Origin of the sequence: Mesorhizobium sp. M1334, assembly GCF_040317995.1 — a bacterium.
Lineage (GTDB): Bacteria > Pseudomonadota > Alphaproteobacteria > Rhizobiales > Rhizobiaceae > Mesorhizobium.
This window is the reverse complement of sequence record NZ_JAMYLM010000019.1, coordinates 1-56,206: the sequence shown is the minus strand read 5'-3', so window position 1 is coordinate 56,206 and position 56,206 is coordinate 1. Positions and strand designations below refer to the sequence as shown.

Annotated in this window: 55 protein-coding genes, 1 tRNA gene, 1 pseudogene and 1 riboswitch (1 of these 58 cut by a window edge); of the genes and pseudogenes, 31 read left to right on the top strand and 26 right to left on the bottom strand. The window is 61.3% G+C overall.

Annotated elements, in window-relative coordinates:
- Both radC and map read right to left on the bottom strand, forming a co-directional pair.
- Positions 1–309 carry the start of a RadC family protein gene (gene radC / locus NKH17_RS25400; protein ID WP_023720155.1) on the bottom strand. The gene continues 438 nt to the left of window position 1, outside the view, so only the first 309 of its 747 coding nucleotides appear in the window; the start codon lies at positions 307–309; its stop codon lies off the left edge, out of view.
- Between the two features lie 51 nt (positions 310–360).
- Complete coding sequence (gene map, locus NKH17_RS25395; RefSeq protein WP_254818354.1) at positions 361–1,188, bottom strand: type I methionyl aminopeptidase; 828 nt, start codon at positions 1,186–1,188, stop codon at positions 361–363.
- 301 nt (positions 1,189–1,489) lie between these two features.
- Between map and NKH17_RS25390 the strand changes: the two genes are divergently transcribed.
- The 7 genes from NKH17_RS25390 (at position 1,490) to NKH17_RS25360 (ending at position 5,077) form a co-directional block, all read left to right on the top strand.
- The gene (locus NKH17_RS25390; RefSeq protein ID WP_352899235.1) at positions 1,490–1,789 is read left to right on the top strand and encodes a DUF982 domain-containing protein; all 300 of its coding nucleotides are present in this window, start codon (positions 1,490–1,492) and stop codon (positions 1,787–1,789) included.
- A 307-nt stretch (positions 1,790–2,096) separates the two neighbouring features.
- On the top strand, positions 2,097–3,356 hold the full coding sequence (locus NKH17_RS25385) for a tyrosine-type recombinase/integrase (RefSeq protein ID WP_352899233.1): 1,260 nt from the start codon (positions 2,097–2,099) through the stop codon (positions 3,354–3,356).
- Positions 3,357–3,515: 159 nt separating this feature from the next.
- A complete protein-coding gene (locus NKH17_RS25380) occupies positions 3,516–3,716 on the top strand; it encodes a DNA-binding protein (RefSeq protein WP_352899231.1) in 201 nt (66 codons plus the stop codon).
- Entirely contained in the window at positions 3,713–3,919 is a 207-nt protein-coding gene (locus NKH17_RS25375; RefSeq protein WP_352899228.1) for a hypothetical protein, read from the top strand. Before NKH17_RS25380 ends, NKH17_RS25375 begins: the two co-directional genes overlap by 4 nt.
- A complete protein-coding gene (locus NKH17_RS25370; RefSeq protein ID WP_352899227.1) occupies positions 3,916–4,143 on the top strand; it encodes a hypothetical protein in 228 nt (75 codons plus the stop codon). The genes NKH17_RS25375 and NKH17_RS25370 overlap by 4 nt, the downstream gene beginning before the upstream one ends.
- Positions 4,140–4,760, top strand: a complete 621-nt coding sequence (locus NKH17_RS25365; RefSeq protein WP_352899225.1) for a hypothetical protein — start codon at positions 4,140–4,142, stop codon at positions 4,758–4,760. The genes NKH17_RS25370 and NKH17_RS25365 overlap by 4 nt, the downstream gene beginning before the upstream one ends.
- Positions 4,757–5,077, top strand: coding sequence for a DUF6074 family protein (locus NKH17_RS25360; RefSeq protein WP_352899223.1), 321 nt, complete (start codon positions 4,757–4,759; stop codon positions 5,075–5,077). Before NKH17_RS25365 ends, NKH17_RS25360 begins: the two co-directional genes overlap by 4 nt.
- Positions 5,078–5,747: 670 nt before the next feature.
- Here NKH17_RS25360 and NKH17_RS25355 read toward each other — a convergent pair.
- Entirely contained in the window at positions 5,748–6,560 is an 813-nt protein-coding gene (locus tag NKH17_RS25355; RefSeq protein WP_352899221.1) for a hypothetical protein, read from the bottom strand.
- A 138-nt stretch (positions 6,561–6,698) separates the two neighbouring features.
- Positions 6,699–7,169: a hypothetical protein gene (locus NKH17_RS25350; protein WP_352899219.1), complete on the bottom strand. Its 471-nt coding sequence runs from the start codon at positions 7,167–7,169 to the stop codon at positions 6,699–6,701.
- A gap of 506 nt (positions 7,170–7,675) precedes the next feature.
- Between NKH17_RS25350 and NKH17_RS25345 the strand changes: the two genes are divergently transcribed.
- From NKH17_RS25345 to NKH17_RS25305, 9 genes and pseudogenes are all read left to right on the top strand, one after another.
- Entirely contained in the window at positions 7,676–9,223 is a 1,548-nt protein-coding gene (locus NKH17_RS25345) for a terminase large subunit (RefSeq protein ID WP_352899218.1), read from the top strand.
- Positions 9,223–10,476, top strand: a complete 1,254-nt coding sequence (locus NKH17_RS25340) for a phage portal protein (protein ID WP_352899216.1) — start codon at positions 9,223–9,225, stop codon at positions 10,474–10,476. Before NKH17_RS25345 ends, NKH17_RS25340 begins: the two co-directional genes overlap by 1 nt.
- Positions 10,466–11,101: an HK97 family phage prohead protease gene (locus NKH17_RS25335; protein ID WP_352899214.1), complete on the top strand. Its 636-nt coding sequence runs from the start codon at positions 10,466–10,468 to the stop codon at positions 11,099–11,101. The genes NKH17_RS25340 and NKH17_RS25335 overlap by 11 nt, the downstream gene beginning before the upstream one ends.
- A 45-nt stretch (positions 11,102–11,146) precedes the next feature.
- Complete coding sequence (locus tag NKH17_RS25330) at positions 11,147–12,406, top strand: phage major capsid protein (protein ID WP_352899212.1); 1,260 nt, start codon at positions 11,147–11,149, stop codon at positions 12,404–12,406.
- A gap of 67 nt (positions 12,407–12,473) precedes the next feature.
- On the top strand, positions 12,474–13,067 hold the full coding sequence (locus NKH17_RS25325) for a head-tail connector protein (RefSeq protein ID WP_352899210.1): 594 nt from the start codon (positions 12,474–12,476) through the stop codon (positions 13,065–13,067).
- Between the two features lie 5 nt (positions 13,068–13,072).
- Complete coding sequence (locus NKH17_RS25320) at positions 13,073–13,396, top strand: phage head closure protein (RefSeq protein ID WP_352899208.1); 324 nt, start codon at positions 13,073–13,075, stop codon at positions 13,394–13,396.
- 1,095 nt (positions 13,397–14,491) lie between these two features.
- Positions 14,492–15,865, top strand: coding sequence for a hypothetical protein (locus NKH17_RS25315; protein WP_352899206.1), 1,374 nt, complete (start codon positions 14,492–14,494; stop codon positions 15,863–15,865).
- Positions 15,866–16,506: 641 nt separating this feature from the next.
- Complete coding sequence (locus NKH17_RS25310) at positions 16,507–16,890, top strand: hypothetical protein (protein ID WP_352899203.1); 384 nt, start codon at positions 16,507–16,509, stop codon at positions 16,888–16,890.
- 88 nt (positions 16,891–16,978) lie between these two features.
- Positions 16,979–17,835 (top strand): annotated as a pseudogene (locus NKH17_RS25305) (ATP-dependent DNA ligase).
- A gap of 15 nt (positions 17,836–17,850) precedes the next feature.
- Here the strand turns inward: NKH17_RS25305 and NKH17_RS25300 are convergent.
- On the bottom strand, positions 17,851–18,756 hold the full coding sequence (locus tag NKH17_RS25300) for an AbiTii domain-containing protein (RefSeq protein ID WP_352899201.1): 906 nt from the start codon (positions 18,754–18,756) through the stop codon (positions 17,851–17,853).
- A 122-nt stretch (positions 18,757–18,878) separates the two neighbouring features.
- Here NKH17_RS25300 and NKH17_RS25295 point away from each other — a divergent pair, with 122 nt between their 5' ends.
- Positions 18,879–19,175: a hypothetical protein gene (locus NKH17_RS25295; RefSeq protein ID WP_352972604.1), complete on the top strand. Its 297-nt coding sequence runs from the start codon at positions 18,879–18,881 to the stop codon at positions 19,173–19,175.
- 97 nt (positions 19,176–19,272) lie between these two features.
- On the top strand, positions 19,273–19,902 hold the full coding sequence (locus NKH17_RS25290; RefSeq protein WP_352899197.1) for a hypothetical protein: 630 nt from the start codon (positions 19,273–19,275) through the stop codon (positions 19,900–19,902).
- 109 nt (positions 19,903–20,011) lie between these two features.
- Here NKH17_RS25290 and NKH17_RS25285 read toward each other — a convergent pair whose 3' ends face one another.
- The 4 genes from NKH17_RS25285 to phaC form a co-directional block, all read right to left on the bottom strand.
- Entirely contained in the window at positions 20,012–20,524 is a 513-nt protein-coding gene (locus NKH17_RS25285; RefSeq protein WP_352899195.1) for a hypothetical protein, read from the bottom strand.
- Positions 20,525–20,685: 161 nt separating this feature from the next.
- Positions 20,686–20,760: transfer RNA gene (locus NKH17_RS25280), tRNA-Glu, on the bottom strand.
- Positions 20,761–20,933: 173 nt separating this feature from the next.
- Positions 20,934–22,046 (bottom strand): YcbK family protein, encoded by a 1,113-nt coding sequence (locus NKH17_RS25275; protein ID WP_352899286.1) that lies wholly within the window; start codon positions 22,044–22,046, stop codon positions 20,934–20,936.
- A 327-nt stretch (positions 22,047–22,373) separates the two neighbouring features.
- Entirely contained in the window at positions 22,374–24,209 is a 1,836-nt protein-coding gene (gene phaC, locus NKH17_RS25270; RefSeq protein WP_352897905.1) for a class I poly(R)-hydroxyalkanoic acid synthase, read from the bottom strand.
- Between the two features lie 97 nt (positions 24,210–24,306).
- Here phaC and NKH17_RS25265 point away from each other — a divergent pair, with 97 nt between their 5' ends.
- The 5 genes from NKH17_RS25265 (at position 24,307) to recJ (ending at position 30,336) form a co-directional block, all read left to right on the top strand.
- Positions 24,307–24,693, top strand: a complete 387-nt coding sequence (locus NKH17_RS25265; protein ID WP_352899193.1) for a hypothetical protein — start codon at positions 24,307–24,309, stop codon at positions 24,691–24,693.
- A 40-nt stretch (positions 24,694–24,733) separates the two neighbouring features.
- Positions 24,734–25,951, top strand: coding sequence for an LL-diaminopimelate aminotransferase (locus NKH17_RS25260; RefSeq protein WP_254818358.1), 1,218 nt, complete (start codon positions 24,734–24,736; stop codon positions 25,949–25,951).
- A 42-nt stretch (positions 25,952–25,993) separates the two neighbouring features.
- Complete coding sequence (locus NKH17_RS25255) at positions 25,994–27,307, top strand: homoserine dehydrogenase (RefSeq protein WP_352804829.1); 1,314 nt, start codon at positions 25,994–25,996, stop codon at positions 27,305–27,307.
- A gap of 200 nt (positions 27,308–27,507) precedes the next feature.
- A complete protein-coding gene (glpX, locus tag NKH17_RS25250) occupies positions 27,508–28,491 on the top strand; it encodes a class II fructose-bisphosphatase (RefSeq protein WP_352899190.1) in 984 nt (327 codons plus the stop codon).
- Between the two features lie 60 nt (positions 28,492–28,551).
- On the top strand, positions 28,552–30,336 hold the full coding sequence (gene recJ / locus NKH17_RS25245) for a single-stranded-DNA-specific exonuclease RecJ (RefSeq protein ID WP_352899188.1): 1,785 nt from the start codon (positions 28,552–28,554) through the stop codon (positions 30,334–30,336).
- A 21-nt stretch (positions 30,337–30,357) separates the two neighbouring features.
- Here recJ and NKH17_RS25240 read toward each other — a convergent pair whose 3' ends face one another.
- The 3 genes from NKH17_RS25240 to folE all read right to left on the bottom strand — a co-directional run bounded on the left by NKH17_RS25240 (position 30,358) and on the right by folE (position 32,557).
- Entirely contained in the window at positions 30,358–31,329 is a 972-nt protein-coding gene (locus NKH17_RS25240; protein WP_352876457.1) for a patatin family protein, read from the bottom strand.
- A gap of 84 nt (positions 31,330–31,413) precedes the next feature.
- On the bottom strand, positions 31,414–31,884 hold the full coding sequence (gene hisI / locus NKH17_RS25235) for a phosphoribosyl-AMP cyclohydrolase (protein ID WP_352899186.1): 471 nt from the start codon (positions 31,882–31,884) through the stop codon (positions 31,414–31,416).
- 10 nt (positions 31,885–31,894) lie between these two features.
- Positions 31,895–32,557: a GTP cyclohydrolase I FolE gene (folE, locus tag NKH17_RS25230; RefSeq protein ID WP_254818364.1), complete on the bottom strand. Its 663-nt coding sequence runs from the start codon at positions 32,555–32,557 to the stop codon at positions 31,895–31,897.
- Between the two features lie 240 nt (positions 32,558–32,797).
- On the opposite strand from folE, the gene NKH17_RS25225 reads away from it, so the two are divergent.
- On the top strand, positions 32,798–33,244 hold the full coding sequence (locus tag NKH17_RS25225) for an iron-sulfur cluster assembly scaffold protein (protein WP_352899184.1): 447 nt from the start codon (positions 32,798–32,800) through the stop codon (positions 33,242–33,244).
- Here NKH17_RS25225 and NKH17_RS25220 read toward each other — a convergent pair.
- Positions 33,241–34,155 carry a LysR substrate-binding domain-containing protein gene (locus NKH17_RS25220; RefSeq protein ID WP_352806706.1) on the bottom strand — a complete coding sequence of 305 codons (915 nt, stop codon included), beginning with the start codon at positions 34,153–34,155 and terminating at the stop codon, positions 33,241–33,243. The two genes, NKH17_RS25225 and NKH17_RS25220, sit on opposite strands and share 4 nt — an antisense overlap.
- Before the next feature lie 336 nt (positions 34,156–34,491).
- Between NKH17_RS25220 and yidD the strand changes: the two genes are divergently transcribed.
- The 3 genes from yidD (at position 34,492) to thrS (ending at position 37,969) form a co-directional block, all read left to right on the top strand.
- Entirely contained in the window at positions 34,492–34,866 is a 375-nt protein-coding gene (yidD, locus tag NKH17_RS25215; protein WP_352806737.1) for a membrane protein insertion efficiency factor YidD, read from the top strand.
- A gap of 145 nt (positions 34,867–35,011) precedes the next feature.
- Positions 35,012–35,827 (top strand): class D beta-lactamase, encoded by an 816-nt coding sequence (gene blaOXA / locus NKH17_RS25210; RefSeq protein ID WP_352899182.1) that lies wholly within the window; start codon positions 35,012–35,014, stop codon positions 35,825–35,827.
- A 168-nt stretch (positions 35,828–35,995) separates the two neighbouring features.
- On the top strand, positions 35,996–37,969 hold the full coding sequence (gene thrS / locus NKH17_RS25205) for a threonine--tRNA ligase (RefSeq protein ID WP_352806712.1): 1,974 nt from the start codon (positions 35,996–35,998) through the stop codon (positions 37,967–37,969).
- Positions 37,970–38,200: 231 nt separating this feature from the next.
- Here thrS and NKH17_RS25200 read toward each other — a convergent pair whose 3' ends face one another.
- Positions 38,201–39,166, bottom strand: a complete 966-nt coding sequence (locus NKH17_RS25200) for an RgsD C-terminal domain-containing protein (protein WP_352466968.1) — start codon at positions 39,164–39,166, stop codon at positions 38,201–38,203.
- Between the two features lie 156 nt (positions 39,167–39,322).
- Between NKH17_RS25200 and NKH17_RS25195 the strand changes: the two genes are divergently transcribed.
- Complete coding sequence (locus NKH17_RS25195) at positions 39,323–39,907, top strand: nitroreductase family protein (RefSeq protein WP_352479752.1); 585 nt, start codon at positions 39,323–39,325, stop codon at positions 39,905–39,907.
- Between the two features lie 18 nt (positions 39,908–39,925).
- On the opposite strand, the gene NKH17_RS25190 is transcribed toward NKH17_RS25195, so the two are convergent.
- Both NKH17_RS25190 and NKH17_RS25185 read right to left on the bottom strand, forming a co-directional pair.
- On the bottom strand, positions 39,926–40,807 hold the full coding sequence (locus NKH17_RS25190; RefSeq protein ID WP_352899180.1) for an HpcH/HpaI aldolase/citrate lyase family protein: 882 nt from the start codon (positions 40,805–40,807) through the stop codon (positions 39,926–39,928).
- A 3-nt stretch (positions 40,808–40,810) separates the two neighbouring features.
- Positions 40,811–41,260, bottom strand: coding sequence for a MaoC family dehydratase (locus tag NKH17_RS25185; protein WP_352479750.1), 450 nt, complete (start codon positions 41,258–41,260; stop codon positions 40,811–40,813).
- A 152-nt stretch (positions 41,261–41,412) separates the two neighbouring features.
- On the opposite strand from NKH17_RS25185, the gene NKH17_RS25180 reads away from it, so the two are divergent.
- Positions 41,413–42,534, top strand: coding sequence for a DUF2336 domain-containing protein (locus tag NKH17_RS25180; RefSeq protein WP_352479749.1), 1,122 nt, complete (start codon positions 41,413–41,415; stop codon positions 42,532–42,534).
- A 168-nt stretch (positions 42,535–42,702) separates the two neighbouring features.
- On the opposite strand, the gene parE is transcribed toward NKH17_RS25180, so the two are convergent.
- Entirely contained in the window at positions 42,703–44,754 is a 2,052-nt protein-coding gene (gene parE / locus NKH17_RS25175; protein ID WP_352479748.1) for a DNA topoisomerase IV subunit B, read from the bottom strand.
- A 273-nt stretch (positions 44,755–45,027) separates the two neighbouring features.
- Between parE and NKH17_RS25170 the strand changes: the two genes are divergently transcribed.
- On the top strand, positions 45,028–46,197 hold the full coding sequence (locus NKH17_RS25170) for a GGDEF domain-containing protein (RefSeq protein WP_352804808.1): 1,170 nt from the start codon (positions 45,028–45,030) through the stop codon (positions 46,195–46,197).
- Positions 46,198–46,268: 71 nt separating this feature from the next.
- Here NKH17_RS25170 and gcvP read toward each other — a convergent pair whose 3' ends face one another.
- The 4 genes from gcvP to NKH17_RS25150 all read right to left on the bottom strand — a co-directional run bounded on the left by gcvP (position 46,269) and on the right by NKH17_RS25150 (position 51,755).
- Entirely contained in the window at positions 46,269–49,079 is a 2,811-nt protein-coding gene (gene gcvP, locus NKH17_RS25165; RefSeq protein ID WP_352899176.1) for an aminomethyl-transferring glycine dehydrogenase, read from the bottom strand.
- A 16-nt stretch (positions 49,080–49,095) separates the two neighbouring features.
- Positions 49,096–49,464, bottom strand: a complete 369-nt coding sequence (gcvH, locus tag NKH17_RS25160; protein WP_352650881.1) for a glycine cleavage system protein GcvH — start codon at positions 49,462–49,464, stop codon at positions 49,096–49,098.
- Between the two features lie 5 nt (positions 49,465–49,469).
- Complete coding sequence (gene gcvT / locus NKH17_RS25155; RefSeq protein ID WP_352899174.1) at positions 49,470–50,588, bottom strand: glycine cleavage system aminomethyltransferase GcvT; 1,119 nt, start codon at positions 50,586–50,588, stop codon at positions 49,470–49,472.
- Positions 50,589–50,736: 148 nt separating this feature from the next.
- Positions 50,737–50,823: riboswitch (glycine riboswitch) on the bottom strand.
- A 116-nt stretch (positions 50,824–50,939) separates the two neighbouring features.
- Complete coding sequence (locus tag NKH17_RS25150) at positions 50,940–51,755, bottom strand: transporter substrate-binding domain-containing protein (protein WP_352899172.1); 816 nt, start codon at positions 51,753–51,755, stop codon at positions 50,940–50,942.
- Positions 51,756–51,865: 110 nt separating this feature from the next.
- On the opposite strand from NKH17_RS25150, the gene NKH17_RS25145 reads away from it, so the two are divergent.
- Entirely contained in the window at positions 51,866–52,456 is a 591-nt protein-coding gene (locus tag NKH17_RS25145) for a DUF3011 domain-containing protein (RefSeq protein ID WP_352972594.1), read from the top strand.
- A gap of 28 nt (positions 52,457–52,484) precedes the next feature.
- Here NKH17_RS25145 and NKH17_RS25140 read toward each other — a convergent pair whose 3' ends face one another.
- The 5 genes from NKH17_RS25140 to gfa form a co-directional block, all read right to left on the bottom strand.
- Positions 52,485–53,294 (bottom strand): molybdopterin-binding protein, encoded by an 810-nt coding sequence (locus NKH17_RS25140; protein ID WP_352899169.1) that lies wholly within the window; start codon positions 53,292–53,294, stop codon positions 52,485–52,487.
- Between the two features lies 1 nt (position 53,295).
- Complete coding sequence (locus NKH17_RS25135; protein WP_352899167.1) at positions 53,296–54,174, bottom strand: cytochrome b/b6 domain-containing protein; 879 nt, start codon at positions 54,172–54,174, stop codon at positions 53,296–53,298.
- A gap of 100 nt (positions 54,175–54,274) precedes the next feature.
- Entirely contained in the window at positions 54,275–54,952 is a 678-nt protein-coding gene (locus NKH17_RS25130) for a DUF1345 domain-containing protein (RefSeq protein WP_352899165.1), read from the bottom strand.
- A 5-nt stretch (positions 54,953–54,957) separates the two neighbouring features.
- A complete protein-coding gene (locus NKH17_RS25125) occupies positions 54,958–55,425 on the bottom strand; it encodes a YaiI/YqxD family protein (protein ID WP_352479738.1) in 468 nt (155 codons plus the stop codon).
- Between the two features lie 66 nt (positions 55,426–55,491).
- Entirely contained in the window at positions 55,492–56,061 is a 570-nt protein-coding gene (gene gfa / locus NKH17_RS25120) for an S-(hydroxymethyl)glutathione synthase (protein ID WP_352508734.1), read from the bottom strand.
- Positions 56,062–56,206: the final 145 nt, after the last annotated feature.

Genomic DNA, 56,206 nt, shown 5'->3' with positions numbered 1-56,206 from the left:
CGCCACCGCCGGGCCGATGCCCTTCACCTCCTGCAGGCGCTCGACGGGCGCGCCGAGGACCTCGGCCAATGTACCGAAGCGTGCCAGCAAGGCCTTGGCGACCGGCTTGGTGTCGGCGCGCGGGATCAGCCGAAACAATAGAAGCTCGAGCAGTTCGTAGTCGGGGAGGGTGTTGGGACCGGCGGCGAAGCGCTCGCGCAAGCGATCGCGATGGCCGAGATAATGCGGCTTGTCGGCGGCCACCGCCTTCGCGGGCGATCGCACCGGCCTTTCGGGAAAGAAGGCCCGCTCGTCGTCGTCACCGTTCATGGCTGCCCACCCAGCATTTGCCGGGCGAGGTAACGCCCGATCTGCCAGACACTAGGCCCGCAGGCCGGGGCGGTCGAGGTTTTTTGGCGACAGCGTGAAGATCTCGCAGCCGGTTTCGGTGACGCCGATCGTGTGCTCGTACTGCGCCGACAGCGAACGGTCGCGCGTCACCGCGGTCCAGCCGTCCGACAGCACTTTCACATGCGGCCGGCCGAGATTGATCATTGGCTCGACGGTGAAGATCATGCCCGGCCGCATCTCGACGCCTTCGCTGGCGCTGCCGTAATGCAGGATGTTCGGCGCGTCGTGAAACAGCCGGCCGACGCCGTGGCCGCAGAAATCGCGCACCACCGAGCAACGCTCGGCTTCGGCATAGGTCTGGATGGCGGCGCCGATGGCGCCGGTGCGGGCGCCCGGCTTGATTGCCGCGATGCCGCGCATCAGGCACTCATACGTGACTTCGAGCAGCCGCTCCGCGGCACGCTTGATCGTGCCCACCGGATACATGCGCGAGGAGTCGCCATGCCAGCCGTCGAGTATATAGGTGACGTCGATATTGACGATATCGCCATCCTTCAACGGCTTGCTGTCGGGTATGCCGTGACAGACGACGTGGTTGATCGAGGTGCAGGATGATTTCGTGTAGCCGCGGTAGTTGAGTGTCGCCGGAAGCGCGCCATGGTCCATGCCGAACTCGAAGACGAAGCGATCGATCGCTTCGGTGGTGACGCCGGGCGCCACCATCGATACCAGTTCGTCGAGGCAGCGCGCGGTGAGATCGCAAGCCTTGCGCATGCCGATAAAGCCTTCCTCGTCGTAAAGACGGATCTGGCCGGTGTTTCTGAGCGGTGCCGTGGCGGCGTCGAGATAGGTGACCATTTTTATCCGTCTGCAGGGATGCGAGGGCTGGATGAGCCCCCGCCAGAGAAATCTCCCCAGATTTGGCACTGGAAGGCGCAAGGTTCAAGGACGAACTGCCGGCGACGACCGAAGACCGGCGATATTCAGGTCTTTGGGGCACTCTCCTTGCCTGTAGCTGCCCATGCTCCCGACCGGTTCATTTGGCTACCGCAGTGACGACACATTTCTAGGTGAGAAGTCGGCCCAAGCATGAAGCCGCCACGGCAACTTTTTGTGCCGAACGATGTTGCTGCGGGGGTGTCGGTTCGGGAGAGGTCGAATGGACAGACTGCAATTTGCGGTGCCGGTGCGTATCGCGCCTGTGCCCAGCCAGCCGGTCGAGGAAATCTACAGTGTCGAGCAGGCGCTCGATTTCCTGCAAACGTGGCCGGTTCGCCGGAAGGGGCCAACCTACCAGGCCGCGTTCAATGCCTGTTTTGGCGCCACGGTGGACATCGTCGAGACCGAAGACGCATGCCGGGCCTTCATGGCCTTTTGCCGGGTGAGCGGCTTGCTTGCCAGGGACATGATGGTTCCTCCGCGCAAGCGCGGCGGCGAGGCGAGGGGGCTGAGGGCGTAGGGAGCCGTCGACACGATCCGCAGTCTGTCTTCGCCCCTTTGCTGACACCCCCTCAGAGTGGGTAGGGTCCAGCCACGCTTGCCAGCATCACGCTGGCGATAGACATATGCCAAGTTGAAATTGCTGGTACGCCCAAGGGGAATCGAACCCCTGTTACCGCCGTGAAAGTCGTCCCTTTTGCCCTTTCCCGAATGCTCGTGAACGTGTATAACATATTGAAAGATATATGTTTATTCCACGGATATTCACGCCCGTTCATAGGCGTTCACGTCACGCTTATTAGGGAAAACTTGGGGGACGTTCTGAAATGGCTCGCACCGTCAAAGATGCTCGACTGGACACCAGGGCGGCCCGAATTGCCCTGCCGATGCAAGACAAACCGCATTGGCGGATGATCGAAGAGGGCTTTCACGTCGGCTATCGGAAAGGTCCGCGCGGCGGCAAATGGCAGTCCCGGATTTTCGTCGACGGCAAATACGTAGAGAAGGCTATCGGGACAGCAGACGACACGGCAGACGCCGACGGCGCCATCATCCTTTCTTGGTCTCATGCGCAGGCGGAGGGCCGCACGTGGCGAGAGAAGGCGCTGCGAGAGGCGAGGGGGCATGGCCGGGCAAGGGCCGCCTATACGGTCTCAGACGCGCTCACGGACTATCTGGCGGACTGCGAGCAGTGCGGCAAGAAGGACATGCGCGGCGTCAAGCAAACCATAAAGGCGAGGATTGAACCGGTGCTGGGTTCGATCGAGGTCGATAAGCTCACCACCAAAAAAATCAAGGAATGGCAAACCGATCTATGGCTGGCCCCTGCGAAAAACCGGGGCGGCAAAGAGATCGCAAGGGAGAGCGATCCGAGGGCGCGGAAAGTCACGGCCAACAGGATTCTGACGACCTTAAAAGCTGCCTTGAATCTCGCGTTCTCCGAAGAGCTTGTCGACAGCGATCTGGCATGGCGGAAGGTCAAGCCGTTCAAAAATGTCGAGATTGCGAGAATTCGATACCTGTCCATTGATGAGCAGCGGCGGCTGGTCAACGCCTGCGAACCCGAATTTAGGGCCCTGGTTCGCGGTGCCCTATTTACCGGCTGCAGGGTGTCCGAGCTTGGCCGGCTTCGTGTCAGCGACATCAATCTGGACGCAAACACAGTCCACGTGCTGATTTCCAAATCCGGCAAACCCCGTCATGTCGTCTTGGGTGACGAGGGCGTTGAGTTCTTTAAGACGGCGATCGCTGGCAAGCCGGGTCACGCCATCGTCTTTCCGTTTCGTGGTCGTGAATGGCAGAAGTCGGAGCATTTCCGACCGATGGTCGAAGCGTCGGATGCGGCCAAAATTACGCCGCGGGCTCGCTTTCATGATCTTCGCCATAGCCACGCCAGCGCATTGGCCATGGCGGGCGTGCCCATGGGCGTCATTGCCACCCAGCTTGGTCACTCTGACACCCGAGTGACCGAACGCCATTATGCGCACTTGGCGCCGTCGTATGTTGCCGACACCATTCGGGCTCACTTCCCTAAATTAGGCATTGGCGAAAAGAGTAACGTGACGGCAATAGCGGCAGCGCGGTGACACCGCCGTTCATTTCACCTTGACGAGATTCATTGCGGAACCCTATATCCATTCCAAGCGCTGATTCGCTCGCGCTAAAAGGGTTCGCGACTTCGCGAACGGGCATCCAACCCAGAGAAATCAACAGTCGTGGCAACACGGCATTTCTGGGAGATCCACGTGACGCGAAAACCTGCTTACACAATCGAAGAGCTTTTACAGATTCATCCAGGTGGGCGAACTCGCCTGTACGACGCCATCAAAGCCGGCCAACTTGTTGCTCGGAAGATCGGTCGTCAAACCATCGTCCTTGACGACGAGTATACGGCCTATCTGCAGGCGTTGCCGAAAATTGAACCGAAGCGTGAGCCGGTGTCATGACCGGCGCCGACGAACTGTCCCGCCTCAAGGAACAGGCGATGAACATGCGCTTACGCCTGGAGAACCTCCTTTGCCAGCGCGAGGCCGCGCTGGAAGGAGGCGGCCTCGTTCCTGCCCCTGCCGAGATCGACAAAGCCCGCGACCGCCTCGAGGCAGCTGAGCGACTTGTGGACGCGCATGTGCGCATGGCGGTGCGAGCATGACCGTCAACGATATCGTCGGGGCCGTGGCGATGGCACGCTGGTTGCTGGACGCGAAGGATCCGAAAGCGACCTTCTACGCAATGCTACCCGCGGTGACTGATCAGACGTCGTGCGAAATCAGCGATAGCGAATTGTTCGAATTGGCCATGGCCATTGCTGGATTCGGCGCGATCGTCCGCGGCGACTTCACTGGATTACCGTCCTTCGGTGAAACGTCGCCATGAGTAAGCCGCTCCGTGAGCCACGACACGTCCGGCTCTACCACTGGCTCTTAGAGAGCCCTGCATATCAGTCGCTGGACGTCTACGGCAGAGCCCTGCTGGTTGAGTTCAAGAAGCGCTACAACAGTGTCAACAACGGCAATATCGCCTTTAGCGGGAAGGAGATGGAAGCGGCGCTCAGTTGCAGCAACAAGCCGGCCGATCGTGCACTTTCGGACTTGATAGACCGTGGTTTCGTCAAGGTGGCGAAGAAGGGCCATTTCGATTGGAAGAGACAGGTCGAAGGCGGCAGCCGAGCGAATACCTGGATCCTCACGGAATATCCGATTGACTACCCGACACATAGCGCCATGCCGGCGACAAAGGACTTCATGAAATGGCGCCCGGCGAAGGCACTGCAGAAAAAAACGCGGGGTGACGAGAGCACCGCAATGGGGGGACGACGGCACCGCATTCCGGAAGGCATGGGGGGACGAGAGCACCCGAATGGGGTGACGACGGCACCCGATATGACGCAAAAGCACGACGTCAATGGGGGTACGAGAGCACCACCATATAGTATACCAGGTGAGGTGGTGGGTTCGGTGCGCCTTCCGGCCAAGAGGGGAGAGGCTGCGTGAAACAGCTAGACCTCTTTGAATGGACCCCGTCTAGCCAAGCCCGGACCATTCTCCCATTCCCGCAGGACCGGCGGACGGGTGAGATACGGCGTGTCGCCGATCTCATCCAAAAAAAGAAGGGCAGAGCAGCTGAGCGGCTATGGCAGCACCAGATCGATCAAATCCGCCGCCAAATGACGAGATCGGGTTTCTCGGCAGACGAGATCGAAGCCGGCGTCTCGTCATTCCACTGCGCTGTACAATCGGAACTAGATCGTGCTGCATGGGTGGCCGGCGGCGAAAAGGCCCGTCCTGGCGACGGCGCGGGCCGAAGGTGAAAGGAAGTCTCATGATCGCTGCACTGGTACGACGCGGCTGGCACCGGACGCTTTTGGCAATTGACCGATGGCGGTTGCGGCGGCCGCGATGACCTAAAAGATAGTTTCGGCCCGTCGAAAACCCCTGGCGCCGTTCGAGTTTCGGTGGATGCCAAATATAGTGTTAACAGAAATCTTTCCTCTAGGGGTGGTGTAATCGACGGTTGCGAGTCAGTATCGCTGAGAAAGATCGATTTGAATCACAAGCCGAATCAACCCCGTCCTGCTACCCTGCAGTGGCGGGTTTTTTATTGGTCCGGATAGGCGGGCGTTTTATGAAGGACCGTTCGCAATACGAGGCCAAGCGCCGGGCTTCGCAACCGTGGCGGGCTTGGTATCGGACCAAGGAATGGTTTGCCACTCGATCACGGCAGTTGAGGCGGGAGCCTTACTGCGCATTTTGTGCTCGGGCTGGCGTAAGGACGCAAGCAACGGTCTGCGACCACGTCGAGCGCCATCGCGGCGATCGGCTCCGGTTCTTTGCTGGGCCGTTTCAAAGCCTATGCAAAGCCTGCCACGATTCATCGAAACAGTCGGAAGAGCGCAATGGCTATTCGAGCGCGGTAGGCGCCGACGGATGTCCTGAGGATCCGCGACATCCGTTCAATCGAAGTGCCATTCGTCTCGGGGGTCAGTCGTAAGCATCTCCAAAAAGGACAGCGCCTTGCTCATCCACGAGGCTCTGGAATTCGCCATAGCACTTAGATAAATGAAGGCACTGCGACTTCAGTGCGCGCACAGCGGTTTCCAGTTTGATGGGTTCGCTACCCCCAATACCATAGCGCGGGTTCGTGCCACCCTGTGCCGGCAACCGCTTCATCATCTGCGTAATCCCGAGCTCGACATGCGGCGTGAACCTATGGGTATGCTTGTTGCGAAAATCGTCCGTTGTTGATTTGTAATCGCCTGCGTCGACCCTGTTGAGGACCCTGATCAGCTTCTTCCATGATCGCCAGGGCTTAGCCAGCTTGCAGGCCCACTCTTCGTTGATCTTCCAGTCCTCCGGAAGGGTCTCAAAATCATCCGACCATTTCTCACCTAGTAGGACGCAATTCGCTTGGTGGGACAGATGGGCCGCTGCAAAATAGAATCTTGCTTTTAGCGTATAGGGGCTCAGAAGTGCAGTCGACGCTAGGTCCTGTACGAATTCGTGCAGGATTTCGCTCTTCTCGAGAACGTCGAGCCCTTGGATTACCTTTTGCCAGACGCCGAGCCGCTGCGTAAGACTGATAAGGTGATTGATTCCGTTGGCGAGGTCTCTTGCAGCCTCGGCCGCCAAGTCCCTATAGACCATCTGTTGAGGGCCGAATTCCGCGTCGAGCCTGACGGTTGTAGGCGCCCTGAACCAACCATAAGGCATAAAGGGTGTGAATGCTTCGGTCTCGCGGAGCGCCTTGAGATATTCGGAATATTTCGACGCAAGAAAGTCGTTCACCTGTTTCATCAACAATCTTTTCTGAGCGGCGAATTTGCCTGATTTCCGGGGTCGGAATTTGCAAGAGAATATCTAATTTGGGACAGCGATCGTCCCAAATTGAATTACGCCTAACGTCTGCTCTCGAGACAAGACGCAATATGAGCCCTAGACGATCCGGAAGGCGTTCTTGAAGTCCTCGTGCATGTCCGTGTCCTTCGGCGGATAAAGGCCCTTGGCGCGCAACGCGTCGACGGTCCTGTGATGGCGCGCCACCCGCGCGTCGTCGTAGAGGATTTCCTCATCGGGGCAACTGTCGATCCAAGCAACGAAGCTCGAGGCAGCTTCCCGCCCATGTGCGGCCGCAAGGCCTATGGCTACATGCCCTGCAATCTCATTGATCGCTTTCCGATCCATATTGCCGCCCCTCACAACGCATTGGTCGGACGACAGCCGGCGCAGCTGGACGAATGCCTTCCGAATGCCGATTGCCGCCTCTGTCTCGGCAAAGCCCATTCCGTCGGCTCGGCATTGGCGGCGGAACTTGAGCGCGGCATCTTCAGCGGTTTCCGGGATAAGGCCGATCACCGCCACAATGGCGATCACCGCGAGCACGATCATCGGGCCATATTCAAGCATCGAAGTTGGTCCCTGGTTCAGTTCTAGGGGGGCGGCGTAGGTCCGAACAGCGGTCGCGTCAACAAATAACTTACTGAAAATAAAAGAGAAATCGCCGATCTCAGCGGCGCCGCTGCCGCGTCCAGAAGGCGGGGGCGGGTCAAAAGTCGCCAGCTTTTTTGCCGCCTAGACCGCCGTGGCTGTCACGCGCAGAGTTAGTTTTGCCATCGATAGGTTTTCACCATTTGGAGCGCCACTCCTTAGAGGCCCCCTTCGATCGGGCCGTTAGCGGAAGTCAGCCTCCCCGGCGCTCCATGCCCAATGCGGGCTTTGGAGGGGTCAAGGTCGACGCGATCGAGGCGGGCGGTCACGACGCGTGATCGCCCGCCGCATGAAATCAGTATTGGGGTTTCGGCATGGGTTTGCGCGGACCGGGCGCGGCTCGACAGCGACTTGCTAAGGAACAGGCCGCAGAAACCAAGCGGCGCCTGCCTTGGAAAAAGAAAGGCCTGTCCCGCGCGAAGCGGATGATCGCTTTCCTTCAGTGGCTTCCTGTCACGAAGGGCATCCGCCGCGGCAAGAAAATGCGGCTCCTGCCGTCACAACGGGAATTCGTTGAGAACGTTTTTGCGACTGACAAGGCCGGCAGACGCAAGGTCTCACTCGCCATTCTCAGCCAGCCGAAAGGCAACGGCAAAACTGGCTTGATTGCTGGGATCTGCCTGGCGGCGCTTCTTGGTCCGGAGTCCGAAGAGCGTGGCGCCGTGTTTTCGGCGTCGATCGACCGCGGCAAGGCGGGACTGATTTTCGATGAAATGAAGGCGACGATCCTTCGCGTCCCGGAATTTGCAGCCCGGGTGAACATAGTCGACTTTCACAAGAAAATTCACGTGCTCGAGGGTGACGGCCTCGATTCCGTATACGAAGCGCTATCGGCAGACGCCCGCCGCTCGCAAGGGCTGTCGCCGACGCTGTGGTGCTACGACGAGCTTGGAGAGGCGCCAGACGGCGCGCTGCTCTCCGTTCTGATGGAATCGGAAGGCAAGCGGGACGAAACGCTCGGCATCGTGCTTTCGACCCAAAACGAGAGCGACGACCATCCGCTCTCCAGGTTGATCGATGACGCGCTGACTGGCGCGGATGCTTCGACCTATCTCCAACTCCACACGGCGCCGGAAGACGCGGACCCGTACAGAGACGAGACTATCAAGGCCTGCAACCCTGCATGGGGCCACTTCCTCGACCTGAAGGCGGTGCAGAAATCCCGCGACCGGGCCCGACGTATGCCGGCGTTCGAAAGCTCCTATCGGCGCTTGCGGCTCAACCAGAGGGCGGACGCCAATCCGGAAAGCCGGATCGTGACACTTCCGGTCTGGAAACAGAATGCCGGCCCGGTCGATCGGGCTGCATTGAAGGGCCGCGCCTGTTTCGGCGGCCTCGACTTGAGCGGCAAAAATGACCTCACCGCCCTGGTGCTGGTCTTCCCGTCGGACGATCCGGATCCGACATTCGACGTCTTGCCGACCTTCTGGACGCCTCAGGACCAGCTTGAAGCCCGCCGGCCCGCCGAACGGGAACGATTCCGCAGGTGGATTGCCGAAGGCCACATGCTTGCCACGCCTGGCCCGACCGTCCGCTACAACTTCGTTGCGGCGGAGATGGCGAAACTGGCGAGGGAGTTCGACATCAAGTCGATCGCCTTCGATACCTATCGAATCGAGGATCTGAAGACCGAGCTTGACGATATCGCCTGCACGCTGCCGCTCGAGCCCTTTAGGCAAGGCTTCGTCAGCATGGGGCCGGCCGTGGAGCGTTTTGCAGAACTCGCTTTGTCCGGGAAGCTACGACACGGCGGGCACCCTGTTTTAACCGCCGCTGTAGCCGGGGCAATCACGGTCAGTGACGCCGCCGGAAACTTGAAAATCGACAAAGAGAAATCCAACGGCCGCGGACCAGTTCGCGTGGACGGCGCAGTGGCGCTCGCCATGGCGATGCAAGTCGCCAATCGTTTCGAACCTCCGCCAGTCAAGCCTTCGCTGAAGGGCTTCCTGAACAACCCCGTCATGGTGGTCTAATGAATTTCAAATCTTGGATTGGCCGGACTTTCGGCCTCACCGATACGGCGCCGTGGTCCTACTTCTACGGCGGCGCCAGCGCTGCCGGGAAGGCCGTCACCGACAATACAGCGATGCAGCTTGCAACTGTGTGGTCTTGCGTCCGGCTCAACTCTGAGGCCGCCTCCTGCCTGCCGCTGCAGGTCTTCGAAAAGGACGGTCGCGGCGGTCGCAATCCTATCGATCACCCGTTGGCAGAAATCATCGGCGATAGTCCGAACGCCGATCAGACCGCATTTGAGTTTTGGGGCGCCATAGTCGCCTGGCTGATGGTGCGGGGTAATGCCTATGCCGAGATCGTCAAGCTTGGTGACCGCATTACTGCGCTGAATCTGCTTCCTGCCGACCAGGTGAATGTGACCCGAGAGGCGGGCGAGCTCCGCTATAAGTTCACCGATCGGGGCAAGCCGGTCGATCTTCCGGCTGAATCAGTCCTCCACATTCGAGGCTTTGGATTTGGCGGCGATCTTGGCCTTTCGCCAATCAGGTTCGGCGTTCAGACATTCGGCAGCGCTATCGCTGCGGACGAAGCCGCCGGCAAGATCTTTGGCAATGGACTGATGCCGAGCGGCGTCCTTTCGACCGAATCGGAGCTGAACAAAGAACAGCGCACACAGCTTGATGAGATCCTGAAAAAATACAGCACCTCAACAAATGCCGGCAAGGTCATGGTGCTCGAGGCCGGGCTCAAATTCGAGCAACTCAGCCTCAATCCCGAAGACATGCAGATGCTGGAGACCCGTCGCTTCAACGTCGAAGAGATCTGCAGATGGTTCGGCGTGCCGCCCGTTGTGATCGGCCATGCAGCGCAGGGTGTGACCGCTTGGGGAACAGGTATCGAGCAACTGCTTTTGCAATGGCTGACGACCGGACTTAACCCGGTGCTTACACGCATCGAAAAGCGCATCTCCAAACAGCTGATCGGTCCTGGCGAGCGCCGGCGCATTTACCCGGAGTTCAACCGCGAGGCCCTGCTGCAGGCCGATAGCGTGGCTAAGGCGTCGTTCCTGTCGACCATGGTCCAGAACGCGCTCATGAGCCGCAACGAGGCCCGGGCGAAGCTCAATCTGCCTCACGCCGGCTCTTCCGCCGATGCCCTGACCGCGCAAACCAATCTGGCGCCACTGGACAGGCTTGGAGGCGACAACACCGCCGCGGCGAAGGCCGCTTTTCGGTCCTGGCTTGGCATCGAGGAAAACAAGAATGTCGATTAAAATTCGCGACTTCGAACTTGATATTAAAGCCGTTGACGCTGACGGTTCTTTCTCGGGCTACGGCAGCGTTTTCGGCGTGGTCGACCTTCAGAATGAAGTCGTGGCTCCCGGTGCATTTGTGGACAGCCTGGCCAGCCGGAAGGCGACGGGCCGCAAGATCCCCGTTCTATGGCAGCATCAGTCCAATCGCCCGCTTGGCGTTTATGAGACCGTGCAGGAAGACAGCAAGGGGCTGTACGTCGAAGGCAAATTGCTGACGAAAGACGTCGCGTTGGCGCGCGAAGCCCATGCCCTGATGAAGGCCGGAGCCGTCTCCGGACTCAGCATTGGCTATTGGACCCGCGAAGCCTGCTATGACGAAAAGACCAGCATCCGCACTCTGACAAAATTGGACCTCGAGGAAGTTAGCATCGTCACGATGCCGGCCAACGAGGAAGCTCGGATCGATGCCATCAAGATGAAGCTTGCTCATGGCGGGCTTCCCACACTTCCCGAATTCGAGAGGCTCCTGCGAGAGGCAGGATTCTCACGTTCACAGTCCGCGGTGATCGCCAATCGCGGGCTGAAGCATTTGCTAGCGAGTCAGCAGACCCGGCGAATGCAATGGCCGCCAGTGACCTTGTGAAGGCGCTTTCGGGCTTCAATCTTCCCAAAATCTGAGGATATCAAAATGACTAAACATTATCCGGCCGGCGAGTTTCGCCGGAAGGCGGTCGGCGATCGCCTTGATGACCAGAACGAGTTCAAGAGCGTGATGAACGCGCTGAAGGCTCGTGACACCGAAATCCAGACCTTTGCCACCAAGGCGAGCGAGGAAATCAAGACGCACGGCAAGGTGCTGGACGAAACCAAGGCGGCGCTCACCAAGCTTTCGACCGATGGCGCCAGCCTTCAAGACCGACTTCTCCAGGTCGAACAGAAACTGTCCCGGCGCAGCTTCGGCGACACTCCTGCAAAGTCGATCGGCGAACAACTGACCGAGACCGACGACTTCAAGGCACTCCAGAGCAAGGGACGCGGCACCGCACGCCTGAACCTTAAGGCAGCGACGATCACCTCCGCAACGACCGATGCCGCTGGATCCGCCGGCGATCTCATCCGGCCGGATCGTGCTCCTGGCATCATTACGCCGGCCGTCCGCGAACTGACGATCCGGGACCTTCTCCTGCCGGGTCGCACGTCTTCGAACGCTATCGAGTTCATGCAGGAAACCGGCTTCACCAACAACGCGGCGCCGGTGGCGGAAGGGGCAACCAAGCCGCAGTCGGATCTGAAGTTCGATCTCGTTACCACCAATGTCCGCACGATCGCGCATTGGTTCGCGGCATCGAAGCAAGTCCTGTCTGACGTCCCGATGCTGATGTCCTACATCAATGGTCGCGCGACGTTCGGCCTGAAATATGTCGAAGAGGCCCAGCTTCTTGCCGGCGACGGCACGGGGCAGAATCTCCATGGCATCGTCCCGCAGGCGTCGGCGTTCTTTCAGTCGACGCTCAGCAATGTCATCAAGGACACCCCGATTGACACTATCCGGCGTGCGAGCCTTCAGGTCCGCAACGCGGAATATCGGCCGAGTTTTGTGGTGCTCAATCCCATCGATTGGGCAGAAATCGAACTCACCAAGGACGTCGACAATCGGTACGTTTGGGTCAATGTCCAGGTTGGCGGTACGATGCAACTTTGGCGTCTTGCCGTTGTCGAAACGACCGTCATCGCTGCCGGCGAATTCCTCGTCGGTGCGACCATGGGCGCGCAGGTGTTCGACCGGGAAGACGCCGCGGTCGAAGTTTCGACCGATCACGACGATTTCTTCGTCCGGAACCTCGTGGCAATCCGCGCCGAAGAGCGGCTCGCCCTTGCGGTGAACCGGCCGGAGTCGTTTGTGCACGGCTATTTCGACCTTGGCTCTTCTCCGTCGCTGAACGCCTAATCGGGCGTCCTGAACTTGAACTGAGAAGGCGGCTTCGTGCCGCCCTCTTTCGTTTCAGAGGGTCGATATGAATCTTGTTCTCGAGACCGCGCCGGCTTCGCTTGCCGAAATGATATTCCAATCGGTGTGCGATCATCTGCGCGTTGAAGCGGGCAACGCCGTGCCAACTGATGAGGCATACATTTCTGCTTGCATCAGTGCCGCCGTATCGCGGCTGGACGGCAAGGAAGGACGCCTGGGGCGGTGCCTTCTGACGCAGGAGTGGACCTTGTACCTCGATTGCTTTCAAACCTGCATCGAGCTCCCACTGCCGCCGCTGCAGGAAGTCATCCATATCAAATACCTTAATAGCGACGGGCTTCTGCAAACGCTGGATCCGTCGGCATATCGCGTCTCTGGCGCCGGTTCATGGCGACCTGAAATCGCTCCGGCCTATGGCGAGACATGGCCCGAAAGCCGGTTTGTTGCGGACGCCGTGCAGGTTCGCTTCCGCGCCGGCTATGGCGACAGCGAAGAGAACGTTCCTCCGCCGATCCTGCAAGCAATCAACGTCATGACCGCCCACTATTATGTGGAACGGCAGCCGATCACATTCACCACGCCGCACGAAATCCCGCTCTTGGCCTGCGATCTGATCGCGCCATTTCGCATCTATCGGTGAGCCCAATGCGCATCGGTAACATGAATAGGCGGCTCGTCATTCTTCGGCGGGTCCAAACTGGCACTGATACGCTGAACGCACCTGTGTCTGAGTGGCAAACTTGGCGCACGGTTTGGGCTGAGAAGATCAGCAAAAAGGAAGACGAGCGGTTTTCAGATGATCTGCGTCAGCGCTACGCGGTGCGCCTGGTCATCTTCCGCATCCGCTATCTCGCCGACATTTCCGAAGTGGACCGTGTCGAGTGCGAGGGCGTGACTTACGACATCAAGGGACTGCGCGAGCTCGGCTTCCGAGAGGGCACCGAGATCAGTGCCGAATCCCAGTCCTGACCTCACATGGCGCAAGATGTGCTCGCCATCACGCTTGGCTTTCGAGCGACGAAGAAGCTCGCAAGTCACCCGATCTTCGGGACCGACAAGCGAAAACACGTCGTCAACCAATTGATGGACGTCATAGCGGACTGGAGGCTCAGTCCCTTCGAGTTCGAAGGAGCCTGCCGCGCCGGACTTCGTTCCGCATTGTGCCTTGATGGTTATTCTTGGCAACGGGCTGATGATGAAGCCGCGTCGATCATTGAAACATGCCTGAGAGGCCACAGGCGTCCGACCTGGCCGCAAGGCCAGCCGGAAGGCGTCGATCGAGAGAACTGTCTCGGCTGTAGCCAATTGCTCGACACGTCGGACCGCCAGTTGCGGCGCGTGTCATGGTGCTCCGAACTCTGCCGATTGGCCACAAAAGTTCGCCGCGAACAGGCGGACGTTTACCGGGGCAAGGAAGTCACGCAGCGGGCATTCTACCTCGCCCAAAAGCAACAGCTACGCAAGCGGGCCTGCGAGTTCTGCAGCACGTCGTTTCGGCCTTCGGTGGAGGACTCCCGCTTCTGTTCGTCGTCATGTGCACGACATGCCCGCGGTGACATCCTCGAGCAAAAAGAGTGCGCGACGTGCGGGAAAACATTCCGACCTTCTAGCCGTTCAAAGGCAGGTCTGTATTGCTCGCCGGTGTGCGCGTCGAAGGGAAGGACCACGAAGCCGGAGCGTCCGTGTGCCCATTGCCAGCGCGTGTTCAAGCCGCACCGGCATTCACAGCTTTGGTGCTCGCGTACATGCAGGGCAGCAGGAATGAACGCGACCTTGGCGCCGCGCCTTTGCGATCACTGTAGCGAGACGTTTCAGCCTGCCAGACCCAAAGCCAAGTTCTGTTCTGCCAAGTGCCGGAATAGAGCGGCTTACGAGCGCTCCAAAGCCACATGACCGTCGTTGTAAGCCGCTGCCTTCGGGCGGCGGCTTTTTCGTTTCTCAGAAAGGGACTGGGCCATTATGGCCGGCTGGGATTGAAGTTAACGGGGATAGTCTGAAGCAATAGCGGCTCGCCTTTTGCATTCCGCCCTCGACTCGATGTATTTCTTCGGGGCTGGGGGATCTATGACAGCAGAAATCGCAATATTGAACAAAATGGCGGTCGCTCTGGCGACCGACAGCGCGGTCACCATTTCGGCCGGGAGTGAAGAGCAAAAGATTTACGACTCGGCCGACAAGCTGTTCGACCTATGCGGCCCGACGCCGATCGGCGTCATGATTTACCACGGCATGCAGTTCATGCAGGCGCCTTTGCCGATGCTGATTGCCGACTACCGGCAGCGCTACCAAGAATTCGATCGACTTCCGGAGGCAGCGTACGATTTGCTCCGTTTCCTGTGCGAATGGGGAGCGAAATCACCGCAGAAGGTCAGCGATGCGTCGCTGACGAACATGATCGAGCCGGTCATGGACCGGATCAAGGCGCGAGTGCAAGAGAAGTTGGAGAAGCTGGTGAGCGGCAAACCGCCCGAGCAGGACGATTTTATGAAGCACCTCCGCGCGTTTTTCGAAGAGTCGGTTGCTCTTTTCGAACGCATTCTTGCAAAACGGCCGGACGCGAAATTTCTTGGGCCAGACGGCAAAAAAGGCCCGCCGAAGATTGGCGACGCCGAAATGGCAGCCATAACGGCTGTAGTAGCCCGGAACTTCCACGGCGAGTCAGAGGCGATGACTGCGCGGCTCGCCGACCTCGGCAAGAATGCCGTGCTGAAGAACATGTTGTCCGGCGGGGAAACCGGTGTTGTCGTAGCCGGCTTTGGCAAGAAGGATATTTTCCCGAGCCTCGCCTCGTTTGAGATCGATGGAATGGCCTTCGGCCGTTTGAAGTACATCGAGACAAACACGGTCGACATCGATCGCGACGGCGATCGCGCGCGGGTTATACCATTCGCTCAGAAAGAAATGGTCGAACGCTTCCTATATGGCCTGGACGAAGGCATCGAGCGGTACATAATGCAGTTCTGCATCAACACCGTGCCAGACATAAGCAGCCACATTCTTGCCAATCTTGAGATGGGCGACGAGGACCGAGCAGCGCTGGGAGCCAAGGCAGAAGAGGCGCAGAGAGCCTTTTTGAGCGAGCTTCAGAATTCGACTTTCGCTGACATACGATCGCAGTCAAAGTCCGCTATTGAAGACATGGTGGAATTCATGCCAAAGCCTGAATTGGCCACGATGGCCGAGGCATTGGTAAATCTGACGTCGATCAAGAGGAAGGTTTCAAGGGGCATGGAAACCGTCGGCGGTCCGATAGACGTGGCCATAATATCGAGGGCTGACGGCTTCATCTGGGTCAAGCGGAAGCACTATTTCACTGCTGAATTGAATCCAAGGTACGTCAATCGCGTTCAGCACCAACCAGCTCGTAGGGAGAACAGTCATGAATCGCAGCCAGATCCAAGACCCCGTCGACCGGCGAAAGCTCGACCGTCTCGCTGACCGGCTCAATGAGCCGGCGTCCCAGGAGCTCAATGCAGCTATCGCCAAGACGAAAAAGAAAATTGCAGCGGCTTTTTCAAACGCAAAGAAGGTGCGCGCAGCCTTCAAATCTGCCCATTAGAGGCCAGTCAGCGCGTCCGGTTGATTCACCACGCCGGCGCGCCTGAGGCAACGCCTTGAACGCACCTAGCGAGTGTCAGTACACCGAAGAGTAGTCTTCGCAAAATCGGCTCGCCTAGCTAGATGAAGGAACATTCTGTATGGTCCGCCTTCTTGGGGGGTCTATGCGCATCAATTTGCTTGTCAGCTTCATTCTGACGCTTGCCACAGTCAGCGCCAGAGCGGACGACGTTGAAAGCTTGTATTTCACAACAAAGAACGGGGGAGGTCCGAAGGTCGTCAACTCTTCGACGGGTTTCGCTCAGCCAGTCGTCGAAGCGGTCGATGGGAAGAAGCCATTGGATTGCCCGCCAGAGGCATTTTGGTCCGCGGACGATGCAGTGTATCGATGCAAAGATGACGTGAAATACCTTTTGGTGAGCCCGTCAAACCCTGCGGCATATCCAGCCGGCGCACTAATCCTGAAAAGCTCCGACCCCGGCACCGACGACCCCGGTCCTAGTGCGCCAAAGGCAAACTAGATGTTAGACCGCGATCATTTCTTAGATGAGAAAAAATCTCTTAGCACAACCATTTCCGAACTTTGTCGGTATGTCGCGTTCGGGCTTCTGGTGGCGTTCTATACGATCAACGCCGACGATTCCGATTTCTCCACGAAGTTGAGGACATATGGCGTCCTCGTTTTTTTGATCGGTTTTTGCGGCGCGCTGGCCGTGCTTTGCGATTACCTCCAATACGTGTGTGGCTTGGCTACCGTTAACCGCGCGCTTTCTACCAAGTTCTATGAGTACGACGACCAGTCAGGGCCTTACTGGGGGAGGCAAACCGCTTTCGAGGCGAAACAGGGTTTTATCGGCGTGGGAGCCCTATCCCTTGTAGCAATGGTTTTGGTGGCCACGTTTTAGTTGGCGGCGGACATCCCCTTGGCGGATTTTTGCTTCGGGAACTATTTCAGCGCATGCTAATTGAATCCCGGTCGTGCGGGTGGGGTTCATGCGTTTGAAGTTTGTTGAACCGTTGATGCCGTCCCTAGTGGAGAACCCGCCCGAAGGGGACGATTGGATTCACGAGGTCAAGTTCGACGGCTACCGCTCCCAGATCGTCAGGGATGCCGAGGGCGTGCGCATGTTCACTCGCCGCGGACTCGACTGGACGTCGAAGTACCGCGACCTCGCCAAGGCGGCCGGCGAGCTCGAGGTGGAAAGCGCCATCATCGACGGCGAGATCATCGTTCTCAACGATGCCGGCTTGTCTGACTTCGGTGAGTTGCGCAAGGCGATCACCCGGCGCCAGCACGACCTCTATTTCGTCGCGTTCGATCTCCTGCACCTCAACGGCCACGATCTACGCGATATGCCGCTGGAGGACCGCCGCGAGATCCTGGCCGAGATGATACCGGAAGGCGGTCGCATCCAATTCAGTCAGGGGTTGTGCCGGGCGACGCAAAGGCGATCTTCCATCTCGTCGACCAGGCCGGGCTCGAGGGCATGGTTTCGAAGCGCAGGGACAGCAAATATCGCAGCGGAAACTCAACCGCCTGGCTAAAGACGAAGGCTTACAGCATCGATGAATATGAGTTGCTCGGGGTCGAACGGGAGCCTGGTAAGCCTGCTTTCGCGCTGATGGCCGACCGGGGCACCGGGCGCTCAGCCTTCATCACCTTGAACCGGGAGATGCGCGAACGCCTCTGGGAGCGCGTGCAGGAGCACGCTGGCGCGGCGCCGAAGGGAATGAAGCGGCCGGCGACGCAATGGGTCAAGCCGGGGCTGATCGGCCGCGTCAAGCACCTGCGCGGAGAGGAAGACTTGCGGCACGCCTCGCTGCAGGATTTCAGGGAGGAGGGGACTTAATCACCGGCTGCCAATTCACGATCCGCCGAGTAACTTGAGAGCCGCGGCGATCAGCGACATGGCGCCCTCAGCTGTAAGGTTGCCCGCGGCGCCGACGAGGGCTTCTCGCGCATCGGAAAGCAGGGCTTTGATACGGCTCCCATCGGGCTTGTTGTTGTTGGCCTCGTGTTCAATTGCTTCGATGGCATGGCTCAGACGGGGGCCGTCGGCGCCCGCTTTTGCGAGGTCGGGCAACGACTCCCGAATTTTGCGAACAATTTCCAATATCTGAGTGCTCGACGTGATCGAAACGTTAATGTCACCGGCGGTATTTCCGCTGCCCATATTGCCCGCAAAGGTGCCGATCGAGCCAATGTTGTAAGTCACCGCTGCCTCCTTCGCTAAGTTCTGTTCGCTTTCGTTGAACGTGTAACCCTCCCCGGAAATGCCTGCGCGTTCGAGGTCGAGCGCCCAATCGAGGGCTAAATTTCGTACGGCGTCGACAATATCCTGGACTTGACTGACACTGAGATGATTGGCCATGCGACCAAATTTAACATCCATGTTTTTGTTTAGCTCTTGAATTAGAGCTGTTGGAAACGGCATTTCCACGTGGCCAGTTGTCGTTCGGGCGATAGTATCTTCAAGTGAGGAAAGCGATTGCCGCGACTCACACCTCGAAAGGAGGTCGTTGTCGACCTGCTTGTCCATAATGAGCGGTATCCAGCCATTGTATGGATTGAAAACTTGGGGGCGACCGTGGAGTTTCCGATAGTCCGGAATATCGGCGCCGACGTAGCCGGTCAATTCGTGCTCCACCCAATCTTCGATCCTTGGAAGCTTTAGCTTCGCTGCAGCCACTTTGACTTTTCGAAGGATGGTCGACACGGGCACATTTGGATTGAGTGCGTCTCGCTGAATCTCTTCGACCAAGCCGGCCATTTATGCCTCCAACAAATTTCTTCCCTCTTGCACGCGCACGCGCCACCCGCGCAAGGGCGCGTTTGGCGATTTGTCCAACGACCGGCCTTGACGTTCAATGAATTTGTTCCTTTTCTGTTCTCATGGCGCACGACCCGATCGATACGCTGGGAAAGGCGACCCGGCACAATATGCTCGTCAAGGCGGAGTGTAGTTGCGGCAACGTCCGTTATTGCCGATCTGCCGACCTGATGATGGTCTACGGCGGCGGGGTCGATCCATTGAAGCTCAAGTTCGATTGCAGCCGCTGCAAACCTGAGATCAAGATCACCCTGCTTGAGGTGCATCCCGAGCACTTGCCAAAGCGGCTGATGATCCACAAGCCAATGAAGGGTCCGGACGGCAGGATCCACTGGCATACCGAGCGGTTCAGGGGATGACGGGGACCGCTCACAGGTCGCAGGAACAAGCTAAAGGTGGAGGATGATGCGAAGGTCGACAACCATAAAGCCAGGCGATGTATTTGGGCGGTTTACAGTGATCAGGCAGGTCGAGAACGATCGTCGCAACAGGCCTCAGCAACTTTGTCGTTGCGAATGCGGCAATGAGCGCATTGTCATCAACAACAGTCTGAAGACCGGCAACAGTGGCTCGTGCGGCTGTCTCGCACGAGAACGGTCGGCGGCGACACATTATCGTCATGGTGGCAAGGGCACGCCTCTTTGGCGCGTCTGGCGTGGGATACGAAACAGGTGCGAGAACCCGACCAACTCCGACTTTCGTCACTATGGCGGGCGCGGGATCAAGGTCTGCGCCGAATGGCATGATCTTGTCGTTTTCCGCGATTGGGCATTTGCCAATGGTTGGGAGGATCGCTCGCACCTTCCGAAAAACGAGCGCTTGTCCATCGACCGGATCGATAATGACGGTCCTTATAGTCCTAAGAATTGCCGCTGGTCGACAAAATCAGAGCAGTGTCGCAACAGGCGCAGCAACCGCGCTGTGCGCCGCTCGGATGGCAAGACCTACGGAACGATCGTTGCTGCGGCCGAGGACGTGGGAACTTCTTACAATGATATTCGAGCGGCCTGTCTCTGCATGCACAAGCGCAAGATCGTCGGCGGATACGGCTGGGCCTTCGTCAGGAATGGTCCCGTAGCGGATTAACTGCCGCCTCAATCCACCAAGCCTTGACCGAGCGCATGGCTTTGTCTGCCGCCTCGAGCCGACCTGATTCTCCGGCCGCCAATTCTTTGGCGATGACCAGGCCGCCCTTTCAACGGGGCGGCTTTTCTTTTCTTGCATCGAAATCCATCAGGGGGATTCCGTTGTGTCTGTCCTTCTCAGACTGGTTTGCCCAAAGCCGCCAATGCGGAGCCGGCACCTCTTCGTGTTGCCATTCTGCTTCGGCCCATGAGTTCAAGTCAAATTGTTGAAGGTCCCCAAATCGATCCGGATTGCGTGCCGTTATTGTGGTGATCTTGCCGACGAAGATTACGCCACCAATGTCATGATAGTCACGGTTTCCCACACTGGACTCTATGCCGTCGATAATCTCCAAAACCCAATCGGATCCGAAGCTCGTCACTTTTTCCATAGCTGGATAAAGGAGTGATGGAACCGTGAGATGTGGCGGCGCGGGCTCCAGCGTTAGAACCCCAAAGCGGTTTTGCGGTCGCGGCCCCAAGACGAACGCCAATACAGATTGTCTTGCCCCTCTGAGTCTTACCAACTCTCCCGGCTTCGTTTCGGCTAATTCTTTGATTGAAAAATTCGCTGCGATTGACAAAACACCCTCCCTCTTTTGTCGCGCGCCAATATGCGCGGGAGTGCACGGAAGGGCAAACGATTCGCCAAATGGACGCTAATGGATGCCGGCGAATATTAGGGAAAACTTGGGGGAAATTGCCTGTTGGCAGTCTGGATCAGCTGCTAAGTGCTTGAAATTGCTGGTACGCCCAAGGGGAATCGAACCCCTGTTACCGCCGTGAAAGGGCGGTGTCCTGACCGCTAGACGATGGGCGCGCTCAGATGTGAGCGCTTATAGTTGCGTCGCGACAAACCGGCAACCCGTCTGCCGCCGGCTGCGACAACTTTTTTCCTTTGGCTCCAAACCGCGTCTTTCCGACAGCCAAGCTGGTTTTGCGGCATGATGTAGCGTCGCCGAGCGAACTTCGCAGTGGCCGAAGAACCTCGCCCTAACCGCGCCTGCGGCAACGCCAGTTCCAGTCGCGCTCGGGGCCGACATCGACATGGACGGATTCGGTGTGGCAGTAGGTGCCGACGCCGCCGCGGCCCGGCATGGTGCGGATGTAGCTTGCCAGTTCCCACTTCGAGACGCCGGGAACCTGGATGTCGGCGGCGGCGCAGTACATGTGCAGCGAATTCTTGGCGCCGTTGGCGCGGCGGTTGCGGGCCGGATCGCGATAGCCGGAGGTGACCGTCATCTTGCGGCCGTAGTGGCCTTCGATCGTCTTCAGCACGCGAACCAGCGACGGCTTCAAGCAGGCGACATCGACGCTTTCGTTCTGTTTCAGGAGGCCGTTGGGCGCCAGCCGGGCAAGGCCGGCGGCGGAGGCGACCTGGTAGGCGCCACCCGAACCTTCGTCTTCGTTGAGATCGACGTCGCTCTCATCGTCGAGGCCGGATTTGCGCTTGATCTCGAACAGCGCCGTCTGGCGCACGCCCGGCAGCGCATCGGCCGTGAAATGGCTGGTATCGCCGGTCGACACCAGCTGCACCGGCTTTTCAGCCGGATTGGCCGAGGCCAGGGTAACGGTGGGTTTTGTCGCAGGCGTCGCCTTGGCCTGCACGACCGTTGTCTGCCCGCCCGATCTGCTGTTGGCCGGCGATGCTGCCGAAGCGGGGGTGGCGCTGAACAGCGAGGCCAGGAAGTTTTTCTTCGGTGCGTAGGCCTGTGGCTGCGGCATCTCGCCGGCGGTCACATAGACCGGGTTGTTCATCGCCGCCGCGGCGGCCTTGGCGTCGGGCTTCGATGCATCAGCACTGTTCTGTGCCACGGCCTGTTCGGCCGTCTGGGCATTTGGTTGCAGCGGCTGCGGCGTGTGTCCCGCGATCGTCTCGGCTGCCGTTGGAACGGCGATCGGGAAGCCGGCATCGGGCTTGGCCCCTGGCTTGGCTATTGGCACATAGGCGACCTGCTCGGGAAGGTTGGCGTCACCGTCGGCATTCATCGTCATTTGTGCGGTTGTCATCTGCGACGATGATGCGGCCGTGCTGGCCTGGGGCGCACCGGCGGCCGTGCTGATTTCGGTAGCCGAGGTATTGTAGCCTGGCATGCCGACCGACATGGTCGGGTCGCCGGCCGAGGTGCAGGACGCCAGGAGCACCGAGAAAAGCGCCGCCACAATGGCGCGGCTTTCTCCCTTCGCGAGGCGCGATCCTGCTGATCTCAAAACAAAATTCCCCCTCGATATCCGACCGGTTCGTCATTGGCGCGACGCCGAAACGTCTCGTCGAAATGACCCTTGTTCCCCGAACCGGAAACGAGACCTGTGTCAAATCTGCAAGCCTCAAAGTAATTTGGCGGCTAGAGGATGAATCAAGGCTGCTCAGGGTTGACGGCACCATTTCGCCCGCTTTTGGCGGCGCGTCAACTCACCACACATTACAGATGGTTACACGCGCACCTTGACATAGGTGCCGGGGGCTTCGCCTAGAACTTGCATGTGCTCGCCCGGTTTGCGGGCCGGAACGCGGGTATTGTCCTTGGCTTCGATCCAGCGTTGCCAGTGCGGCCACCAGGAACCGGGGTGGGCTGTGGCCCCGGCGAGCCATTTGTCAAAGTCGCCGGCCGGCTTGCCGCCGGTCCAGTATTGATATTTCTGCGCCGCCGGCGGATTGACGACCCCGGCGATGTGGCCGGAGCCAGCCATGACGTAGTCGACCTCGCCGCCGAAATATTTCGAGCCGAGGAATACCGATAGCGCCGGCGCGATGTGGTCCTCCTTAGAGGCGAGGTTGTAGACCGGAATGGTAACGTCCTTCAGCGAAACCGTGCGGCCCGCCAGTTCCATCATGCCTTGCGAGAGCCTGTTCTCGAGATAGCAATTGCGCAAATAGAAGGAATGGTTGGCAGCGCCCATGCGGGTCGAATCGGCATTCCAGTAGAGCAGGTCGAAGGGCAGGGGATCCTTGCCGCGCATGTAGTTGTTGACGACATAGGGCCAGATCAGGTCGCCCGAGCGCAGCATGTTGAAGGCGGTCGCCATCTTGGTGCCGTCGAGATAGCCTTTCTCGTTCATCGCCTTTTCGACGGCCGCGACCTGCTCCTCGTCGACGAACACTTTTAGATCGCCGGCATAGGTGAAATCGACCTGGGTGGTGAAGAAGGTGGCGGATTTGATGCGGTGGTCGCCTTCCTGCGCCATCAGCGCCAGGGCCGCCGCCAGAAGCGTGCCGCCGACGCAATAGCCGATGGCGTTGACTTGCCTTTCGCCGGTCGCCTTCTCGATCGTGTCGAGGCCGTATTGCAGGCCCTCCCTGATATAGGCCTCCCAACTCTTGGCGCCGTGCCGCTCGTCCGGGTTGATCCAGGAGATTACGAACACGGTGTGGCCTTGCTCGACGGCCCAGCGAATGAAGGATTTTTGCGGGTTGAGGTCGAGGATGTAGTACTTGTTGATCCATGGCGGGCAGATCAGCAGCGGCCGTTTGAGCACGGTGTCGGTAGTCGGCTCGTATTGCAGGATTTCGGCGACGTCGCTGCGGCCGACCACCTTACCCGGCGTGGCGGCGAGATTCTTGCCGATCTCGAAGGGCGAATAATCTGCCTGCCGCAGCTTCAGGTCACCCTTGCCCGCGGCGATGTCCTCCGCAAGCATCTTCATGCCGCGCACCAGGTTTTCGCCGTTCGAGGCGACAGTCTCGCGAAACAATTCCGGATTGGTCAGGATGAAATTCGACGGCGAGATGGCATTGGACACCTGCTTGACATAAAAGCCGGCCTTGTGGCGGGTATGCTCGTCCAGGCCGTCGGCGTGCTCGACCAGTTCGGCCGCCCAGCGCGAGGTGACCAGATACGCCTGTTTGAGGAAATCGAAGAAGGCGTTGCGGCCCCATTCCGGGTCTTGGAAACGCTTGTCGCCGCGCTCGGGCTTGACCGCATCCTCGGCGTCCTCGGCGCCGGCGCCGACGCGCTGGACAGCATTGGCCCAGACGGTCATGTAGCCGGAAAACAGCCGCGTTTGCGCCTCCAGCGCGCGCTGCGGGTCGGAGAGCCAGTACTCGGTGAGCTTGGAGAACGTCTTCACCATGTCGACGACCGGTTCGGCGACGTGATCGCGTACCTCGCCCTTTTCCCGCGGCTCGGCCCATGCCGAGGCGGCTTTGCCGGCCTGCTCGATCATGCGGGCCATGTTCAGAGCGAAGCGTTCCGGGTCCTTCACCAGATATTGCTCGACGGTCGAAGGTTGGTCATCTTCCGCTTTGCCCGAATCGGGTGTTTTGGCCATGGTTCGCGGGGTTCCTCCCGAAGCGTTTTGTTGACATATTACCATGGGATATCGAACAGGGTCCAATGTGCTCTAACCCGGCCGCCAGGAAAACAATATGACGATTAATATTGGCAAGAACGTTTTTTCCGGCACTGGTCGTTTTTGCCGCATGGCGCTCGTCATGTTGACGATGGCCGGTTGCACGAGCAGCAACATGGAACGTGCGGCGCCCGCCACCGGCCTTGTCGGCGCGAAGGACACCGGTTCCTATCCGAACCTGAACATCCGGCCGCAGGTGGCGGCCGAGCAATTCACCGACGAGGAAAAGAACGCCAAGCTCGCCCAACTGAAGGCCGAGAAGCAGAGCCAGGCCGCCAAGGGCGGCGGCGTCAAGGTTGCGGACCAGGCAGCGCTGGACCAGCTGGCAAAAAAACACGGCGCCGAGGCGCTGAAGCAGATCGAAGGCAAATGCGACCCCGCTCTCGACCCTAGTTGCAAATAAGCTTATACGCGCGACCGCAACCTCACTGTCTGGAACTGCCATGGAAGAATTTCACAAGGTCCGCCGGCTTCCGCCCTATGTCTTCGAACAGGTCAACCGGCTGAAGGCCAGCGCCCGTTCGCGCGGCGCCGACATCATCGACCTTGGCATGGGCAATCCGGACCTGCCGACGCCCAAGGCCATCGTCGACAAATTATGCGAGGTGGTGCGCGATCCGCGCACGCACCGATATTCGTCGTCGCGCGGCATTCCGGGTCTGCGCCGTGCACAGGCCAACTACTATGCCCGCCGCTTCGGCGTGAAGCTCGACCCGGACAGCCAGGTGGTGGCGACGCTCGGCTCGAAGGAGGGCTTCGCCAATATGGCGCAGGCGATCACCGCCCCCGGCGACGTGATCCTGTGCCCCAATCCGACCTATCCGATCCACGCCTTCGGCTTCATTATGTCGGGCGGCGTCATCCGCTCGCTGCAGGTCGAGCCGGACGACGGCTTTATCCCGGCCCTGGAGCGCGGCATCCGCCATTCGATCCCGAAGCCGCTGGCTCTGATCCTCAATTATCCGTCCAACCCGACGGCACTGGTCGCTTCGCTCGATTTTTATAAGGAGGTGGTGGCCTTCGCCAGGAAGAACGACATCATCATCCTGTCGGACCTTGCCTATTCGGAAATCTATTTCGACGGCAATCCACCGCCCTCGGTGCTGCAGGTGCCGGGCGCGATCGATGTCGCGGTCGAATTCACCTCGATGTCGAAGACCTTTTCGATGCCGGGCTGGCGCATGGGTTTTGCGGTGGGCAATGAACGGCTGATCTCGGCGCTGACGCGGGTGAAATCCTATCTCGACTACGGCGCCTTCACGCCGATCCAGGTGGCGGCGGCGCATGCACTTAACGGCGACGGCGCCGACATCGCCGAAGTGCGCGACGTCTACCGCAAACGCCGCGATGTCATGGTCGACTCGTTCAGCCGTGCCGGCTGGACCATTCCCGCACCGGCGGCATCGATGTTCGCCTGGGCGCCGATCCCGGAGCCGTTCAAGCACCTTGGCTCGCTTGAATTCTCCAAGCTCCTGATCGAGCACGCCGACGTCGCGGTGGCGCCGGGCGTCGGCTTCGGCGAGCATGGCGACGATCACGTGCGCATCGCGCTGGTCGAAAACGAGCATCGGATCCGGCAAGCGGCGCGCAACATCAAGCGCTTCCTCGCATCCAGCGCCAAGCAGCCGAATAACGTCGTACCGCTCGCCGCGCATCGCTGATCTTATACACATCGACCGAATTGTTGAGGGGCGTCGCCGGACATGGCTGAAGCGTTGCGTGTTGGAATTGCCGGCCTCGGCACCGTCGGTGCGTCTGTGGCCCGTGTGCTGCGCGACAAGGCGGCCGAACTGACGCGGCAGTGCGGACGCGACATCGTCGTGTCAGCCGTTTCGGCGCGCGATCCCAAGCGCGACCGCGGCGTCGATCTTGGTACGGCGCAGTGGTTCGACGACGCCATCAAGATGGCGCAGACCGCCGAGATCGACGTCTTCGTCGAACTGATCGGCGGCGACGAAGGAGCGGCACGATCATCAGTGAAAGCCGCGCTCGAGGCCGGCCGTCACGTCGTCACCGCCAACAAGGCACTGCTTGCCAAGCACGGCGTCTCACTGGCCGAGATCGCAGAAAAGAGGGGTGTGCTGCTCAACTACGAAGCGGCGGTGGCAGGCGGCATTCCGGTCATCAAGACGATGCGCGAGGCGATGGCCGGCAATTCGGTGACCCGCGTCTTCGGCATCCTCAACGGCACCTGCAACTACATACTGACACGCATGGAGGCCGAGGGCCTGTCGTTCGATGCCTGCCTCAAGGACGCGCAGCGGCTAGGCTATGCCGAAGCCGACCCGACCTTCGACATCGAGGGCCACGACACCGCACACAAGCTGTCGATCCTGACCAGCCTTGCCTTCGGCACGAGGATCGCCGCCAACGATATCTATATGGAGGGCATCTCCAACATCAGCCAGGCCGACATCCGCGCGGCCGGCGATCTCGGCTACCGGATCAAGCTGCTTGGCGTCGCCCAACGCACCGAAAGCGGCATCGAGCAGCGCGTGCATCCGACCATGGTGCCGACGGCCTCGGTCATCGCGCAGGTGCACGGCGTCACCAATGCGGTGGCCATCGAGACCGACATCCTCGGCGAATTGCTGCTCTCCGGCCCCGGTGCCGGCGGCAACGCCACCGCATCGGCGGTGATCGGCGACATCGCCGACATCGCTAAAAGCCGGCCTGGCTTCCAGCATGGTCCGGTTTTCGGCCGGCCGGCGAAGGAGCTCAAGCCCTATAAGAAGGCGCAGATGCGCAGCCATGCCGGGGGTTATTTCATCCGGCTGACCGTGCACGACCGCCTCGGCGTCTTCGCGGCAATAGCCAAGCGCATGGCCGACAACGACATTTCGCTGGAATCGATCGTCCAGCATGCCGCCGGTCCGGAAACCGAGGCACAGAAGACCGTCATCCTGGTGACCCACGAGACGACCGAGGCGGCGGTGCGCAAGGCCGTCGACGGCATCACCAGGGACAGCCTTCTGACCGACAAGCCGCAAGTCATCCGCATCGAGCGGGCCGGATAGAAGTCTCCTTATTTGCCTTTAATCGATTGATATTGCTGCGTTTTCAAAAAGGTCCAGCGCAGGTCTTGCTGTTGTCACGGGGCTTTGACACAAGGAGCGCGTCTCTGGCGGGAGGCTAATGCATGTCGCCCAAAAGTGTGCGGCGGTTTTTGGGACGACGACATGCACGAAAACAAAGTGCCAACGAGGATTGTCCATCGATGAATGTGGCCCAGAACATTGTCGCCGGCCTCGACCGGATACTGACCATGGAATTGGTGCGCGTCACCGAACGCGCCGCGGTCGCGGCCGCCAGATTGCGCGGACGCGGCGACGAGAAAGCCGCCGACCAGGTTGCGGTCGATGCCATGCGGCAGGAACTCAACCGTCTTGCCATCAACGGCACGGTAGTGATCGGCGAGGGCGAGCGCGACGAGGCGCCGATGCTTTATATCGGCGAGGAAGTCGGTACCGGCAAAGGCCCGGCTGTCGACATCGCGCTCGATCCGCTCGAAGGCACGACGATCTGCGCCAAGAACCTGCCCAACGCATTGGCCGTTATCGCCATTGCCGAAAAAGGCAGCCTTTTGTTCGCGCCGGATGTCTATATGGACAAGATCGCCATCGGCCCGGGCTATGCCGACGGCATCATCGACATCGATGCCTCGCCGGCCGAAAACATCGCCGGCCTCGCCAGGGCCAAGGGCGTGCCGGTGGCGGAGATCACCGCCTGTATTCTCGACCGGCCACGCCATGGCGCGTTGATCGAAGCAGTGCGGGCGACCGGCGCCGCGATCCGTCTGATCGGCGACGGTGATGTCGCCGGGGTCATCCACACCACCGATCCGGACGAGACCGGTATCGACATCTATCTCGGCACCGGAGGCGCGCCGGAAGGCGTGCTCGCAGCTGCCGCCTTGCGCTGCACCGGTGGCCAGATGCAGGGCAGGTTGATCCTCGATACGCCGGAAAAGCTGGCGCGCGCCGCCAAGATGGGCATCTCCGACCCCAAACGGATCTACCACACGCAAGACATGGCACGCGGCGACGTGCTGTTTGCCGCGACCGGCGTCACCGACGGCAATTTGCTGGCCGGCGTCAAGTTCGGCCGCAATTTCATCACCACGCACACGATCGTGCTGCGCTCGTCATCGCGGACCGTGCGCGAAATCAAAGCCAGGCACCAGGATCTGGAAAAGTTTTGATGTCGACCCAGTTAGCCGTTGCATATTGTGCGCAATGACAAATTGCAGACGGCGCGCCACGTGACGGGGGAAAGACGCTTTTTCCTCGATGTAAGGCAATCGGCCACCGGCGTTTCCTGGGAACACCGGCTGACCGAGCGCCAGGACATGGCCGCGCTCGCCATCGCGCAAGGTTATGGCGTGCCCGACATCGTGGCGCGCGTGCTGGCCGGGCGCGGCGTCACCGCCGAGCAGACCGAGCGGTTTCTCGATCCGACCATCCGCAACCTGCTGCCCGACCCGGCATCGCTGACCGACATGGACAAGGCCGCCTCTCGCATCGCCCGAGCGGTGATGGCCAGGGAAAAGGTAGCGATCTTTGGCGACTACGATGTCGACGGCGCCGCCTCGTCGGCGCTGCTCAAGCGCTTTCTCGCGCATTTCTCGGTGGCGTCGGAGATCTACATACCGGACCGCATCTTCGAGGGTTACGGCCCAAATCCGGAAGCGATGCGCGAACTCGTCTCGCGCGGCGCGACGCTGATCGTTACAGTCGATTGCGGCACCAACAGCGCTGCTTCCATCGACGCCGCAAAGGCCGCCGGCGCCGACGTCGTGGTGCTCGATCACCATCAGGTCGGCGGGCCGTTGCCGGCGGCGGCTGCGGTCGTCAACCCAAATCGCGAGGACGACCTTTCCGGCCAAGGTCATCTCTGTGCCGCCGGCGTCGTCTTCCTTTGCCTGGTGCAGACCGCGAAGATCCTGCGCGGCCGCTTGCCGGATGCCGCACCGCCGGACCTGCTTGCCCTGCTCGACCTGGTGGCGCTGGGCACAGTCTGCGACGTGGTGCCGCTCACCGGCGTCAACCGCGCCTTCGTGGTCAAGGGGCTGCAGGTGGCGCGGCAGCAGAGAAACGAAGGGCTGGCGGCGTTGGCGCGGGTGTCGCGTATAGGCGAGCCAATCAGCACGTTCCACCTGGCCTTTCTGATCGGTCCGCGCATCAACGCCGGCGGGCGCATCGGCGACGCAGCACTTGGCAGCCGCCTGCTTGCAACCGACGACCCGGTCGAAGCCCGCACCGTTGCCGAGACGCTGGATCGACTCAACCAGGAGCGGCAGTCGATGGAGCAGGAGATGCTGGCCGCGGCGCGCTCAGAGGCCGACGCCGAGCTTGCCGGCGGCAATGGTCCGGCCATCGTGGTCACAGCCAGCAGCAACTGGCACCCGGGCATTGTCGGCCTCCTTGCCTCGCGGCTCAAGGACCATGCGCGCCGGCCCGCATTTGCCATTGCCTTCAACGCCAATGGTGTCGGTACCGGTTCAGGCCGTTCAGTGTCTGGTTTCGACCTCGGCCGGCTGGTGCGCGAGGCGGCCGATGCCGGACTTATCGTCAAGGGCGGCGGCCATGGAATGGCGGCCGGCATCACTGTCGAGCGGGCGAAGCTCGGCGAACTCAGGGCTTTCTTCGAAGAGCGCGCGGCGGTGGACGTGTTCCGCCTGCAAGGCGAGGAGAGCCTGGCGATCGACGGTGCGCTTGCCGCCGAGGGCGCGACGCTCGCGCTGCTCGATGCACTTGAGAGGGCAGGGCCGTTCGGCGCAGGGCATGTCGCGCCGGTGTTCGCGCTGCCGCGCCACCGGCTTGTCGATGCGCGGGCGGTCGGCACCAACCACATCCGCGCCGACCTGCAGTCGGAAAGCGGCGGCCGCATCCAGGCGATCGCCTTTCGCGCCGTCGATACCGCGCTCGGCGAATTCCTGTTCAAGAACAGGGGTAAGCCGGTGCATGTAGCCGGCTCGCTGTCGGGCAACCACTGGAACGGCAACCGCACGGTGCAATTTCGTATCGTCGACGCGGCGCTTGCCTGAGAAGCTCGCTGTCCGCTCTGCCTAAGCGAGGACGGTCTGCAGCCGGGTCAGGTCGCCGATCTGCGCCATCGTTGCCTGGTAGCCGATACGGATTGCTTCGTCGGCGCGGTGGAATTCGGTCAGGCCGATATGGCTGAGCTTCGGCTGCAGCGATATGTCCGGCGGGTCGCCGGCCAGCCTGGCGCGCGAAATGCGATCCTGAATGATGTTGAAGGCCTCGACCATAACGCCGGTAATGCCGAGCCGCGTCTCGCGCGACTGGCGTTCGGGATCGGCGTGGCCACCTCTTGGCGCGTCTTTCTCAATGACCAACTCGCCGGCGCTGTGCTTGATCACCGCGGCGCGGCCGAACAGATCGTAGTGGAGGTTCACCGCGACCACGAGCGGCTGCTCGTAGGCACGGCAAACCGAGACCGGCACCGGATTGACCAGGGCGCCGTCAACCAGCACACGCCCATTGCAGGCGACCGGCTCGAACACGCCGGGCAGCGCGTAGGAGGCGCGCATGGCGGTGCTCAACGAGCCGCTCGACAGCCATATCTCATGGCCGGTGCGGATTTCCGAAGCGACGCAGACGAACGGTTTTGGCAGGTCCTCGAAGCGGATGCCGGCTATGTGCTCGCGCAGCCGCGCATCGAGCTTCATGCCACCGAACAGGCCGCTGCCGCGTAGATTGAGGTCGAGAAGGCCAAAAATGCGCCGCCTGGTCAGGCTGCGGGCGAATTCTTCCAACTCGTCGAGCTTGCCGGCAACATAGCAGCCGCCGACCAGCGCGCCGATCGAGGTGCCGGCGATCATCGACACTTCGATGCCGGCTTCGTCAAGCGCGCGCAGCACGCCGATATGCGCCCAGCCGCGCGCACAGCCGCCGCCCAATGCCAGCGAAATCGCTGTTTTGCCCGGAGATTTGGTTTCGGATGCGCCCGCGGCCGAGGAGAGGCCATTCGCCTCCCGAACGTCAGGTCTGTTGCGCAATGACGCCCACTCGAGCATCACAATCTCCCTTGTCCCACGGTCATCCTACAGGCGGGCCGTATCGAAATCATGAATACACGTGGCTGAAGTGCTGCGAATGGTTCATATTGATGGTGTATTGGGCTTTCGATAGGTTTTTTCCGCATCGAACAGCGGCTTGCTGCCGTCGCTGGCAAGCGTCCCTTTGCCATCGCTCAGCCCCACCGTCCGATAAAAGCATGAACGTCGGCCGGTGTGACAAGTTGCTTCATGACCCAGCACTTTGACGCGCAACCATATCGCGTCCTGGTCACAATCCGTGAGCATCTCGACGACCTGCTGGACATTGCCCGAGGTTTCGCCCTTCTTCCACAGCGCGTTGCGCGAACGCGACCAGTAGTGCGCGATGCCGGTATCGAGCGTCAGCGTCAGCGCCTCGGCATTCATATGCGCGACCATCAGCAGCATGCCGTCTTCGGCATCGGTGACGACGGCGGTGACGAGGCCGGCGGCATCGAAGCGCGGCGAAAGGACCGTGCCTTCCTCAAGCGCCTTCTTGTCTGAGGGAGCTTTCGGGAATTCCAATGCCGACATTCGCCGGTCCTTATTTAACGAAGGTGGGGCGGGTCTGATCAGTTCCGCCGCCGCGCACCATGGTGACGAAGCGGACCTGCTCTTCGGGTGTATCCTTGAAGGCGCCGGTAAAGGTCGAGGTCAGCGTGGTGGAGCCCTGTTTGCGGATACCGCGCATGGCCATGCACATATGCTCGGCCTCGAGCATGACGGCGACGCCGCGCGGATTGAGGACGTCCTGGATGACGCCGGCAATCTGCGCCGTCATCGCTTCCTGGGTCTGCAGGCGATGGGCGAAGATGTCGACGACGCGGGCGATCTTGGACAGGCCGACAACCTTGCCGTCAGGCAGATAGCCGACATGCGCCTTGCCGATGATCGGCACCATGTGATGCTCGCAATGCGAGTGGAAGGATATGTCCTTGACGAGGACGAGGTCGTCGTAGCCGGCGACTTCCTCGAAGGTGCGGCCAAGTTCCTCGGCTGGACACATATCATAGCCGTTGAACATTTCGCGGAACGCCTTGGTGACGCGCTTCGGCGTGTCTATCAGGCCTTCGCGGTCGGGGTTGTCGCCGGTCCAGCGCAGCAAGATGCGCACAGCGGCTTCGACTTCGGCCTCGCTCGGCCGGTCGGTGACCGGCTTTTCCATATAGGCGGACCGCGGCATGAGTTTCTTGATAACGGCGTCCATAAAGGCGTCTCCCGTAGTTCCTCTCTCAGGAGGAACGAGTTGAACGGACCACGACCTTTCGGGTGTCAGAAACTCGCCCGGTTTCCAGCCCGTAAGTGGCGTGAACAGAATTGGGCATGACGAGGTTTGTGGTCGCCTTGTCGATACCCGACTACCGCCATTATATATGTTCGTGCCGAGCGAAAGGAAGACGCCAGAGCGGCAATGACTGTTCGCTGGGCGGCGACGGATTGGAAAAATATGATCGACGATGTCTACAATGCGAAAATTCTGGGTTTTGCCGGAAACATCGCACGGATCGGCCGGCTCGACCGGCCCGACGCAACCGCACGAGCACATTCCAAGCTGTGCGGCTCGACGGTGACCGTCGATCTGAAGATGGATGATGGGGTCGTCACCGATTTCGCGCACGACGTGAAGGCCTGTGCGCTTGGCCAGGCGTCCTCTTCGATCATGGCGCAGCATGTCGTCGGCGCCAGCGCCGAGGAATTGCGCAGCGTGCGCGAGACGATGCTGAAGATGCTGAAGGAAAATGGCCCGCCGCCCGAAGGCCGCTTCGCCGACCTGAAATACCTGGAACCGGTGCGCGACTATAAGGCGCGCCACGCCTCGACCATGCTGACGTTCGACGCAGTGGTCGACGCCATCGGCCAGATCGAAAAGAAGCGGGCGGAACAGGCGGCTTAAGCCTCGGCAAGGAAACGCCGGCTTTCGGCGAATTCCGCCCGCACCCAGTCGGCAAAAGCTCTGGCCGGCTCTGAAAGGTCATTCAGCCTTCTGGCCACCAGCCAATAGGCGCCGGACGCGACGTCGATGTCGAAAGGCTTGATCAGTGCGCCGGACGCAAGTTCTTCGCCGATCTGCAGAAGATCGCCCAGCGCGACACCATGTCCAAGCAAGGCTGCCTGCTTCGAAAGCGAAGCATCCGCCAGCATCGGGCCGCGCGCAGGCACGGCCTCAGCCGTCACGCCGGCCGCTTCGAACCAGCGCGCCCAAGCCTGACGGTTTTCTTCGTGCAGCAACGTGTAGCGACCAAGGTCGATCGGTTTTTCCAGAGCTGGGCCGGATGCGAGAAGCGCCGGCGACAGGACTGGTGAATCGATGACCGCGGCAAGCTGTTCGGCTTCGCTGCGTGGCCATGAGGTGGCGTGCGCACTGAAGCGTAGGGCAAGTTCGGGCTGATCGCTGCGAAACTCTATCAACCTCGGGTCGACCTCAAGGAAAACGTCGATATCGGGTCGCAACTCGCGAAAGCGGTTGAGCCGCGGCACCAGCCATTCGGATGCAAGCGATGGTTCGACGCTGACACGGACCACGGACTGCGTCTGGGCCGCCGTCAATTCCGAAAGCAGCCTGTCGATGCCCTCGAAACTTCTGACCAACTGGTCGAGCAGCCGCCGGCCGGTGTCGGTCAACTCGACGCGGCGATGATGGCGGAAGAACAAAGGTTGGCGCAGGAAGGCTTCGAGCTCGCGGATCTGGCGGCTGATCGCCGCCTGCGAGACATAAAGCTCCTCGGCCGCACGGCTGAAGCTGAGGTGACGACCGGCTGCTTCGAAGCTTCTAAGCGCCGTCAGGGGGAGGTGTCCGCGCTTCATTCGCATAACTCAGAGTTATCTGACGTGGACGTTATACTCGTTTGAAGGGCAAGGCCAGCGGCGCTCTAATCGGCGCTCAAGGAGTGCTGCCATGATCCAGTTTCTCAACGTTCTGGGCGATGTCGTGCGGATCGTGACGTTTCAATGCCATGACGAGAAACCGCATAGGGATTGGTGCGAGGAGAGGCCGCCGACCAGCGTCGCCGTATCCGGAAGCCGACGCCCGACCGCTACCCGGCTCGCCGTGCCAAGCCATGACGGGTTGCCGGAACGGCATTGCGTTCCTGGCCCGATGCGCACATCTATCGTGTTGAAAAACGTGATGTGGAGACTGCGGTGGTTGGCCAACATCGGCATGCGCACGGCGCCAGGCCGATTCGACAAGGACGCAACTGGCCCGGCCCGTGGCGCAAGACGCCGGGCCGCCTCCTCGGCACGTCGCTCGTCCGCTTCTACCAGCTGACGCTGTCAGGCTTCGTCGGCAATTCCTGCCGGCATCTGCCGACCTGTTCCGAATACGCACATGAGGCGATCGCCCGCCACGGGCTGTGGGCCGGTGGCTGGATGGGGGTTTTCCGGGTGCTGCGCTGCGGACCGTTCGGAACGCACGGCATCGACCCCGTACCGGAAATCCTGGCTGATCGTTACCGTTGGTTCACGCCATGGCGGTACTGGCGGATCGGGAAAAAACGTGGCGACCTGGACAGTTGACCGCAACTGTTCGGTGAACAACCGGACCGCTTTTACGATCTGGTAGGGTTAACCGCAGCTTGCGCGGACATAGCGCATTTAAGACAAAATCGAGACAAGACGCCTCGCTAAGCCGCTCCTGACACCCTTCAGGAGAGATTGCCAAATGCGCCGGATAGATCGTCTTCCTTTCGTTTTCGCCGTGGTTCTCTATGTCCTGGCGTGGCTGTTGGGTTTTCCGATCCGTGCGCAATCGGCGCCGCTCGGGGACGTCGAATGCACGCTGATCGTCGACGCCGCAGGCGGCGAGACGCTGTATCGCGAAGGGACCTGCGATCAGCGCGTCAGCCCCGCCTCCACGTTCAAGGTTCCGCTGGCGCTGATCGGCTACGATGCTGGAATCCTGAGCGACGAGCACGCGCCAAGCTGGGAGTACAAGGCAGAGTTCAATGCGCCGAAACGGGACCGCAAGACCGTCGACCCGACGATCTGGGAAAGGGATTCGGTCATATGGTTCTCACGCGAGATTACGCGCCGGCTCGGCAGCAAACAATTTGCCGGCTATGTGTCGAAATTCGAGTATGGCAACACGGACGTTTCCGGAACTCCCGGCAAGAATGACGGCCTCACCCATTCCTGGGTGAATTCTTCGCTCGAGATATCGCCGGTCGAGCAGGTCGATTTCCTGCGCAAGCTGCTGGCGCGGAATCTGCCGGTCTCGGACAAGGCCCATGCGATGACCAATGCGATTGTCCCGACCTTCCGGGCGGGCGGCTGGACGGTGCAGGGCAAGACCGGGACGACCAGGCTTGGCGACGATGCCGACAAGCGCTCGCTTGGCTGGTTTGTTGGCTGGGCGCAGAAGGATGCTCGCAAGATCGTCTTTGCCCGCCTCGTAGTCGATACGAAACGTTCCGACACGCCGAAGGGGCTCAAGACGCGGGCGATGTTCCTGAAAGAGCTGTCGAATCTCCTCGGGTGACCTAAATCCGGCTTTACGGCGCCGAAAACTGCCCATAAAAGACCGCTCGCCGCCGGACGCATCCGGCTCTTACTTGATGTAAGTCGCAACCCCAAAATCGCTACGCAGTTTTGGGCGACGTGCATTTTACCACCCGCGCTCGTTTGCGGGACTGGATAGGAGAACTTCATGCTGAATTCCGTTTCCCTGACATTTCCCGATGGCTCCGTCCGCGACTACGACGCGGCGATGACCGGCGCCGGCCTGGCGGAATCGATCTCGAAGTCGCTGGCCAAGAAGGCCGTTGCCTATTCGATCGACGGCACGCTGCGCGATCTTTCCGACCCGATCGGCAAGCCGGGCAAGGTCGAGATCATCACTCGCGAGGACCCGCGCGCGCTGGAGCTCATCCGTCACGATGCAGCCCATGTGCTGGCCGAAGCCGTGCAGGAACTTTGGCCGGGTACGCAGGTGACCATCGGGCCGGTGATCGAGAACGGATTCTACTACGATTTTGCCCGCAACGAGCCGTTCACGCCCGACGATTTCCCGGTGATCGAGAAGAAAATGCGCGAGATCATTGCGCGCAACAAGCCGTTCACCAAAGAGGTATGGTCGCGTGAAAAGGCGAAAAGGATCTTTGCCGACAAGGGCGAGCGCTACAAGCTGGAGCTGATCGACGCCATTCCCGAGGATCAGGATCTCAAGATCTATGCGCAGGGCGACTGGTTCGACCTTTGCCGCGGCCCGCATATGGCCTCGACCGGCCAGATCGGCAACGCCTTCAAGCTGATGAAGGTCGCCGGCGCCTATTGGCGCGGCGATTCGAACAACCCGATGCTGACGCGCATCTACGGCACGGCCTGGGCCGATCAGGCGCAGCTCGAAGCCTATCAGACGATGCTGGAGGAGGCCGAGAAGCGCGACCACAGGAAGCTCGGCCGTGAGATGGACCTGTTCCACTTCCAGGAGGAGGGGCCGGGCGTCGTGTTCTGGCACGCCAAAGGCTGGAGGATGTTCCAGAACCTGGTCAATTACATGCGTCGCCGCCTCGACGAGCAGGGCTATCAGGAGGTCAACGCGCCGCAGGTGCTCGACAAGAGCCTGTGGGAGACATCAGGCCACTGGGGCTGGTACCGGGACAACATGTTCAAGGTGACGGTTGCTGGCGACGACACCGACGACGACCGGGTGTTTGCGCTGAAGCCGATGAACTGCCCCGGCCACGTGCAAATCTTCAAGCACGGGCTGAAGTCCTACCGCGATCTGCCGGTAAAACTTGCGGAATTCGGCAATGTGCATCGCTATGAGCCGTCCGGCGCGCTGCACGGGCTGATGCGCGTGCGCGGCTTTACCCAGGACGATGCCCACATCTTCTGCACCGAGGAACAGCTCGCCGACGAGTGCATCAAGATCAACGATCTGATCCTCTCGACCTATGCGGATTTCGGCTTCGACGAAATCACCGTCAAGCTGGCGACCCGCCCCGAAAAACGGGTCGGCACCGACGCGATGTGGGATCATGCTGAGGGCGTGCTGCAGGACGTGCTCGACAAGATCGCGGCGCGGTCGGGCAACCGGATCAAGACGGGCGTCAATCCGGGTGAGGGCACGTTCTACGGGCCGAAGTTCGAATATGTGCTGAAGGACGCCATCGGCCGCGACTGGCAATGCGGCACCACGCAGGTTGACTTCAACCTGCCGGAACGGTTCGGTGCCTTCTATATCGGCTCCGATTCGGAAAAGAAGCAGCCGGTGATGGTGCATCGTGCCATCTGCGGCTCGATGGAGCGGTTTCTGGGCATCCTGATCGAGAATTATTCCGGCCATTTCCCGCTCTGGTTCGCGCCGCTGCAGGTGGTGGTGGCGACGATTACTTCCGATGCCGACGATTACGCGCGAAACGTCGTCGCGCAGTTGAAGGCGGCCGGGCTGATCGCCGAGACCGACCTGCGCAACGAGAAGATCAACTACAAGGTCCGGGAGCATTCGCTGGCCAAGGTCCCGGTCATCCTCGTCTGTGGCAAGCGCGAGGCCGAGGAAGAAACGGTCAATATCCGCCGTCTCGGTTCGCGCGACCAGGAATCGCTTGGTCTCGCAACTGCCGTGAAGCTGCTTGCCGACGAGGCGGTGACACCCGACCGCAAGCGCCGCGCGGCCTGAACCAGCCGACCTGCAATGAATGGCGGTGGAGCGATCCACCGCCATTTTCATATGACTGTTGCGCCGCGCCTATCCGGCAAATCGATCGACGTGCGCTTCGGTCAGGTGCTGAATGAGACGAATTGCTCGAGCGGCTTTACCGGGCTGTCGTCGATCCGGCTCTGGTCGTATGGCGTGGCCACGCGCAGTTGCTGGCGCGACGCATGCGCAAGGCAGCTTAGAGGGCGCGGCTTAGTCGGCGCCTTCCTCGGAATCGATGGCCGAAGCCTCTGTGGCCAGAACCTCGATGTCCTGGTTGTGCCCAGCCACCACCGTAAAATCCTTCTGGTAGATGCGGTCGCGGTTCTTGGCGATGATGGTATAGTCGCCCTCGGCCAGCACCATCGAGGCAAAGGCACCGACGGTTTCCTTGATCGGATCGCCGGATTCGTTCAGCAGCGACCAGGAGGTGTCGGCGATCGCCTCGCCGCCCGGTTCGCGCACCAGCTTCATGGTCATCTCGGCCGCACGGTGCTCGACGGTCGCTTCGGTGAGCTTGCCGGCCTCGACGCGGATGTCGGAGCGGATGACCGCGTTCACCGCACCATAGGTCGACACAACGTGGTAGGTGCCGGCATTGAGCCGCACGACGCTGTTCGGCTCGACATCGGGTATGATCAGGGCGCGATCGCCGTCGGCCGCGGCGTGGCTCTCATAGATCGAGAAGCGCAGCTTCTTCGGTGGTATGCGTACCCCGCCGGACAGCACGGCATCAAGCTTGAGGCCGCCTGCATCGAGCACGAGGCTCTCGCGCTTGGCTTCCTTGCCGACGGTGATGCGCTTGGTGGCGCCGGCCCGCCCGTAGGAGGCGTGGACCAGATACGAACCCGGCTCGAGCTGGAACACGGCGGTACCGCCATGAGCCGAGGCGACCATCGGCAGCTTGCCGTCGCTGGCCGATTCGGGCTTGAAGACGCGCCAGACGATGCCGCGCGTGATGTCGGCGCCCTTGTCGGTCAATTGCGCTGACAGCGTGATTGCCCCGCTGCTCCCCAACGCCAGCGATGTCTCGCTTTTCGGAGGCGCATAGCCCGAAATTCCGGGAAGTTTCAGCTCGCCGAGGCCGTCCACATCCTGGGCGACGGCGAGCGAAACCGGCACCATCAACAGTGCGGCAGCGAGCCATATCAGGAAAAGACGCAATGTCCCCTCAAACATGCCTTGCGTTGAAGCCCAAGGCGGTGGCAATTTCAAGGCTTAAGAGTCCGGTCGGCTTCTGCTACAGGGCTCTTTGTCCGGCGCGCTGCGCCAATGCCCAAGCCGCCCGATGTCCCGATGGTGCGCTTCAGCTCAAATTCCAGGAGACTTGCGCCCATGGCGTCGCCAATCATCGATTTTCTGCTGACCCGAAATTCCGCGCCGATCCCAGATTTGAAAGAGCCGGCACCGGGCGATACCGAGATCGCGACGATGATCGCCGCCGCCTCGCGGGTGCCGGACCACGGCCGGCTGGAGCCCTGGCGTTTCATCCTCTATCGCGGCGAGTCTCGCATCGAGATCGGCAAGAAGCTGGCGGCACTTGCCGAGCAGCGCGAAGGACCGCTGCCGGAAGGCCGTCGCAACCAGGAATTGGCGCGCTTTTCGCGGGCGCCGCTGGTTATCGGCGTGATCTCGATCCCCAGGGAAAATCCAAAGATCCCGCAATGGGAGATGTTCCTGTCCGGCGGCATGGCCGCGATGAACCTGATGCTCGCTGCCAATGCGCTGGGCTACGGCACCAACATGATCAGCAACTGGTATTCCGACGTGCCCGAGGGCAGGGCGATCCTCGGCCTGGCGCCACATGAGCGGGTCGTAGGCTTCGTCCACATCGGCTCCTACCAGGGGCCGGCACCGGAGCGGCCACGGCCCGATCCGGCAAAGCTCTATGCCGATTATTCGGGGCCGTGGGTGGGATAATTTCGGCGCGGAACAGACCTAAGCGCCAAGCCCAGCTACCCTGGCCCGCGCCAGGAGCCGCTCGGCGAGCTTGAGATGCGGCCGGTCGTACATCTTGCCGTCGATGCCGACGACGCCGGGGTTTCCCGCCGCCTTAAATGCCTCGACGATCGCCAGGGCGCTTGTCACCGCTTGCGCCGAAGGCGTGAAGGCGGCGTTGATGGCCGGCACCTGCGCCGGATGGATCGCCATCTTGCCGGTGAAACCGTCGCGCTCGGCCTCTGCGCATTCGGCCTCGAAGCCCGCCATGTCGCGAAAGTCCGGAAAGACGGTGTCGATTGCCGCGACTTCCGCGGCACTTGCGGCAAGCATGGTCACGGTGCGGGCGAGGCGGAACACATCCGTGTAGCGGCCATTCGCGTCGCGCGTCGCGCGCGCGCCGATCGCCGCCGACAAATCTTCCGCCCCCCAGGTGACGCCGACAAGCCGCGCGCTTGCACGGGCGTAGGTCGCTGCGGCCAAGACCCCTGCGGCCGTTTCTGTGATGATCGGCAGGATCTTTATAGCTCCATCGGGCAGGCCGCTTTCAGCTTCGTGCACCCTGAGCTTGGCCGAGAGATGCTGGACATCCAGTCCGCTGTTCGACTTAGGCAGCATGATGCCGTCTGGTTTTGCCGGCACGAGCGCCGCCAGATCGTCGTCGGTCAGTCCGGTCGAAAGATCGTTGACGCGCACATAGATCGCGGAGCTGGTTTGGTGCCTGTGCCCGGCGATGAAACGCGCCGCTGTGTCGCGCGCCAGCCCCTTGTTCTGCGGGGCAATCGAATCCTCGAGATCGACGATGACCACGTCGGCACCCACGCCAAAGCCCTTTTCCAGCTTCTTTTCCGAATCGCCGGGGACGAAGAGCAAAGAACGCATCGGCTATGCCTTTTTCATCATCATGGCTTGCCTCGTGCATTTGGCAACCAGCACGTCGTTCTGGTTATAGGCGCGATGCTCGAACTCGACGATACCGCGGTCCGGTTTGGACCTGGAATCGCGCACCGAAACCACCGTGGTCTCGACGCGAATGGTGTCGCCGTGGAAGACGGGGTGCGGAAACACTGTCTCCTTCATGCCGAGATTGGCGATGGTGGTGCCGACGGTGATGTCGTTGACTGAAATGCCGATCATCAGGCCCAGCGTGAACAGCGAATTGACCAGCGGCTTGCCCCATTCGCTCTTGGCGGCGAAATCGAAATCGATGTGCAGCGGCTGCGGGTTCAGCGTCATCACCGAAAACAGCATATTGTCGCTTTCGGTCACGGTCTTGCGCAGCGTGTGCTTGAACACTTGGCCGACAGCGAACTCCTCAAGATAAAGCCCGGCCATGGTCGATCTCCTCTGCTGCCTAAGGGTTGATAGGCGTTGCATACCGGGCTCGCAAGCCAGTTAACGAACATGGTGAACCGTTCGTAAACCATTTGTGCCTACGGTCGCGACAGGGGCCAGAAGCGTTCTGGCAAAGGGCGTAAGCAGGCGACATGGTCGTTTCGCATTTCCTGAAATGGATCCACACGGCGAAGGTGTCGGAGCGCGTTGCAGCGGCAAGCGCACTTGCTCGCGCCTATGTCGATTCGGACCTGCCTTTCGAGGACCGCTGCGCTGCTGAGGCGGCGCTGACATTGCTGCTCGATGACGCATCGTCGAAGGTGCGACTGGCGATCGCCGACGCGCTTTCCATGAGCCATCATGCGCCGCCGCAGATCGTCAGCGCGCTGGCCTCGGACCAGCCGGAAGTCGCAGCCCTGGTGCTGGCGCGGTCGCCACTGCTTACTGATGCCGACCTGATCGATCGGGTTGCCGGCGGCCAGAAAGCGACGCAGAAGGTGATCGCCGACCGGCCGCGGGTGTCGATGTCGGTTGCGGCGGCGATCGCCGAGATCGGCGAGCCGGAGGCCTGCACCACGTTGCTCGCCAACAGCGGCGCCGACATCGCATCGATCAGCTTTCGGCGCATGGCCGAGCGGCACGGCCATCTGCCTCTGGTGCGCGAGGCGCTGATTGCCGACGCGCGCCTGCCCGCCGATTGTCGGCATTTGCTGCTGGTCAAAGTGGGCGAGACGCTCAAGGGCTCGCCGCTGGTGCTGGGGCTGATGGGCGCCGCAAGAGCCGAGCGCGTCACGCGCGATGCCTGCGTCAAGGCTTCCGTGACATTGATCGAAGGCACGCGTGCCGAGGAACATACAGCGCTTGTCGAACATCTGCGTCTGCGCGGTGACCTGACCGCAAGCTTCGTCATCCGCACCATCGCGCACGGCAAGGTCGACTTCTTTGGTTCGGCCCTGGTCGCGCTCAGCCAGCAATCCGAACAACGGGTGAGAGCACTGCTGGCCGGCGGCCATGACGTGGCGCTGCAGGCACTGTTCCGCAGTGCCGGGCTTGCCGCCGCCACCCACGCCATCATCCTGCGCGCGCTGAAGGTCTGGCGCGAGGTCGCCAATGGCAAACGCCTCGCCGGCGTGCAGGAAGTCAGCTGGCTGATGCTGAAGGAATTGGGCGGGCAGTCCGCCGCGGGCGATCTCGCCGGGCTGATCAAGTCGATCCATCTCGACGCGTTGCGCGAGAACGCGCGCGGGCACGCGCTGGCGATCGCGGCTGCCTAAAGCAATTCCAGGAAAACTGTGAAGCGGTTTTCCGTCCGGAATTGCTTTAGAACAAAGGAAAGAGCGGTTCGGCGTTTCCGTGAACGCTGAACCGTTCCAGGCCTCGTCCTTCGCGAAAATATCCGGGTAGCAACAACCGCCGTCTGTGGCTCACCTGGCAGAAGACGCTCAGATATCCAGCACTTCCGTCTCGGCGAATTCCGCGCGTTCCTGGATGAAGCGGAAACGGGCCTCGGGCTTGGTGCCCATCAGTGCGTCGACAGCATCCTTGGTCGCCGCCTCGGCGTCGATCACATCGACCCTGAGCAGCGTGCGCTTTCTCGGGTCCATGGTGGTTTCCTTGAGCTGGGCGGCCATCATTTCGCCCAGCCCCTTGAAGCGGCCGATCTCGACCTTGCCGCGCCCGGTGAATTCGGTGCGCAGGAGTTCGTCCTTATGCGCGTCGTTGCGGGCATAGCCGACCTTGCCGCCTTGGCGGATCGAATAAAGCGGCGGGACCGCCAGGTAGAGATGGCCGCCGCGGACCAGGTTTGGCATCTCCTGGTAGAAAAAGGTGATCAGCAGCGAGGCGATATGGGCGCCGTCGACATCGGCATCGGTCATGATGATGACCCGGTCGTAACGCAGGTCCTCGTCGCGGTATTTCGAGCGCGTGCCGCAGCCCAAGGCCTGGATCAGGTCGGATATCTGCTGGTTGCCGGCAAGCTTGTCGCTGCCGGCACTGGCGACGTTGAGGATCTTGCCGCGCAGCGGCAGCACCGCCTGGCTGGCGCGGTCGCGCGCCTGCTTTGCCGAACCGCCGGCCGAATCGCCCTCGACGATAAAGAGCTCGGCGCCGGCGGCGGCATTCTGCGTGCAGTCGGCGAGCTTGCCGGGCAGGCGCAGTTTGCGCACTGCGCTCTTGCGCGACACTTCCTTTTCCTGGCGGCGGCGCACCCGTTCGTCGGCGCGCGCGATCACCCATTCGAGCAGTTTCGAGGCCTCCTGCGGATTGTCCGCCAGCCAGTGGTCGAACGGGTCGCGGATGGCGCTTTCGACGATGCGGATCGCCTCGATCGTCGCCAGCCTGTCCTTGGTCTGGCCGACGAATTCCGGTTCGCGGATGAACACCGACAGCATGCCCGCCGCCGAGATCATCACATCCTCGGAAGTGACGATCGAGGCGCGCTTGTTGCCGACCAGATCGGCGTAGGCGCGCAAGCCGCGCGTCAGGACGTTGCGGAACCCAGCCTCATGCGTGCCGCCCTCCGCGGTCGGGATGGTATTGCAATAGGAATTGATAAAACCGTCGCCGCCGAACCAGGTCACGGCCCATTCGAGCGAACCGTGACCGCCCTGCTTCTCGCTCTTGCCGGCGAACATTTCACGGGTGACCTGGAATTCGTCGCCGAGCGAGGCTTTCAGATAATCCTTGAGGCCGCCCGGAAAATGGAATTCGGCCTTGGCCGGCGTCGTGTCCTTTTCCCTGATCAGCGAGGGATCGCAAGTCCAGCGGATTTCGACACCGCCGAACAGATAAGCCTTTGACCGCGCCATGCGGTAGAGCCGCGCCGGCTCGAACGCCGCGCCCTTGCCGAAAATCTGCTCGTCTGGATGGAAGCGAATCTTCGTGCCGCGCCGGTTGTGCACCTCGCCGAGCTGCTCAAGGCCGGTCACCGGAACGCCTCGTGAGAAGCGCTGGCGATAGAGCTTGCGCCCAATCGCGACCTCGACCTCGAGATGGTCGGACAGCGCGTTGACGACGGAAACGCCGACACCGTGCAGGCCGCCGGACGTCTCGTAAACCTTACTGTCGAACTTGCCGCCTGAATGCAGCGTCGTCATGATGAGTTCGAGCGCCGGCTTCTTGAATTTCGGGTGCGGATCGACCGGAATGCCGCGGCCGTTGTCGGTGACTGACAGGTATCCGTCGGCGGAAAGCTCGACATCGATGAAGGTCGCATGGCCGGCGACCGCCTCGTCCATCGAATTGTCGATGACCTCGGCAAACAGATGGTGCATCGCCTTGTCGTCGGTGCCGCCAATGTACATGCCCGGGCGGCGGCGCACCGGCTCCAGCCCCTCCAGCACCTCGATGTCGGCGGCACTGTAACTCTCGCTGGCGTCGCGGGGCGCCGGCCGCTTCGCCGCCTGCACCAGCGGATCGGCCGGGCGCGCGGCGGCGCGAGCAGGCTGAGGCTGCTTGTCCAATTTGGCGAAAAGATCGTTGTTGTCGTCCATGCCGGTCCTGGATTCCGATGCTGCGAATCACCACCCGATACTGCCACGCTTTTCGCGGGCAGGCGACGGAGGTTCCTGTTACGTTCGAGGATAGAGCCTCTTACTGCAAAACCATTCGACAGCCAAGCGGCGGAAATGGGGTCGAAGCTTGGAGCATCGACGTTTTGTAAACCCTGTCCGAAGGTTACGCCGGAAGATTGGCTAAAAAGCGGTATTTGCGGACTGTCGCTGACCTAGAATGCAGCGGAACGCTCAAGAGGCTGTCGCTTAAGCATGTTGGATTACAGTTCGCTCCTGCTCGCGGCGGCGCTGTCGGGCACGTGCCTCAGCATCACCATGTTTGCGATCTGGTTCAGCGCGCCACAGGCACGCTTTGTGCTGACGGTGGCGTGTGGCATTCTCGTGCTCGTCGCACATGTGGTGTTGTTCTGGCATTACACGAGGGATCCAAGCCTCTGGCTTTGCCAGATCGTGCTTGCGCCTCTCAGCCTCGGTTTCCTGATTATCTGCCTGTCGGCCATGCAATATCTCGGCATAGGCGATTACAGGCGCGCCATCTTGCCGACCTTGGTTGCGATGGCTGTTTGCGCGGGCGCGACGTATCTCGGGTTTGATGGTGTCGGCTTCATCGTCACCTACGCGACGGTAACGGCGCTGCTCTCGCTCATCGGGGCGATGTTCTGGATTGAGGGTGGTCACGATCGACGGATATTGCTGGTCGTCTCGTTCCTGAGCGGCGTCTGTGCGCTGTCGTTCGGACTTTGCGGCGCGGTCCTGCTGGTCAAGGGGCAATGGGTGCTGGGTGTTGCGCCCGACAATTGGGCCGAGCGGGTGAATTCCGTCGTAGCCGTCGCCTGCATGACCGGGCTCGGCGCATTGACGCTCTCCCTGCACCATTTGCAGGCGCAGATCGAATTGAAGGCCGAGACGATGACCGATCCATTGACCGGGCTGATGAACCGGCGGGCGTTGACGGCACTCTATGGCGAGCGGGTCTTCGGTCCGTTCATGTCCGTCGCCATGTTCGACCTCGACCATTTCAAGAGGACGAACGACGTTTTCGGTCATCCGGTCGGCGACCAGGTTCTGCGCCGCTTTGCCGCCGTCATCAGGAAATACGCCAGGACCGGCGTCGACGCGTTCCGGTTGGGCGGCGAGGAGTTCGTGCTCGTCATGTCGCGGATGACGGAAGAGAAGGCTTATGACATTGCGAGCAAGATCAGCGTCGCCTTCGGCACGGAAGTCGTGGCCACACAACTTGGTCCGTTGCGAAGCACAGTCAGCGGCGGCATCGGCTTTGGCGGAACAAACGGCACCGGTCTCGACGATGTGCTGGCCGAAGCCGACGCAGCACTCTATGCGGCAAAGCGCGCCGGGCGAAATCGCGTCGTCGTTCGGGACCGGGCGAGCAAGGCCGACGGGCCGGCCTTGCGTTCTGCCTGATTGGGGTTTCTAGCTTCTTGTTAGACCTATGATCTTGTCGGAAAACCGGATTCCACTTTCGGAATCATGATCTATTCCGCCGCACCCAGATATTCCGACAGCGGCGGGCAGGAGCAGACCAGGTTGCGGTCGCCGGCGACATTGTCGATGCGTGACACCGGCGGCCAGTACTTTGCTGCCGTATCGGCATCGCCGGCGGGGTAGGCCGCCTCCAGACGCGAATAGGGATGGGTCCATTGGCCGGCCAATGCCTCGGCGGCGGTGTGCGGAGCGTTGACCAGAGGATTGTCGGCCAACGGCCATTCGCCCTTCGCCACCTTGGCTGCCTCGCCGGCTATGGCGATCATGGCCTCGCAGAAACGATCCAACTCGCGCTTGGGCTCGGATTCGGTCGGCTCCACCATCAGCGTGCCAGCGACCGGGAACGACATGGTCGGCGCGTGGAAGCCATAGTCGATCAGCCGCTTGGCGATATCGTCGACGCTGATGCCGGCGCTGTCCTTGAGCACGCGGGTGTCGAGGATGCATTCATGCGCGACGCGTCCGTTGCGCCCCTTGTAAAGCAGGGGGAAATGCTCGCCAAGCCGCGTCGCCACATAGTTGGCGGAGATGATCGCCGTCTCGGTTGCCTGCTTCAGGCCGGAAGCGCCCATCATGCGAATATACATCCAGGTGATCGGCAGGATCGAGGCGCTGCCGAACGGTGCCGCCGCCACGGCATGGACCGAGCCTTCGGTGACGTGGCCGGGCAGATGCGGCTTCAGATGCGCCTTGACGCCGATCGGGCCGACGCCGGGGCCGCCGCCGCCATGCGGGATGCAGAAGGTCTTGTGCAGGTTCATGTGGCAGACATCGGCGCCGATATCGCCGGGACGGGCGAGGCCGACTAGCGCGTTGAGGTTGGCGCCGTCGAAATAGACCTGGCCGCCATGGCTGTGGACGAGGGCGCAGAGGTCGCGCGCGCCTTCCTCGAAGACGCCATGCGTCGAGGGATAGGTGAACATCAGCGCCGCGAGATTATGCGCATGCTCGGCCGCCTTGGCCTGCAGGTCGTCCATGTCGATATTGCCGTCCTCGGTGCAGCGCACGACGACGACGCTCATGCCGGCCATGGCCGCACTTGCCGGATTGGTGCCATGCGCCGAGGAGGGGATCAGGCAGACGGTGCGATGGCCTTCGCCACGTGACAGATGATAGCGGCGAATGGCGAGCAGCCCGGCATATTCGCCCTGGCTGCCGGCATTGGGCTGCAGGGTCACCGCGTCGAAGCCGGTGATCTCCGCCAACCAGCCTTCCAGCTCGTCGATCATGGCGCGATAGCCTATCGAATGGTTTGCCGGCGCGAAGGGATGCAGGTTGGCGACATCAGGCCAGCTCACTGGCATCATTTCGGCGGCGGCGTTGAGCTTCATGGTGCAGGAGCCGAGCGGGATCATGGCGCGGTCAAGCGCCAGGTCCTTGTCGGCCAGCCGGCGCAGGAAGCGCATCATGTCGGTTTCCGAGTGATTTTCGCGGAACACGGGCTGGGTGAGGAACTCCTTGCCGCGCGGTTTTCCTGGCATGGAACTGCCGGCGGCAACGCCGGCCTTGGCGCCGAAAAGTGCTGCGATCGCCTCCAGATCGGCTTCGGTGGAGGTCTCGTCGAAGCTGATGCCGACATGGTCGGCGTCGATGACGCGCAACAGGAGGCCCGTCTTTTCTGCGGCGGCGGCAATCGCGCCGGCTCTGCCCTTCACTTCCACAGCCACCGTGTCGAACCGGCTTTCGCCGACCACCGAAACGCCCGCTGCCTTGAGGCCGGCAGCCAGGCGGTTGGCCAGCGTGTGGACGCGGCCGGCAATCGCCTGCAGCCCGGCAGGGCCATGCCAGATCGCGTAGGCCGTCGCCATGTTGGCGAGCAGCGCCTGTGCGGTGCAGATGTTGGAGGTCGCCTTGTCGCGGCGGATATGCTGCTCGCGTGTCTGCAAAGCCAGGCGATAACCGGGACGGCCCTTGCTATCCGTCGACTGGCCAACGAGCCGGCCGGGCATCAGCCGCGTCAGCCTGTCGGAGACCGCGCAATAGGCGGCGTGCGGCCCGCCAAAGCCCATCGGCACGCCAAAACGCTGCGTCGGGCCGACGGCGATGTCGGCGCCAAGCCTGGCCGGCGCATCGGTCAGCGTCAAGCCAAGCGGGTCGGCGATGAAGACGACCAGCGCGCCGGCGGCATGGGCCTTGTCGATGGCTGCCTTGTGATTGCCGTAGACGCCGAATGTATCGGGCCAGGAGACCAGCAGGGCGGCGGTGTTGTCGTCGATCACCTCGCCGTCCACCTCGATGCCGAGGGGCTCGGCGCGGGTGCGCACGACGTCCAGCGTCTGCGGGTGCGGCGTGCCGGCCAGTGCCACCTTGGTGCGCTTGTCGCGATGATGGCGCAGCGCAATGCCGACCGCTTCGGCCACCGCCGTCGCCTCGTCGAGCAGCGAGGCCGATGCCACCGGCAGGCCGGTCAATTCTGTCACCAGCGTCTGGAAGTTGAATAGCATTTCCAGCCGGCCCTGGCTGATCTCGGCCTGGTAAGGCGTGTAGGCGGTATACCAGGCCGGGTTCTCGAACAGGTTGCGCTGGATCACCGGCGGCACATGGACGCCATGATAGCCGGTGCCGATGAAGCTCTTCAGCACCGTGTTCCTTGCCATCGTCGCCGCGAGCTCGGTCAGCGCTTCCGCTTCGCTTGCGGGGGCGGGTAGGGCCAGCGGCCGGTCGAGCCGGATCGACTTCGGCACTGCCTGACTGATCAGGGTCTCGACCGAAGGAACGCCGATCGTCGCCAGCATGGCTCTGACGTCATGGAGGCCCGGGCCGATATGGCGAGCCGAGAAGGGGTAGGGTGCTGCGGTCATCTTCCTGGTCCTGCTATCAACCAATATGGGCTTTGTAAGCGGCTTCATCGAGGAGCTCGTCGAGCTGGCTCTCATTGGCCAGCTTCATCTTCCACAGCCAGCCGTCGCCGGTTGCCGCCGAATTGACGAGCGAAGGATCCGATGACAGCGAGGTGTTGGCCTCGGTGATCTCGCCGTCGACCGGTGCGTAGACGTCCGAAGCCGCCTTGACCGATTCGACCACCACGGCCGTATCGCCCTTGGCCAGCTTTTTCCCTGGCTCCGGCAGTTCAACAAATACGAGATCGCCGAGCTGCTCCTGCGCGTAATCGGTGATGCCGACGGTGGCGATGCCGCCCTCGACGCGCAGCCATTCGTGATCTTCGGTGAAATAGGTCTTTGCCATTGAAATCATCCTTTGCGGTAGCGATGGGGCGTGAAGGGCAAGGGGTGGATGTCGACCGGGATTTTCGTCCCGCGGACATCGGCGAACAGTTTTGCGCCGGATTTGGCAAGCGGTGTCTGGACGTAGCCCATGGCGACCGGATGACCGGCCGAGGGGCCGAAGCCGCCGGAGGTGACGTGGCCGGCAGGGTTGCCGTCGGCATCGAAAAGGGCAGCACCGGCGCGCACCGGCTGGCGGCCTTCCGGCTTCAGGCCGACGCGTTTTTGCGCTGGACCACGCTCCAGGATGGCGCGCAGCGCATCGGCGCCGATGAAGGCGCCCGAGGCGCGAACCTCCTTGGGGATGGCCCACATCAGCCCGGCGCTGGCCGGATCGATCTCCGGCGTGATGTCCAGCCCGTGCAGGCACAGTCCGGCTTCAAGCCGCAGGCTGTCGCGGGCGGCAAGGCCGACCCACATCACCCGCTCGTCCTCGAGCAGCCTGGCGGCGAGGTTTCTTGCATCCGCTTCCGGCAGGCCGATCTCGAAGCCGTCTTCGCCGGTATAGCCGGACCGGCTCATGAACCATTTTTCGCGCGGTTCGATACCGTGCATGAACACCAGCGAACCCGTCTCGATGCCGGCGCGGGAAAGGGCAGCCCACGCTTCGGGGCCCTGGATGGCAAGGAAGACGCGGTCGAGTGCGTCCACCTTCACGTCGAAATCGCCCTCTGCTTCGAAATTTTTGACCAATGCGCGCAGATGTTTTTCGTCGGCGGCGGCATTGCCGGCATTGGCGACCATCATGAAGCGCTCGGCGCCAAGCCTGGTGACGATCAGATCGTCCAGAATGCCGGCAGCCTCGTTGAGGAAGAACGTGTATTTGGACTGGGAAACCTCAAGCGCGCCGGCATCGAACGGGCAGGCGCGGTTCAGAAGCGCTGCTGCCCCCGGACCGCTGATTTCGAACAGCTTCATGTGCGAGATGTCGAACAGGCCGGCATGCTCGCGGCTGTGCAGATGCTCTTTCATCACACCGGCCGGATAGGTCAGCGGCATCGACCAGCCGGCGAAGGCGCCAAAGCGCGCACCGGCTGCCGCATGCAGATCTTCGAGGGGAAGGTGTTTGGTGTCGTCGCCCGTCATGTCATCTCCAGAGTCGCACGCAGGCGGCCGCGAATGGCGACCAGTCCGTGCCCCTCTGTCTGAAGCCTGAGAGACTCGCGCCCCGTAACTCTGTCGGCAGCGCTTACACCTTCGGCGCGGGGGCAAGCCCCGACTTTCCAGAGTGTCTTTCCCGTCTACGGTTCTTTTGCCTGAGAGATTTCGGGCGATTTCCCCTTCGGCGGCAGCTCTCGCTGCTCTCTCCCGCAAACAGGTAGGACTCGGTCAGGAGCCCTCGACTCGTCATCCATAGCCCGTGGACGACACCTTGTCACCTGCCAGCGACATTTTACTGGCAAGTCTTCGCTGCCTCGTCGCGAACAGGTCGCGACCCTATTGTTTTGCGGGCTCGGGCTTGGCTGTCTCGAAGCGCGACATCCATTTGAAGCTGCCGAACCAGTAGCGGCGAACGCCGCCTATGGTGCCGTCGGCGGTGCGCGCGCCGATCCAGTTGTTGACGTATTGGATGAGGCGGACATCGTCCGGCCGCATGGCAAACGCTTCCGGCGTCCGCAACAGCGGGCCGCCCACCAGCTTGAGCTTAGCGTCATAAAGCCTGGCGGCCATTTGCGGCGTCGGCGATGTCGCCACCATCGCCTGTGCTTGCCCGCTGATGACGGCGGCGAAAACATCGGCCGCATTGTCGAATGAAGCGATGGCCGCTTTCGGGAATGCTTCCCTAGCGGCGGCTTCGTCCGTCGAGTTGGAGAGTACGGCGATCTTGTAGCCCGGGGCCGCAAGTGCCTTGCCCGGCCTTTTCCCAAGGCTGGCGATCGTCGCCACCATACGGATATCGGCAGTACCGGTCTGATCGGAGAACACCACCTCGCGTGCGCGTTCCGGCGTGCTGGCGTAGCCCGCCGCGATCATGTCGAAATCACCCTTGAGCAGTCGCGTCTTGAGGTCGCTCCAGGGCACTTCGACCAGCTTGAGGTCGACGCCGAGATCCGACGCCAGAGCACTGGTCAGGTCGACATCATAGCCGGCGAATTTTCCGTCTGCCTTCTTGAGTATCCACGGTGGGTTGAGCGCCACGCCGACCGTCAACGTCTTCTGGTCGATGATGCGCTTGAGGCTGTCGTCTGCCCGGGCTGGCAGCAGCGACAAAGCCAACCAGGCAGAAAGAGCAAGTATAATTGTGGCGATCATCTTAGCGCGCATTAATATAACCTCGCTGAGCCCGTCCGGTTGTCAGATTTACACAGAGGTGCCATTCTGTCGATAGCGGGCCCTGATGGAGAGTTGCGATGTCGGCACGGATGGCGGTTACCGGTTCGATGATGTTCCTGGGTTGCATCCTGGGCAACCCGGCGAAGCTTTCGTTGCTGCCGGCGGCAGCGCAGGCTGCGGGGGCAAAACGCGTGGTCTGCTCCAGCGCCGATTACCGTTATTCCTATTGCGGGGTCGATACGCGACGTGGCGTGCAGTTGACCTCCCGTCTATCGAAGGCACGTTGCGTGTACGGTAGAAGCTGGGGCTATGACGGCGGCGGCATCTGGGTCGACAATGGTTGCTCGGCCGAATTCGCAGTCGCCGGCCCCGACCGTAACCCCTCTGCTGGCGACCTCGCCGCAGCCATTATCGTCGGCGGCGTGGTAGGCGCCATTCTCGACAACAGCAATTCGCATCGCCATCATTCCGATAATTACTATCCGAAGCCGCGCCCGCGCCGTTACGACCAATCGATTGATCCGACGCCGCAATTCGACAATCAGGGCAATCCCAACTTCGATACCCACGGCAACTACCAAGGACCGCACGGGCTTGGGAAGCTCGTCACCCCGGACGATAATCCCGACCTGAATCCGGCCCTGCGGAGCGACGGCGACGACAGCGACGACGACAGTTAGTTTAGGTGAAACTGAGGTCAGGTTTCAGTCAGATGCCGCCGTACCAGTCGTAGCCATTGTCCTCCCAATAGCCGCCTCTGCCGCCGCCGATATTGGCGAAGCCGTCGACCAGCTCGATCTTGTAGAGATATTTCGGCATCTTGTAGCCGAGTTGGCGCTCGACGCGGACGCGCAGCGGCGCGCCGTTCTCGACCGGCAACGGCTTGCCGTTGAGGCCATAGGCAAGGATCGTCTGCGGATGACGGGCATCGATCAGGTCGATCGAGCCGTAATATTTGATATCGCCGGCAAGGCTGCGGTCGATCGTATCGAGGCAGTGGAATATGACATAGCGCGCCTGCGGCTTGACCACGGCCTGGTCGAGCACCAGCGACAGCGGCGTGCCGGTCCATTTGGCAATGCAGCTCCAGCCTTCGACGCAGTCGTGGCGGGTGATCTGCGTGCGGCTCGGCATGGCCATCAGCTGCTCGCGGCTCAGCGACAGCGGTTTTTCGACGAGGCCTGAAACCTCCAGCCGCCAGTCGGCGAAATCGCTGGCGAGCAGGCCCTTGTAGAAATCGTCGTCCGGTGCGGTGACACCGTTCGGCCGCTGCGGCTGGCGAATGTCGGCCTCGGTGAACTCCGGCGCCAGCGCATCGCGGCCGGCAAGCAGCCGCTGCGCCCGCCAGGTCAGGCCATTGGCGCTTTCGAGGAAGCTGCGCAGGCCGTCGCCGACGCCAAGCTGGCTGTCGAAGGCGTCGCAGCCCGACAGCATGATGCCGGAAAGGCCGAGGCTGGCCGAAGTCAGGAATTTCCTTCGGCTTATCTGTAGCTTGGGGCTGATCTCGAATTTCGCCATGTCAGGCACTCCTCTCTGGCGCATCGTCGGCATGCGCCGGCGGGTCGGTTCGATACCAGCCGGTGATGATTGAGCGCAGCTCGTTGATCGGACCGGCGGCCAGGATCATCAGGATGTGGATAATGAAGAAGGCGACGAGCAGCAGCATCACCGTGAAATGAATGGTGCGCGCCGTCTGTCGGCCGCCGAGCAGATCGTTCAGGAACGGCAGCACCGAATCCATGCTCGGCGACATGGCAAGGCCGGTGATGATCATCAGCGGCAGCAGCACGAACAGCACGCCGCCATAAGCCATCTTCTGCAAGGTGTTGTATTCGCGCCTGTGGTGAAACCTGAACCTGGCGTGGTCGACAATGTCTTGCGGCAGCCGCCTGAAATCATCGAGGCGCGGGGCAAGATCGCGGCGCAAATGGCCGTTGATGAGGCTGGCGACCAGCCAGACCAGCAGCGTGGTGGTCAGCACCCAGGCAAAGAAGAAATGAACGACGCGCGCGGTGCCGAGATCGTAATAGGAAGGAATCGTCGCCCAGGACGGGAAGGCCCGGGAAGTCTCCTGGCCGGCCGGACCCGACCAGCCGAGCACGCCGGTGGTATCGAAGCGCTTGCCGAAAATTTCGGTGTAACCGCGCGGGCCAGCCGCGGTATTCTCGGCGCCGATGGCGAAGATGGTGTTGTTGTAGCCAAAGCCCGACTCCTTGCCGATGTAGAGCTGCGGGCGGGCGTTGAAGATCTGCAGGCCGGAAAGCAGCATGAAGAACAGCGCGATCGCCCATAGCCAATGCGTCAGCCGCGTCCAGCGCGACTGGCGATAGATCAGCGTCACATCGCTCGGCGCGGCGGTATCTGCTCCGGCGGCTTGGTTTCTGGCAAGCGATTCCATCTGTTGTTCCTCCGGCCGCGCGTTCGCCGCGGCCTGTCAGATATCTTCTCCTCCCAATACGTCGCCAGCCTAAGCGATGTTTCACCCGATCACGGATTTATTACGGACTGCCGAGGCTGACGGCTAGGTTGACTGCGGCTGCGACGATGACTGTATTGAAGAAGAACGACAGGATCGAATGCACAAGCACGACACGGCGCATTTGCGAGGTCGTGATGTTGGTGTCGGCGGTTTGCGCCGTCATGCCGATCACTGTCGAAAAATAGAGGAAATCCGAGCCCTCCGGGCGCTTGCCGCCCGGGAAGTCGAGGCCGCCGACTGGAATCCTCTTTTTGGTGTCGCCATCCATCGCATCGCCGTCCAACCAATAGAGATGCGCGTAGTGAAGTGCCGCCATGGCATGGATGGTCAACCAGCCAAGCGGGATAGACAGCAGCGCGACCGTAAGCTCGACGGGATCCGCGCTCTTCTCCCTGTTGATCAATTGAAACAACGAAATGATGGCAATAGCGACCACAACCAGAGTGACCGCGAAGATCGCCAGTACCGGCAGGTCAGTGTCGCCTGCATTCTTGCGCAGATAGCTGCCGGTAAGCCGAGGCATGTGGGCGATGACAAGAACGAGATAGGCGGCAAAGAACACGTTGGCGCCGATCGAATAGGCAAGCGGCGCACGCCAGATCAGCGCGGCGCCAAAGGCTGCCACGCCGATGCAGGCCGACACCGCGAACAGCGTGTGGCGTCGCATGGGCATCTTGGTCGTGGTACCGGTCGCCATGGTTTTCAGTCCGCTGGCGCGGATTTCAGCGCTCGCCGTAGGATGCGGTCAAGCTCGCCTAGGAACCGCGAGCGATCCTGCGGCGCGAAGCTCGAATTGTAGCCCTTGCTCTCGCCGGTTTCGCGCAGGTGCTGCTTGAGGTCGCGCATCGCCACCGCCATGCCGATCGTTTCGGGCGTAAACGGGCGTCCGGTCGGACCAAGTACGTGGGCGCCAAGCGCCACCGCGCGCGCGGCAAGCGGGATATCGGCGGTCACCACAATGTCGTTGGACCGGGCATTTTCGACGATCCAGTCGTCGGCGGCATCGGCGCCCTTGGGGACGACGACATTGCGGATCATCGGATCGCGCGACGGACGCAAGCCGCCATTGGAGACGAAGGTGACGACGATGCCGTGCCGCTCGGCGACTTTTTCGACCTCGGCCTTCACCGGGCAAGCGTCGGCGTCGACGAGAATAGCAGGTGCGGGCATCGTTGTTCCAAATGTGAAAGAGCCGGGCGGCGTCGCCCGGCTCGATCGATGATAGTCGAGCGGCTACTAGGCCGGCAACGCGCCGGATCTCTTGGCCGTCCAGGTGGCGATATAGTCCATCAGGCCAGGATTGAGGCAATCATAAGGTTCGAGCCCGATCGACTTCAGCTGTGACCTTATGCCGTCCATGCGGCTCGGATCGACACCGGACTCGATGATCGACGAGACAAAGGCGGTGAAGCCCGGCGGCGACCAGCCATCCTCCTGGAAGCGTTCCGGATGGATGAAGGACAGCCCCTTGAAAGCGTGGTCGCGCTCGACCGGGCCGTGCATGTGGACGCCGCAGCCGGTGCAGGCATGGCGCAGGATCAGCGCGCCCGGATCGACCACCTTCAGCTTGTCGCCGTTTTCGGTCACCGTCACGTCGTTTGTACCGGCAACCGCCACGACCGAGAACAATGCGCCTTCCGGCTTCCAGCATTTGGTGCAGCCGCAGGCATGGTTGTGGGCGATCTGGCCCTTGACCTTCACCTTGACCGGGTTGCTGGTGCAGGCGCAGACCAGCGTGCCGCCGGCAAAGTCGGGCTTTTCCCGTGGCAGTCCATTGTCGATTTTAGGATGCAGTTTTTCCGGCATTTTTGTCTCCTCCCGTGTTGAACATCTGCATTTTTCGGCCGCTGGCTGGTTAGCCGGCGGCTTTCTCCTCCTCAGTAAACCACCACGCTCCTGATCGACTTGCCTTCATGCATCAGGTCAAAGCCCTTGTTGATGTCCTCGAGCT

Bases quoted from the DNA above. Each gene is read 5' to 3' on its own strand.
- map (WP_254818354.1), bottom strand. From the start codon at position 1,188: ATGGTCACCTATCTCGACGCCGCCACGGCACCGCTCAGAAACACCGGC.
- NKH17_RS25390 (WP_352899235.1), top strand. From the start codon at position 1,490: ATGGACAGACTGCAATTTGCGGTGCCGGTGCGTATCGCGCCTGTGCCC.
- NKH17_RS25385 (WP_352899233.1), top strand. From the start codon at position 2,097: ATGGCTCGCACCGTCAAAGATGCTCGACTGGACACCAGGGCGGCCCGA.
- NKH17_RS25375 (WP_352899228.1), top strand. From the start codon at position 3,713: ATGACCGGCGCCGACGAACTGTCCCGCCTCAAGGAACAGGCGATGAAC.
- NKH17_RS25370 (WP_352899227.1), top strand. From the start codon at position 3,916: ATGACCGTCAACGATATCGTCGGGGCCGTGGCGATGGCACGCTGGTTG.
- NKH17_RS25365 (WP_352899225.1), top strand. From the start codon at position 4,140: ATGAGTAAGCCGCTCCGTGAGCCACGACACGTCCGGCTCTACCACTGG.
- NKH17_RS25355 (WP_352899221.1), bottom strand. From the start codon at position 6,560: ATGAAACAGGTGAACGACTTTCTTGCGTCGAAATATTCCGAATATCTC.
- NKH17_RS25350 (WP_352899219.1), bottom strand. From the start codon at position 7,169: ATGCTTGAATATGGCCCGATGATCGTGCTCGCGGTGATCGCCATTGTG.
- NKH17_RS25345 (WP_352899218.1), top strand. From the start codon at position 7,676: ATGATCGCTTTCCTTCAGTGGCTTCCTGTCACGAAGGGCATCCGCCGC.
- NKH17_RS25340 (WP_352899216.1), top strand. From the start codon at position 9,223: ATGAATTTCAAATCTTGGATTGGCCGGACTTTCGGCCTCACCGATACG.
- NKH17_RS25335 (WP_352899214.1), top strand. From the start codon at position 10,466: ATGTCGATTAAAATTCGCGACTTCGAACTTGATATTAAAGCCGTTGAC.
- NKH17_RS25330 (WP_352899212.1), top strand. From the start codon at position 11,147: ATGACTAAACATTATCCGGCCGGCGAGTTTCGCCGGAAGGCGGTCGGC.
- NKH17_RS25325 (WP_352899210.1), top strand. From the start codon at position 12,474: ATGAATCTTGTTCTCGAGACCGCGCCGGCTTCGCTTGCCGAAATGATA.
- NKH17_RS25320 (WP_352899208.1), top strand. From the start codon at position 13,073: ATGCGCATCGGTAACATGAATAGGCGGCTCGTCATTCTTCGGCGGGTC.
- NKH17_RS25315 (WP_352899206.1), top strand. From the start codon at position 14,492: ATGACAGCAGAAATCGCAATATTGAACAAAATGGCGGTCGCTCTGGCG.
- NKH17_RS25310 (WP_352899203.1), top strand. From the start codon at position 16,507: ATGTTAGACCGCGATCATTTCTTAGATGAGAAAAAATCTCTTAGCACA.
- NKH17_RS25300 (WP_352899201.1), bottom strand. From the start codon at position 18,756: ATGGCCGGCTTGGTCGAAGAGATTCAGCGAGACGCACTCAATCCAAAT.
- NKH17_RS25295 (WP_352972604.1), top strand. From the start codon at position 18,879: ATGGCGCACGACCCGATCGATACGCTGGGAAAGGCGACCCGGCACAAT.
- NKH17_RS25275 (WP_352899286.1), bottom strand. From the start codon at position 22,046: ATGTCGGTCGGCATGCCAGGCTACAATACCTCGGCTACCGAAATCAGC.
- phaC (WP_352897905.1), bottom strand. From the start codon at position 24,209: ATGGCCAAAACACCCGATTCGGGCAAAGCGGAAGATGACCAACCTTCG.
- NKH17_RS25265 (WP_352899193.1), top strand. From the start codon at position 24,307: ATGACGATTAATATTGGCAAGAACGTTTTTTCCGGCACTGGTCGTTTT.
- NKH17_RS25260 (WP_254818358.1), top strand. From the start codon at position 24,734: ATGGAAGAATTTCACAAGGTCCGCCGGCTTCCGCCCTATGTCTTCGAA.
- NKH17_RS25255 (WP_352804829.1), top strand. From the start codon at position 25,994: ATGGCTGAAGCGTTGCGTGTTGGAATTGCCGGCCTCGGCACCGTCGGT.
- glpX (WP_352899190.1), top strand. From the start codon at position 27,508: ATGAATGTGGCCCAGAACATTGTCGCCGGCCTCGACCGGATACTGACC.
- NKH17_RS25240 (WP_352876457.1), bottom strand. From the start codon at position 31,329: ATGCTCGAGTGGGCGTCATTGCGCAACAGACCTGACGTTCGGGAGGCG.
- hisI (WP_352899186.1), bottom strand. From the start codon at position 31,884: ATGTCGGCATTGGAATTCCCGAAAGCTCCCTCAGACAAGAAGGCGCTT.
- folE (WP_254818364.1), bottom strand. From the start codon at position 32,557: ATGGACGCCGTTATCAAGAAACTCATGCCGCGGTCCGCCTATATGGAA.
- NKH17_RS25225 (WP_352899184.1), top strand. From the start codon at position 32,798: ATGATCGACGATGTCTACAATGCGAAAATTCTGGGTTTTGCCGGAAAC.
- NKH17_RS25220 (WP_352806706.1), bottom strand. From the start codon at position 34,155: ATGAAGCGCGGACACCTCCCCCTGACGGCGCTTAGAAGCTTCGAAGCA.
- blaOXA (WP_352899182.1), top strand. From the start codon at position 35,012: ATGCGCCGGATAGATCGTCTTCCTTTCGTTTTCGCCGTGGTTCTCTAT.
- thrS (WP_352806712.1), top strand. From the start codon at position 35,996: ATGCTGAATTCCGTTTCCCTGACATTTCCCGATGGCTCCGTCCGCGAC.
- NKH17_RS25200 (WP_352466968.1), bottom strand. From the start codon at position 39,166: ATGTTTGAGGGGACATTGCGTCTTTTCCTGATATGGCTCGCTGCCGCA.
- NKH17_RS25195 (WP_352479752.1), top strand. From the start codon at position 39,323: ATGGCGTCGCCAATCATCGATTTTCTGCTGACCCGAAATTCCGCGCCG.
- NKH17_RS25190 (WP_352899180.1), bottom strand. From the start codon at position 40,807: ATGCGTTCTTTGCTCTTCGTCCCCGGCGATTCGGAAAAGAAGCTGGAA.
- NKH17_RS25185 (WP_352479750.1), bottom strand. From the start codon at position 41,260: ATGGCCGGGCTTTATCTTGAGGAGTTCGCTGTCGGCCAAGTGTTCAAG.
- NKH17_RS25180 (WP_352479749.1), top strand. From the start codon at position 41,413: ATGGTCGTTTCGCATTTCCTGAAATGGATCCACACGGCGAAGGTGTCG.
- parE (WP_352479748.1), bottom strand. From the start codon at position 44,754: ATGGACGACAACAACGATCTTTTCGCCAAATTGGACAAGCAGCCTCAG.
- NKH17_RS25170 (WP_352804808.1), top strand. From the start codon at position 45,028: ATGTTGGATTACAGTTCGCTCCTGCTCGCGGCGGCGCTGTCGGGCACG.
- gcvP (WP_352899176.1), bottom strand. From the start codon at position 49,079: ATGACCGCAGCACCCTACCCCTTCTCGGCTCGCCATATCGGCCCGGGC.
- gcvH (WP_352650881.1), bottom strand. From the start codon at position 49,464: ATGGCAAAGACCTATTTCACCGAAGATCACGAATGGCTGCGCGTCGAG.
- gcvT (WP_352899174.1), bottom strand. From the start codon at position 50,588: ATGACGGGCGACGACACCAAACACCTTCCCCTCGAAGATCTGCATGCG.
- NKH17_RS25150 (WP_352899172.1), bottom strand. From the start codon at position 51,755: ATGATCGCCACAATTATACTTGCTCTTTCTGCCTGGTTGGCTTTGTCG.
- NKH17_RS25145 (WP_352972594.1), top strand. From the start codon at position 51,866: ATGGCGGTTACCGGTTCGATGATGTTCCTGGGTTGCATCCTGGGCAAC.
- NKH17_RS25140 (WP_352899169.1), bottom strand. From the start codon at position 53,294: ATGGCGAAATTCGAGATCAGCCCCAAGCTACAGATAAGCCGAAGGAAA.
- NKH17_RS25135 (WP_352899167.1), bottom strand. From the start codon at position 54,174: ATGGAATCGCTTGCCAGAAACCAAGCCGCCGGAGCAGATACCGCCGCG.
- NKH17_RS25130 (WP_352899165.1), bottom strand. From the start codon at position 54,952: ATGGCGACCGGTACCACGACCAAGATGCCCATGCGACGCCACACGCTG.
- NKH17_RS25125 (WP_352479738.1), bottom strand. From the start codon at position 55,425: ATGCCCGCACCTGCTATTCTCGTCGACGCCGACGCTTGCCCGGTGAAG.
- gfa (WP_352508734.1), bottom strand. From the start codon at position 56,061: ATGCCGGAAAAACTGCATCCTAAAATCGACAATGGACTGCCACGGGAA.